At 33.5% G+C, this 57,671-nt stretch carries 44 protein-coding genes and 3 tRNA genes (1 of these 47 running past the window's edge); 31 read left to right on the top strand and 16 right to left on the bottom strand.

The window, feature by feature from the left end; genetic code table 11:
* The first annotated feature begins 82 nt into the window (after window positions 1-82).
* The 3 genes from MTP08_RS13110 (at window position 83) to MTP08_RS13120 (ending at window position 7,981) form a co-directional block, all read left to right on the top strand.
* Window positions 83-2,863, top strand: coding sequence for a bifunctional aconitate hydratase 2/2-methylisocitrate dehydratase (locus MTP08_RS13110; RefSeq protein ID WP_243576320.1), 2,781 nt, complete (start codon window positions 83-85; stop codon window positions 2,861-2,863).
* A 280-nt stretch (window positions 2,864-3,143) separates the two neighbouring features.
* Complete coding sequence (locus tag MTP08_RS13115) at window positions 3,144-5,417, top strand: aconitate hydratase (RefSeq protein ID WP_243576321.1); 2,274 nt, start codon at window positions 3,144-3,146, stop codon at window positions 5,415-5,417.
* A gap of 419 nt (window positions 5,418-5,836) precedes the next feature.
* Entirely contained in the window at window positions 5,837-7,981 is a 2,145-nt protein-coding gene (locus MTP08_RS13120; protein WP_243576322.1) for an outer membrane beta-barrel family protein, read from the top strand.
* Window positions 7,982-8,080: 99 nt separating this feature from the next.
* Here MTP08_RS13120 and MTP08_RS13125 read toward each other — a convergent pair whose 3' ends face one another.
* From MTP08_RS13125 to MTP08_RS13165, 9 genes are all read right to left on the bottom strand, one after another.
* Window positions 8,081-10,135, bottom strand: a complete 2,055-nt coding sequence (locus tag MTP08_RS13125) for an Ig-like domain-containing protein (RefSeq protein ID WP_243576323.1) — start codon at window positions 10,133-10,135, stop codon at window positions 8,081-8,083.
* Between the two features lie 463 nt (window positions 10,136-10,598).
* Complete coding sequence (locus MTP08_RS13130; protein WP_243576324.1) at window positions 10,599-11,285, bottom strand: hypothetical protein; 687 nt, start codon at window positions 11,283-11,285, stop codon at window positions 10,599-10,601.
* Between the two features lie 59 nt (window positions 11,286-11,344).
* Window positions 11,345-13,198 (bottom strand): autotransporter outer membrane beta-barrel domain-containing protein, encoded by a 1,854-nt coding sequence (locus tag MTP08_RS13135; RefSeq protein WP_243576325.1) that lies wholly within the window; start codon window positions 13,196-13,198, stop codon window positions 11,345-11,347.
* A 527-nt stretch (window positions 13,199-13,725) separates the two neighbouring features.
* Complete coding sequence (locus MTP08_RS13140; RefSeq protein ID WP_243576326.1) at window positions 13,726-14,229, bottom strand: hypothetical protein; 504 nt, start codon at window positions 14,227-14,229, stop codon at window positions 13,726-13,728.
* Between the two features lie 68 nt (window positions 14,230-14,297).
* A complete protein-coding gene (gene scpA / locus MTP08_RS13145; RefSeq protein ID WP_243576327.1) occupies window positions 14,298-16,415 on the bottom strand; it encodes a methylmalonyl-CoA mutase in 2,118 nt (705 codons plus the stop codon).
* A 154-nt stretch (window positions 16,416-16,569) separates the two neighbouring features.
* On the bottom strand, window positions 16,570-19,170 hold the full coding sequence (locus MTP08_RS13150) for a DUF5686 family protein (protein ID WP_243576328.1): 2,601 nt from the start codon (window positions 19,168-19,170) through the stop codon (window positions 16,570-16,572).
* 63 nt (window positions 19,171-19,233) lie between these two features.
* Window positions 19,234-19,317: transfer RNA gene (locus tag MTP08_RS13155), tRNA-Leu, on the bottom strand.
* A 6-nt stretch (window positions 19,318-19,323) separates the two neighbouring features.
* Window positions 19,324-19,399 (bottom strand) — tRNA-Gly (locus tag MTP08_RS13160).
* A 7-nt stretch (window positions 19,400-19,406) separates the two neighbouring features.
* A tRNA-Leu gene (locus MTP08_RS13165) sits at window positions 19,407-19,488 on the bottom strand.
* 173 nt (window positions 19,489-19,661) lie between these two features.
* Here MTP08_RS13165 and MTP08_RS13170 point away from each other — a divergent pair.
* The 5 genes from MTP08_RS13170 to MTP08_RS13190 all read left to right on the top strand — a co-directional run bounded on the left by MTP08_RS13170 (window position 19,662) and on the right by MTP08_RS13190 (window position 24,001).
* The gene (locus MTP08_RS13170) at window positions 19,662-20,039 is read left to right on the top strand and encodes a DUF3127 domain-containing protein (protein WP_243576329.1); all 378 of its coding nucleotides are present in this window, start codon (window positions 19,662-19,664) and stop codon (window positions 20,037-20,039) included.
* 60 nt (window positions 20,040-20,099) lie between these two features.
* On the top strand, window positions 20,100-20,744 hold the full coding sequence (gene aat, locus MTP08_RS13175; protein ID WP_243576330.1) for a leucyl/phenylalanyl-tRNA--protein transferase: 645 nt from the start codon (window positions 20,100-20,102) through the stop codon (window positions 20,742-20,744).
* 146 nt (window positions 20,745-20,890) lie between these two features.
* Window positions 20,891-21,775, top strand: coding sequence for a cupin-like domain-containing protein (locus tag MTP08_RS13180; RefSeq protein ID WP_209388565.1), 885 nt, complete (start codon window positions 20,891-20,893; stop codon window positions 21,773-21,775).
* Between the two features lie 197 nt (window positions 21,776-21,972).
* On the top strand, window positions 21,973-22,383 hold the full coding sequence (locus MTP08_RS13185; RefSeq protein WP_209388566.1) for a BrxA/BrxB family bacilliredoxin: 411 nt from the start codon (window positions 21,973-21,975) through the stop codon (window positions 22,381-22,383).
* A gap of 100 nt (window positions 22,384-22,483) precedes the next feature.
* Window positions 22,484-24,001, top strand: coding sequence for a GH3 auxin-responsive promoter family protein (locus MTP08_RS13190; RefSeq protein WP_243576331.1), 1,518 nt, complete (start codon window positions 22,484-22,486; stop codon window positions 23,999-24,001).
* 2 nt (window positions 24,002-24,003) lie between these two features.
* Here MTP08_RS13190 and menD read toward each other — a convergent pair whose 3' ends face one another.
* Window positions 24,004-25,680, bottom strand: a complete 1,677-nt coding sequence (menD, locus tag MTP08_RS13195; RefSeq protein ID WP_243576332.1) for a 2-succinyl-5-enolpyruvyl-6-hydroxy-3-cyclohexene-1-carboxylic-acid synthase — start codon at window positions 25,678-25,680, stop codon at window positions 24,004-24,006.
* An 87-nt stretch (window positions 25,681-25,767) separates the two neighbouring features.
* Here menD and MTP08_RS13200 point away from each other — a divergent pair, with 87 nt between their 5' ends.
* On the top strand, window positions 25,768-26,718 hold the full coding sequence (locus MTP08_RS13200; RefSeq protein ID WP_243576333.1) for an isopenicillin N synthase family dioxygenase: 951 nt from the start codon (window positions 25,768-25,770) through the stop codon (window positions 26,716-26,718).
* A 119-nt stretch (window positions 26,719-26,837) separates the two neighbouring features.
* Here the strand turns inward: MTP08_RS13200 and infB are convergent, their stop codons facing one another.
* The 3 genes from infB to rimP all read right to left on the bottom strand — a co-directional run bounded on the left by infB (window position 26,838) and on the right by rimP (window position 31,590).
* Entirely contained in the window at window positions 26,838-29,792 is a 2,955-nt protein-coding gene (infB, locus tag MTP08_RS13205; protein WP_243576334.1) for a translation initiation factor IF-2, read from the bottom strand.
* Between the two features lie 76 nt (window positions 29,793-29,868).
* Complete coding sequence (nusA, locus tag MTP08_RS13210; protein WP_209389504.1) at window positions 29,869-31,104, bottom strand: transcription termination factor NusA; 1,236 nt, start codon at window positions 31,102-31,104, stop codon at window positions 29,869-29,871.
* A gap of 18 nt (window positions 31,105-31,122) precedes the next feature.
* A complete protein-coding gene (rimP, locus tag MTP08_RS13215) occupies window positions 31,123-31,590 on the bottom strand; it encodes a ribosome assembly cofactor RimP (RefSeq protein WP_243576335.1) in 468 nt (155 codons plus the stop codon).
* 269 nt (window positions 31,591-31,859) lie between these two features.
* On the opposite strand from rimP, the gene MTP08_RS13220 reads away from it, so the two are divergent.
* The 19 genes from MTP08_RS13220 (at window position 31,860) to MTP08_RS13310 (ending at window position 51,878) form a co-directional block, all read left to right on the top strand.
* Window positions 31,860-33,173, top strand: a complete 1,314-nt coding sequence (locus tag MTP08_RS13220; RefSeq protein ID WP_243576336.1) for a UDP-glucose dehydrogenase family protein — start codon at window positions 31,860-31,862, stop codon at window positions 33,171-33,173.
* Between the two features lie 38 nt (window positions 33,174-33,211).
* Window positions 33,212-34,291, top strand: coding sequence for a dTDP-glucose 4,6-dehydratase (gene rfbB, locus MTP08_RS13225; RefSeq protein WP_243576337.1), 1,080 nt, complete (start codon window positions 33,212-33,214; stop codon window positions 34,289-34,291).
* An 11-nt stretch (window positions 34,292-34,302) separates the two neighbouring features.
* The gene (rfbA, locus tag MTP08_RS13230; RefSeq protein ID WP_243576338.1) at window positions 34,303-35,163 is read left to right on the top strand and encodes a glucose-1-phosphate thymidylyltransferase RfbA; all 861 of its coding nucleotides are present in this window, start codon (window positions 34,303-34,305) and stop codon (window positions 35,161-35,163) included.
* A 171-nt stretch (window positions 35,164-35,334) separates the two neighbouring features.
* Window positions 35,335-36,192, top strand: a complete 858-nt coding sequence (locus MTP08_RS13235) for an ABC transporter permease (RefSeq protein WP_243576339.1) — start codon at window positions 35,335-35,337, stop codon at window positions 36,190-36,192.
* A gap of 78 nt (window positions 36,193-36,270) precedes the next feature.
* Entirely contained in the window at window positions 36,271-37,563 is a 1,293-nt protein-coding gene (locus MTP08_RS13240; RefSeq protein ID WP_243576340.1) for an ABC transporter ATP-binding protein, read from the top strand.
* 213 nt (window positions 37,564-37,776) lie between these two features.
* Window positions 37,777-38,088, top strand: coding sequence for a hypothetical protein (locus MTP08_RS13245; protein ID WP_243576341.1), 312 nt, complete (start codon window positions 37,777-37,779; stop codon window positions 38,086-38,088).
* Window positions 38,085-39,029: a GDP-L-fucose synthase family protein gene (locus tag MTP08_RS13250; protein WP_243576342.1), complete on the top strand. Its 945-nt coding sequence runs from the start codon at window positions 38,085-38,087 to the stop codon at window positions 39,027-39,029. The genes MTP08_RS13245 and MTP08_RS13250 overlap by 4 nt, the downstream gene beginning before the upstream one ends.
* A gap of 32 nt (window positions 39,030-39,061) precedes the next feature.
* Complete coding sequence (locus tag MTP08_RS13255; protein ID WP_243576343.1) at window positions 39,062-40,240, top strand: DegT/DnrJ/EryC1/StrS family aminotransferase; 1,179 nt, start codon at window positions 39,062-39,064, stop codon at window positions 40,238-40,240.
* Window positions 40,241-40,343: 103 nt separating this feature from the next.
* A complete protein-coding gene (gene gmd / locus MTP08_RS13260; RefSeq protein WP_243576344.1) occupies window positions 40,344-41,426 on the top strand; it encodes a GDP-mannose 4,6-dehydratase in 1,083 nt (360 codons plus the stop codon).
* Window positions 41,427-41,453: 27 nt separating this feature from the next.
* A complete protein-coding gene (locus MTP08_RS13265; protein ID WP_243576345.1) occupies window positions 41,454-42,269 on the top strand; it encodes a glycosyltransferase family 2 protein in 816 nt (271 codons plus the stop codon).
* Window positions 42,269-43,138, top strand: a complete 870-nt coding sequence (locus tag MTP08_RS13270) for a glycosyltransferase family 2 protein (protein WP_243576346.1) — start codon at window positions 42,269-42,271, stop codon at window positions 43,136-43,138. Before MTP08_RS13265 ends, MTP08_RS13270 begins: the two co-directional genes overlap by 1 nt.
* 2 nt (window positions 43,139-43,140) lie before the next feature.
* The gene (locus MTP08_RS13275) at window positions 43,141-44,085 is read left to right on the top strand and encodes a glycosyltransferase family 2 protein (RefSeq protein WP_243576347.1); all 945 of its coding nucleotides are present in this window, start codon (window positions 43,141-43,143) and stop codon (window positions 44,083-44,085) included.
* A gap of 4 nt (window positions 44,086-44,089) precedes the next feature.
* Window positions 44,090-44,932 carry a glycosyltransferase family 2 protein gene (locus MTP08_RS13280; protein WP_243576348.1) on the top strand — a complete coding sequence of 281 codons (843 nt, stop codon included), beginning with the start codon at window positions 44,090-44,092 and terminating at the stop codon, window positions 44,930-44,932.
* 74 nt (window positions 44,933-45,006) lie between these two features.
* The gene (locus MTP08_RS13285; protein WP_243576349.1) at window positions 45,007-46,020 is read left to right on the top strand and encodes a glycosyltransferase family 2 protein; all 1,014 of its coding nucleotides are present in this window, start codon (window positions 45,007-45,009) and stop codon (window positions 46,018-46,020) included.
* Window positions 46,021-46,266: 246 nt separating this feature from the next.
* Window positions 46,267-47,700: a hypothetical protein gene (locus MTP08_RS13290; protein ID WP_243576350.1), complete on the top strand. Its 1,434-nt coding sequence runs from the start codon at window positions 46,267-46,269 to the stop codon at window positions 47,698-47,700.
* A 189-nt stretch (window positions 47,701-47,889) separates the two neighbouring features.
* Window positions 47,890-49,041: a hypothetical protein gene (locus MTP08_RS13295; protein ID WP_243576351.1), complete on the top strand. Its 1,152-nt coding sequence runs from the start codon at window positions 47,890-47,892 to the stop codon at window positions 49,039-49,041.
* A gap of 60 nt (window positions 49,042-49,101) precedes the next feature.
* Window positions 49,102-50,286 (top strand): hypothetical protein, encoded by a 1,185-nt coding sequence (locus tag MTP08_RS13300; RefSeq protein WP_243576352.1) that lies wholly within the window; start codon window positions 49,102-49,104, stop codon window positions 50,284-50,286.
* Window positions 50,283-51,065: a glycosyltransferase family 32 protein gene (locus MTP08_RS13305; protein WP_243576353.1), complete on the top strand. Its 783-nt coding sequence runs from the start codon at window positions 50,283-50,285 to the stop codon at window positions 51,063-51,065. The genes MTP08_RS13300 and MTP08_RS13305 overlap by 4 nt, the downstream gene beginning before the upstream one ends.
* A gap of 126 nt (window positions 51,066-51,191) precedes the next feature.
* Entirely contained in the window at window positions 51,192-51,878 is a 687-nt protein-coding gene (locus tag MTP08_RS13310; protein WP_243576354.1) for an NAD-dependent epimerase/dehydratase family protein, read from the top strand.
* A 130-nt stretch (window positions 51,879-52,008) separates the two neighbouring features.
* On the opposite strand, the gene asnB is transcribed toward MTP08_RS13310, so the two are convergent.
* Complete coding sequence (gene asnB / locus MTP08_RS13315) at window positions 52,009-53,829, bottom strand: asparagine synthase (glutamine-hydrolyzing) (RefSeq protein WP_243576355.1); 1,821 nt, start codon at window positions 53,827-53,829, stop codon at window positions 52,009-52,011.
* Window positions 53,830-54,119: 290 nt separating this feature from the next.
* On the opposite strand from asnB, the gene MTP08_RS13320 reads away from it, so the two are divergent.
* The gene (locus tag MTP08_RS13320; RefSeq protein ID WP_243576356.1) at window positions 54,120-55,058 is read left to right on the top strand and encodes a glycosyltransferase family A protein; all 939 of its coding nucleotides are present in this window, start codon (window positions 54,120-54,122) and stop codon (window positions 55,056-55,058) included.
* Window positions 55,059-55,061: 3 nt separating this feature from the next.
* Here the strand turns inward: MTP08_RS13320 and MTP08_RS13325 are convergent, their stop codons facing one another.
* The gene (locus MTP08_RS13325) at window positions 55,062-56,069 is read right to left on the bottom strand and encodes a glycosyltransferase (protein WP_243576357.1); all 1,008 of its coding nucleotides are present in this window, start codon (window positions 56,067-56,069) and stop codon (window positions 55,062-55,064) included.
* 69 nt (window positions 56,070-56,138) lie between these two features.
* On the opposite strand from MTP08_RS13325, the gene MTP08_RS13330 reads away from it, so the two are divergent.
* Both MTP08_RS13330 and MTP08_RS13335 read left to right on the top strand, forming a co-directional pair.
* Entirely contained in the window at window positions 56,139-56,702 is a 564-nt protein-coding gene (locus MTP08_RS13330) for an acyltransferase (protein ID WP_243576358.1), read from the top strand.
* A gap of 109 nt (window positions 56,703-56,811) precedes the next feature.
* A complete protein-coding gene (locus tag MTP08_RS13335) occupies window positions 56,812-57,621 on the top strand; it encodes a glycosyltransferase family 2 protein (RefSeq protein WP_243576359.1) in 810 nt (269 codons plus the stop codon).
* Window positions 57,622-57,652: 31 nt separating this feature from the next.
* Here MTP08_RS13335 and MTP08_RS13340 read toward each other — a convergent pair whose 3' ends face one another.
* Window positions 57,653-57,671: the 3' end of a class I SAM-dependent methyltransferase gene (locus MTP08_RS13340; RefSeq protein WP_243576360.1), read on the bottom strand. It continues 758 nt past the right edge of the window; only the last 19 of its 777 coding nucleotides appear in the window; its start codon lies beyond the right edge, outside the window; the stop codon is at window positions 57,653-57,655.

A 57,671-nucleotide genomic window follows, 5' to 3' on the forward strand; every position in this document is an offset into this window, starting at 1 on the left:
ACAAATGAGAATTTCAATCTGAAATTTCTCTCAACGTAAAACATCGGTTAATAATTTTAAGTTATAAAAAAGAAAAGACTATATGGGAATTTATCAGGATTACCTCCAAGAAATCGAAGAAAGAAAAAACCAAGGACTTCACCCTAAACCTATTGATAGCGCAGATTTATTAAGCGAAATCATCTCACAAATCAAAGATACAGCCAACGAATACAGGGCAGATTCTCTTAAATTTTTTATTTACAACACTTTGCCTGGTACCACTAGTGCTGCAGGAGTAAAGGCTAAATTTTTGAAAGAAATTATCCTTGGCGAATCGGTGGTTGAAGAAATCACACCTGCTTACGCTTTCGAATTGCTGTCTCATATGAAAGGCGGTCCTTCTATCGAGGTTTTGCTGGATTTGGCTTTAGGTAATAATGAAAACATTGCAAAACAGGCTGCAGAAGTTCTTAAAACTCAGGTGTATTTGTATGATGCCGATACAGCCCGTTTGAAAGAAGCTTACGAAGCTGGCAATGCCATCGCTAAAGATATTTTGGAAAGTTATGCCAAAGCAGAATTTTTCACAAAATTACCGGAAGTTCCGGAAGAAATTAAAGTCGTGACTTTCATCGCTGGTGAAGGTGATATTTCTACCGATTTATTGTCTCCTGGAAATCAGGCACACTCTCGTTCAGACAGAGAACTGCACGGAAAATGTATGATTACACCAGAAGCTCAGGACGAAATCAGAATGCTTCAGGCTCAACATCCTGATGCAAGCGTAATGCTGATTGCAGAAAAAGGAACAATGGGGGTTGGCTCATCCCGTATGTCGGGTGTAAACAACGTTGCTCTTTGGACTGGTAAACAGGCAAGTCCTTACGTTCCTTTTGTTAATATTGCTCCGATTGTAGCAGGAACCAACGGAATTTCACCGATTTTCTTAACAACAGTTGATGTAACCGGAGGTATCGGAATCGACCTTCAGAACTGGGTTAAGAAAACAGACGAAAACGGAAATCCAATCCGTAACGAAAACGGCGATATTGTTTTGGAAGAAAAATATTCTGTTGCTACAGGAACTGTTTTAACCATCAATACCAAAGAAAAGAAATTATACAACGGAGATAAAGAACTGAAAGATATTTCTAAATCTTTCACGCCTCAAAAATTAGAATTCATCAGAGCTGGTGGTTCTTATGCTATCGTTTTCGGTAAAAAAATCCAGACTTTTGCGGCAAAAACTTTAGGAATTACAGCTCCGACGGTTTTCGCGCCATCAAAAGAAATTTCTATTGAAGGACAAGGTTTGACTGCTGTTGAAAAAATCTTTAACAGAAATGCAGTGGGTGTAACAGAAGGTAAATTATTACACGCAGGTTCAGACGTTAGAGTTGAAGTAAATATTGTAGGTTCTCAGGATACGACAGGTCTGATGACGTCTCAGGAACTGGAATCTATGGCTGCAACCGTAATTTCTCCAATTGTTGATGGTGCTTATCAGTCAGGTTGTCATACCGCTTCGGTTTGGGATAAAAAAGCTCAGGCTAATATTCCTAAATTAATGAAATTTATGAATGATTTCGGAGTAATCACAGCCCGTGACCCGAAAGGCGAATACCACGCAATGACAGACGTTATCCATAAAGTTCTTAATGATATTACGGTGGACGAATGGGCCATCATCATCGGTGGTGACTCACACACGAGAATGTCTAAAGGGGTTGCTTTCGGAGCTGACTCCGGAACGGTAGCTTTGGCTTTGGCAACAGGTGAAGCTTCAATGCCGATTCCTGAATCTGTGAAAGTTACTTTCAAAGGAGAAATGAAGGAGCATATGGATTTCCGTGACGTCGTTCACGCAACTCAGGCTCAGATGTTGAAGCAGTTTGACGGAGAAAATGTTTTCCAGGGAAGAATTATCGAGGTTCACATCGGAACTCTTCCAGCTGACCAAGCGTTTACATTCACAGACTGGACTGCAGAAATGAAAGCAAAAGCTTCTATCTGTATTTCTGAAGACGATACTTTGATTCAGTCTTTGGAAATTGCAAAAAGCAGAATCCAGATTATGATTGATAAAGGAATGGATAATCACAATCATGTTCTTCAAGGTTTAATTAACAAAGCAAACAAGAGAATCGAAGAAATCAGAACGGGTGACAAACCTGCTTTGACTCCAGATGCTAACGCCAAATATTATGCTGAAGTTGTGGTAGATTTGGATGCTATTGTAGAACCAATGATTGCTGACCCGGATGTAAACAACGACGATGTTTCTAAAAGATATACGCACGATACCATCAGAGACCTTACTTATTACGGAGGCGAGAAAAAAGTTGACCTTGGTTTCGTAGGTTCTTGTATGGTTCACAAGGGTGACCTCAAAATTGTTTCTCAGATGTTGAGAAATCTTGAAAAACAAAATGGTAAAGTAGAATTTCAGGCTCCTCTTGTTGTTGCAGCTCCTACTTATAATATCATAGATGAATTAAAGGCCGAAGGTGACTGGGAATTGCTTGAAAAATATTCAGGATTTGAATTCAACGATGCAGCTCCAAAAGGCGAAGCCCGTACACAATATGAAAATATGATGTATCTTGAGCGTCCAGGTTGTAACCTTTGTATGGGTAACCAGGAAAAAGCGGAGAAAGGAGATACCGTTTTGGCAACTTCTACAAGACTTTTCCAAGGAAGAGTAGTTGAAGATTCTGAACGTAAAAAAGGTGAATCTTTGTTAGCTTCAACGCCGGTTGTTGTACTTTCTGCAATTATGGGAAGAATTCCAAGCATTGACGAATACAAAACAGCCGTCGAAGGAATTGATTTAACTACTTTTGTACCTTCTATCAAAGAATTGGTAACGGTTGGTCATTAATTTTTAGACTAAACTTTAAATATAAAAGGAAGATTTCGTGAGAAGTCTTCCTTTTTTTGTTTAGAATCTTTCTATTTAACGCCACAAAAATTTATTTTACCTTATATCAACATACCCAATTTTATTTTTTTCTTAACTTCATCATTGTAAATAATCACTTTCATTTATTATATGAATTATCTTATGGTAGCATAGGAATGAAATTTGATGAACACTGATCAAAATTTCTCTTTTAAGTTAACTTGAAGCAGAAAAGAAAATAAAAAGAAAATAAAAAAATATGACTTTCGACATTGACATGATCAAAAAAGTGTACGAACGTTATCCTGAAAGAATTGCCGCAGCAAGACAGATTACGGGAAAACCTTTAACACTCGCAGAAAAAATTCTTTACACCCATCTTTGGGAAGGCAATGCTACACAGGAATATGAAAGAGGAAACTCTTATGTAGACTTCGCTCCCGACAGAGTTGCGATGCAGGATGCCACGGCACAGATGGCTCTTTTACAATTTATGCAGGCTGGTAAAACAAAAGTAGCCGTTCCTTCAACAGCACATGCGGATCACCTCATTCAGGCAAGAGTAGGTGCGGAGCAGGATTTGCAGGAGGGTATCAACAAAAACTCCGAAGTATTCAACTTTTTAAGTTCGGTTTGTGACAAATACGGAATTGGCTTTTGGAAACCCGGAGCAGGTATTATTCATCAGGTTGTTCTTGAAAATTATGCATTTCCTGGTGGAATGATGATCGGAACCGACTCTCACACCGTAAACGCAGGAGGTTTAGGAATGGTTGCCATAGGAGTTGGTGGAGCCGATGCAGTTGATGTAATGGCGGGAATGGCTTGGGAACTGAAAATGCCAAAACTCATCGGTGTAAAATTAACAGGAAAAATGTCTGGCTGGACTTCAGCTAAAGATGTCATCTTAAAAGTTGCCGGAATTCTTACCGTGAAAGGTGGTACCGGTTGTATTGTAGAATATTTTGGAGAAGGAGCTGAATCTCTTTCTGCAACAGGAAAAGGAACGATCTGTAATATGGGTGCTGAAATTGGGGCAACCACATCAACTTTCGGATACGATGACTCGATGAGAAGGTATCTTTCTGCAACAGGAAGACAGGATGTAGTAGATGCGGCTGATAAAATTGCTGAACATTTAACAGGAGATGCTGAAGTGTATGCAAACCCTGAACAATATTTCGATCAGTTAATTGAAATTGATCTTTCAACACTTTCCCCTCATCTGAACGGGCCTTTCACTCCGGATTTAGCAACGCCGGTTGCAGAATTCAGAGCTAAGGCGGAAGCAAATGGCTGGCCTTTGGAAGTAGAATGGGCATTAATAGGTTCCTGTACCAACTCGTCTTACGAAGATTTGTCAAGAGCAGCTTCTATTGTAGAAGATGCCGTTGCAAAAGGTGTAAAGCCAAAAGCGATTTTAGGAATCAACCCTGGTTCTGAACAGGTAAAATTTACCGCAGAAAGAGACGGGTTTTTAGATTCCTTCAGAAAATTTGAAAATGCAAGAATCTTTACCAATGCTTGCGGACCTTGTATCGGGCAATGGGACAGAGAGGGAGCAGATAAAGGTGAGAAAAACTCTATTATTCACTCTTTCAACAGAAACTTTGCCAAAAGAGCAGATGGCAACCCAAATACCCATGCATTTGTAGCTTCACCAGAAATGGTAGCGGCAGTTGCTATTTCAGGAAGATTAGATTTTAATCCTATTACCGATACGCTTACTGCTGTAAATGGGGAACAGGTAAAACTGGATGAGCCAAAAGGTTCTGAATTGCCATCAAAAGGGTTTGCGGTGGATGACAATGGCTATCAGGCTCCATCAGAAGACGGTTCTGGTGTTGAGGTAAAAGTGAGTCCCACTTCAGACAGGCTTCAGTTGCTGGAAGAATTCCCGGCTTGGGATGGACTGAATATTACAGGAGCTTTTGTTTTAATTAAAGCTTTCGGAAAATGTACTACTGACCATATTTCTATGGCAGGACCTTGGTTAAAGTACAGAGGCCATTTAGATAATATTTCCAATAACATGTTGATAGGAGCTGTAAATGCTTACAACATGGAAACCAATAAAGTTAAAAACCTCCTGACTGGAGAATATGGTGAAGTTCCTGCAGTACAGAGAGCTTATAAAGCGGCACACGTTCCCACCATTGTGGTGGGAGACGAAAATTATGGTGAAGGCTCGTCAAGAGAACATGCGGCTATGGAACCGAGACATTTGGGTGTAAAAGCTGTTTTAGTAAAATCTTTTGCAAGAATCCATGAAACGAATCTGAAAAAACAGGGAATGTTGGCTTTAACCTTCAATGATAAATCAGATTACGACAAAATTCAGGAAGATGATGTTTTGGACTTCTTAGATTTAGATCAATTCAGTATAGGAAAACCTTTAACCATCGTTTTTCACCACAAAGACGGTTCTAAAGATACGGTAGTAACCAATCATACTTACAATCAGGCTCAGATTGATTGGTTTAAAGCAGGTTCTGCTCTGAATCTGATAAAAAAAATGGAAAAAGAAAGTTAATTTCTTGTCTGAAATACTAGATAAACCGCTCAAAATTGGGCGGTTTTTTATTTGGATATAAGATATGTTTCATAAAAGAATTTTTAAAATTATTTAAATTAATCTTCCATTAGCTTTGATTTTTTGAATAACGTGAGTTCGGGATAAGAAATATTTTAAATTTTAAATAGTTCTGATATTCAGATATTAATTATTTTATCGCAAAGAAAAACAAAGAGAAGTTAACTTTTTGAAATGCTCTTAAGCTATACAAAGGCACCTTGTTTAGCAGAAAAACACAAATCTTTGTGTTGCTTTGCTAAGTTTACATTGCATTTTATAATCCTTATCCCAAACTCAGGTTAATTAATCTCATCATTTGTTCAGAAGTGTAACAAATTCGATTTTAAGTTGTCTAATAAAGAGAAATAAATTTCTAGATGAAGAAAACTATACTTACACTTTCTATTGTTTCCTCTACATTACTTTTAGCACAGGAAAAAAAAGAAAATACCAATACTCAGGAAAAACAAATTGAAGGGGTAACCATTACCAAAACTAAAAAAGCCGTTGAACAGAAAGCGGACCGTACTATTTTTGATTTTTCTGAACAGGCTCATCTCAACAACGGTTCTGTAATGGAAGGAGTGAAAAAACTTCCTGGTCTTGTAGCTTCTGAAATGGTGGGAATGATGTATCAGGGAAAACCTCTTGATGTTTATATGGACGGCAGACCTCTGAATATTTCCAGTAACGAGCTTACCGCTTTTCTTGAAGGAATGCCTGCAAGCTCTATAGACCGAATAGAAATCATCACCCAGCCCGGTGCAGAGTTTCCTGCAACTTCTGGCGGTGCCATCATGAATATCATTACCAGTAAATCTGCTAAAAATTATCTTACAGCTGTTTACAACGGTGGTTATCGTTTTTCTAATTATGACCGATACAGAAGACGTTTCAATAACTCAATTGCTTTAAATTCCAGAAATAAATGGTTTGGATGGCAGGTAAATCTGGGGCAATATTATCGTGAAAGCCTTTCGGATTCTCAGTTTGATCTTTTAACTAAAAACCATTCAAATTCGGTAGGGAGAACATATTATATGAATTCTGCGTTTACTTTTGAACTCGGTAAAGACAGATTGTTACTCAATTATGATGTAAGCAACAATAATAATAATTCTGATATTAATACAGATATATTTTTAAACGGAGTAACTTCCTCGAACTTTCTAAGTGATTCTAAAGGTACCAGACAGGAAGTATCTGCAATCTATCAGAAAAAATTTAATGATAAAAACAAGAAATTAGACTTCAAAGCAACCTACAACAACAGTACTTCTGATTTTAACCAGAGAAATGCCAACAATTTGCAGTATTTTGATCTCGAAAATTCATCAAAATTTAATCTTTATAATTTTAAAGTAGATTACTCTCAGCCATTAAAAATTCTGGATGAAGGAAAAATGAGCTTGGGAGCACTTTATGATCAGCAGGATTTCCAGGCACTCAACAGAAGCATTGTGAATCTTGATTATTCGAGAAAAACACTTGCCGGATATTTGGAATTTCAGGCTACTTTGAAGAAATTCGACTTCATTGCAGGAGCTAGAGCCGAAAATTATGATATCGCAGGAATTACAAAATCTTTTGATAATCAGGGAAATCTTGTTCAGAATGATTTAATTCCATTTAAAAAATTCAAGGTTTTCCCCAATGCAAGTATTCAGTATAATCTGATGAAGCAGCTTTTCGCCAATTTGAATTATAATAAAAAAATTACGCTCCCAAGCGTTTCGGTATTAAACCCTAACAATACCACTTTGGGAACCAGTGTAATAACATCGAACGGTAACCCGAATCTACAGCCTACGATTTACGACAATGCAGAGTTCAAAATCAGTGCTTTCGATTATGCTTTTATCAGCTATAATACAAGTTGGGTGAATAATCAGATTGTACAGAGAATTACCCGTAACAATAACCTTATCAGTAACCAGCAGGTACAGATTGATCGTTTGAGAACGCATAATTTCAACTTTGGGATGCCTATTCCGTTTATGCTTTTCACTACTCCTTTCAGCGAATTGATGAAATTTAATGTAAATCCTGATAAAATGAATCTTTTATACCTATATGCAGGATATCAGCTTCAGGAAATGCCGGATATAAAAACGAAAGGTTTTTGGGTGTACAATGTTATGGGACAGTTTATTTTACCTAAAGACATTAGGCTACAAGCCAACTACAACATTCTTACTTCTAAAGGGAATTACTATTATTTTGAAATAGATAAACCGTTAAACAATTCTTTCGACCTCACTATTTCAAAGAAATTTATGAGTGACAGGCTTAATCTTTCTCTTTATGCCAGAGATATTTTTAACCAGAATAAAACCGTACTTCTTGCTCGCTCACTTGGCGGGACAGTTTTTAATTCCAACAAAACCGACACCCGCAGCTTCGGAATTACTGTAAACTATAAAATCCCAACCAAAAATAAATTGGCAAAAGAAGATCCGAATATGATTAAAAATTCTAACCAAGGCGACAGCAACGGCGGAATTTTGCAGCAGGGACAGTAAAATTTCATCAATGCTGATTGATAAAGTATAATTGATTATTGCAACTAAAAACGGCTTCGAGTTTCGAAGCCGTTTTTGCAGTTTTATAATGATAAAATATTATTTTTTGATAAGCTTTATAGATTGTTTGCTTCCATCTTTCATATCAAGAATTAAAATATACATTCCCTGTGCAATATCATTTAATTTTAATTCAGATTCAAGCTTTATACTGCTTCTTAGAAGTTTTCCTGAAACATCTGTAATTGTAATCGAATTAATAAGTTCCGGTCTGTCAATTTTCACCACCTCTGTAAAAGGGTTTGGATATACTTTAATGTTATTTTTTTTATTTGATTCGGCTGTTGAAAGACAAGCTACAGCATCAACCGTTGCTGTAACCATAGTTCTTGGTGATTCGCAACCTGTTGAAATTTTCCAATTATAAAAGAAATAATAATAGGGTGTGGATAAACTTCCACCCGTTATATCTACTACACCCGTTGTCGAATATGGAAATGCTAAATTAATAGAATCTCTATACATATTTGTAATTCCAGTCCATGCACTAACTCCTAAACGATAAGAAACCCCACCTGTAATAGGAAAATTAACCGTAACAGTTTGTGGTACTGATAAAGCTACAGAGCTTTGTCCGATAACATTTACTGTTGTTGAAATAATGGGTGTTCCAGAGGAAGTAAATAATGTGATAGTAACCGTTCCGGGAGTACCCGCAACACTAGAATAAGGAAACAAATCCACAGTATTCAAAGTAAAGTCTGAGTTTGCAGTAAATACCAAATAAGAAGATAAAGACCCACCAGTTATAGCATTTGATTCGAGGTTTACCTTACCCACATTAGAAACCGTTCCTGTGCTTGCAGAAACATAATAATTAGTTGTAGTATTTAAAACAGGAGTAGTAAACGATGGTCCACTACCAACAAGATTGTTACCAGTAGCAGAATCATACCATTTCAATGTTGCTCCAGAAGATGTGGTAGCACTTAAAGTTGCACTAGTACCGGGACAAACAAGATTTCCTGTTGTAGAAATAACCGAAGTAGGTTGACATTGAGTAGCAAAACTAACAGGCTGATTAGACCAGCTACTATATGATCCAGACCCACAGCTTGATCTTACCCATACATAATAAATTTTTGAAGAAAGTAAGGATTGTAAGGTAACGGAGCTAGTAGACAAACCTGTAATCTGTGGAATTGAAGAACTTGTAGGAAGCGTATTATTTGTACTGTAATAAACTTCGTAGCCATTAGAAGGAGCTGAAGAAATTGCATTCCATGTTATATTTGCAGTATTTGCAGTAGAACTTATTGTAGATAATCCTGTGGGAGAATAACATGTTGGAGGAGTCCAGGTATAAGTTAAGCCCGCAGAAGGCATTCCTGGTATCATGTCTATTGTACTAAAACTTTGCACACTAGTATTAGCAGTCCCTACAGTAGAATTGGTAAATTCAAGAGTATTTGAATTTAAGCGATTATTAAAATCTAAATTCGTACTCCCCCTCAAACCGACCTGTGCTGTCGACGCATAAACTGTATTTCCAACCAAATAAGATCCACTACCATACACGATATCAATAACATTTGAAGTTTCCTTTAATCTTATTTGAAATGAAAAAGTATAAGCTGCATTAGTAGTTGTAACATTTGTAGGTCTGAAATCTCTCCACTGAATGACAATTTCTCTGTTGGGAGCTGTTCCTATAACATCCCAACTAATTTTCCCGGTTGCTCCACTTATATCATATAAGCTTGTAATATCTCTCCCAAATGCAGAAATAGCACCTGCATAAGCTACTGTTGCGGATATGGGTGTAGTCGTAGTTGTTAATGGTGGAGTTGTTCCAAATGTAATAAATCCGTTGGAGGAAACATTTAACGAAGTATAAGATACATCATTAAAAGCAAAGCCAAAAGGTAAAGTTATATTATAAACTTCACTATTGAGGTTTGTTGCAGAAGTATTCCCTGTAGCAACTCCAAGAACATTTCCACTTATAGGTACGAAAGTTCCTGCTGATTGTGCGAAATTATAAGCACTAACTTGTGCTAATGTAAAATTGAAATTCAATAACAATAATAATATTGCATAGACTTTCAAATTACTTTTTTTTAACCAAGAATACAATTGATAAAATTTACTCATATATTAATTTTTGAATAAATATATGAATTTAACAACAATAAATGAAATAAAATAACGATAATACATTAATAAGCCAATAAAACCAATACCTTAACAATGCACTGTTAAGAAATTAAATATTATGAAACCAATTGCGTAATAAATTTTACTTCTAAGAAATTTAAAAATAAATGCCGGTCTTTAATATGCCAGCCACAGACTATCCCAATAAATGGTTAATAAAAACTTCAATTTTGGATTTTAGAATCATAGCCTCTCTTCCAAATCTGGGATAAACAAAATTAACCAAGCAAATTAAAAAGAAGATGTTTGGTAATCGCTAATTATTTCTAAAGTTTATATAGCCCGACATTTTTTGTTTTCTATTTCAGGACTATACAATATAAACATAATAAAAGTCATCAAAAAAATGAGATTATATCTCATTTTTTTGATGACTTTTTTCAGTAGTATAAAAACTATACTAAAGTAGATTATCAAAGTAAGTTTGGTCTATAACTTCTGTAGGTGGCATTTCTACACCAGAACGCCACATTTGCCATTGTCCGGCAACCGCTATACTGCTGTCTCCTCCCCCAAAAACCCACATAAATTTTTTAGTTGGCTTTGTTGAAGGAAATACCGCATTCTCAATCTCAGAAAATCCAAAGGTTCCTATGTAAGGACTTTTAACAAATTTATTTGGCGGCTCAGTTGTAGTTCCTAACTGAGGAAGAACAAGCGTTTTGGTATTATCTTCTAATACAAGAACACCTTGTTGTGTGGTTGCATTATCGCCAATCACCATGCCGTAAGTAGCAGTAGTTTCGGCAGAAGTATTTGCAGTAGGTAAATTTACTGTTGATGGTAAACTAGGGGTAAGTGCTAATAATCCCGATGTATTTACCGGTGAAGTAGTCATATATACTTTTACTTGTTTATCTTTCCGGCTTACAAAAATGGTTCCTGGCACTTTAATAATATTTCCGGTGCTCGCATCCTCAACTGACGCATTAATTATTGGAGGGATGATGCCCATATTCTGTGAAGTAAAAGACAATATAGCCTTGCTATTCGACTGTATATTCCCCGAATTATCACCAATCACTACTTGTGCATTAGCATAGGAAACTATGCTAATGAATATCATTGATATAAATATTTTTTTCATCCTTTTATTTTTTTTTATAATCTTATTTATATTAATACAAAAAAAATTAAACTGTTGTACTAAGGTTTTGACTTAATGCTCTGTAAAACGTCATAAATTGATTTATCGCAACCTTTTGCAATACAATCCCATTTTTCACCATCAAAAAGCATAAGGCATTTTTTTTGTGTATCGTAAGCAATTGCACCTTTTAGCTGAGAATTTGTTCCCAACGTTTTCGTAGGATTGGCAACTCTAGTAACTACAAACGGTTTTGAATTTGAGGACAAAACCATAATCCCGTTATTAATATCATTACCATCTAAATCTTTTTGTGGCCAATTAGAATTTTGTGATGAAAATGTTGATACCCCAATTCTAGAAGTTTTGCTAACAGCAGCACTACTTTCATCTATTTTGTAGCAACCAACACTTCCTGTATAGCAATCGATAATATAATCATCTGGCTTCAGATTTTCTATACTGGCACTAGTTGTGCCAAATGTGTTTCCTGTGCCGGCCGCAATTTTAGAATAAGCCTCAGTATTACCAATATAATTAGCAGCACTCGCCAACTGAAACTTATTATTATCTATAACACCCGCAAAATTGGAGGCACTATTTCCTCTTATTTCAGCAAATGGGTCAGCGGTACCACCACTATTTTGGTTACCATAAAAAATATTATTTCTTATATTGCCTATATTATCAGCTCTTGTTTGTATTGCAGCTTGTTTACCTTGCAGGGCAGTATTATATGCAAAAACATTTCCATCTATATCATATGAAGCATTTATTGCAGCTGGAGAGGCTGCTAACGAAATGGCACTTCCTGCTCCTCCACTACCATTAATTTTATTTCCAAAAAAGAAATTATTTTTTATGTAATTTGAATTTATGATGCTACCTGTCTGAACGCTACCTTCAATAGATATTGCGCCTCCATACCCATCAGTTGAATTTTTAACATAATTCTGAATAAAATAGTTACTTTCTATTTGCAATCCACGTTGAGCTGTAGCAAATATTGCACCTCCGAAGTTAGCACCGCTTACCCCTAAGAAAACATTATTTTTTACAACAGTATTACCCGCAGTGGTGAGATAAACCCCTCCTGTTGTAGAAGTAGCTGTGCCACAAGAGAATATATTACCTATGATATAAAAACGTGCTTGACTACTAGTTGTATTCCCCGCAGTGGTAGCGTAAAAACCAGTTCCATCTGTTGAATTACCTTGTCCAAAAAGATTTCCACTTAATAATACTTTAACATCTCCATTAACTGTAGAAAACACAATTGGACCCGTGGCTCCCATTTGGTTTCTATAAAACTTATTATTATTAAACCAAAATGTCTTCTTGCCGGTATACGCACTAAACAAACTAAACAAGCCAGTAGCACCTTTAGAATCATGAATCTGACAATCTTCAAGTTTAAACTGATAGTTACCATTACTATTAGAATCATAAAAAATACTTCCATCTGTAGCAGTAGAACCCGTACTTTTAAAATACAAGCCTTTTAAAGTAAATTTATTAGTATTAAATGCATTTGATGTTGAATTAATCCTAACAAAACGAAAATTAGAATCTTTCACAATTCTAGATACATTTGCTTCTGGATTATATCCAGATAAATCTGTACCTGTCGCATTTGCAGGAAATCCTCCTTGAATTAACACATCATTGCCTGTATATGAGTATGCGCTAGTAGAAGCAAAATTATAATCTCCCTCTGCAACGTAAATATGTACATTGTTAATTGCGCCTCCTGAAATAGTTGGTAAATTACCCAGGGCATCATCCCAAGAACTACCACTTCCTGTCGCTCCGCTTTTTACATAATAATTGGTTTGGGAATACACTTTTGCAGAAAAAAGACATAGCAAAAGAAACACCAATAAGTGCTTCGATAAGTTCAAATTTTTTATCATTGTGTGTTTAGTAATATTAAAACTTAATTTTATTTTTGTTTATTATTAAGTTAAACATTATTTTTATAAATAATTCTAATAATGCTTTAACTTTTTAGCTGCACAAGACAAACATTTATTATCACAAAATTTTAATTTGTATACTATAAGTGTCCAAAAAAACTATGCTTATTTTTGATTTTTTTCCAATGCCTATCTGTGCAGTATTTACTTCGAAATAATGTTCAAATATAGGAATTATTTTACTATTACAGAATTTTCAGATTGATAAATTTAAAGATTAAAATGCATAATCACTGTTTAAACAATTCTTTCGACATGAGCGACAGCTTATACCCGCAGTTTCGGAATTACTGTAAACTATAAAATCTCAACCAAAAATAAATTGGCAAAATAAGATCCGAATATGATTAAAAATTCTAACCAAGGGACAGCAACGGCGGAATTTTGCAGCAGGGACAGTAAATATAAAGTCAGTAAATTATCAAAGAAAAGTGCCGGTCATTTTAGACCAGCACTTTTTTATTTTAATCTTTAGAACCTAAATCATCCATTCTCCTATCCATTCCTTTACTGTTGGGAGTATAAACCCTGTTAGGATTTAAGAAATAAACGTTGTGACGTGCTTTTGCAATAATACCATTGTAAACATCTTCTGGAAGACCTGCTGTGTCACTTTCTTTCACTTGGTTTTCTTCTCTTTTTTTGTAAACTTCTATGGCTCCGTTATCATTTAAAAGTTTTTTAGCATTCTGAGCCTGTTCGTAGTCATCTGCATAAACAACAATATTTACATTACCTACACTTTTAGTTTTGTAAGCGTATAAAAGCTCATCATCATTTACAAAAAGATGATCCCAAAAACTTTTGGTTTTTTCATCGTCTTCGTAATGGTTTGCAGAATCTTCGTCTGTTACATTTGATTTTGATATGATGATGTCTTCATCTTTAACACCCAAATCATTTAGTTTAGTTCTGATTTCCTCTGAATTAACAGTTTGAGGAAATAATGAAATTACTGTATAAGCCATAATATTTTGTTTTTTGATTATGACTTACACTACAAAAGCTGTGCAATTTATAGAATTCTAATCGTATTTTAATCTAAGAAACGCTCCAAAATATCAACAGCACATTTAGGAAGATTGGTTCCCGGCCCGAAGATAAAATCTGCACCGTTAGCGAATAAATAATCATAATCCTGTTGCGGGATAACTCCACCTACAACGATAGTAATATCATCAGCTCCCAGTTTTTTCAGTTCTTCTACAACCTGAGGTACCAATGTTTTATGTCCTGCCGCCAACGAAGAAACTCCCAAAATATGAATATCATTCTCTACCGCCTGTTTTGCCACTTCTTCCGGCGTCTGAAATAGCGGAGCAACATCCACATCAAAGCCCATATCTGCAAATGCTGTAGCCACCACTTTGGCTCCCCGATCATGACCGTCCTGCCCCATTTTAGCAACCATAATTCTGGGTCTTCTTCCTTCTTCTTCCTCAAATTTCTGAGTGAGCTCTAAGGCTTTACCAAAATATTCGTTTTTACCTGCATTCATCGCATAAACTCCTGATATTGTTCTGATATTCGCTTTATAACGTCCGAAACTTTCTTCCATGGCATCGCTCATTTCCCCTAGTGTTACTCTTCTTCTGGCAGCTTCAATACAAAGTTCCAAAAGATTGCCTTTTCCGGATTTTGCGGTTTCACGAATTGTATTGAGAATTTCCTCAACTTTTGAAGAATCTCTTTCGTTTTTAATTTTTAATAATCTTTCGATTTGTTTTCTTCTAACCTCAGTATTGTCGATGTCTAAAATTTCAATAGGCGTTTGTTTTAATGTGGATTTAAAAGAATTTACTCCAATAATAAACTCTTCACCACTGTCTATTTTCGCCTGTTTTCTTGCTGCAGCTTCTTCAATTCTCATTTTCGGAATTCCGGCTTCGATAGCTTTAGTCATACCCCCTTCTTTTTCTACCTCATCGATGTATTTCATTGCTTCATCAATCATTTGCTGCGTGAGAGATTCCACCAAATAACTACCGCCCATAGGATCTACAACATCGCAGATTCCCGATTCTTGCTGAAGAATAATTTGCGTATTTCTTGCAATTTTCGCCGAATAATCTGTTGGAAGAGCAATTGCCTCATCCAATGCGTTGGTATGCAAAGACTGTGTTCCGCCTAAAGCTGAAGATAATGCTTCTATTGCTGTTCTAGTAATATTATTGAAAGGTTCTTGCTCGGTTAAAGACCACCCGGAAGTTTGTGAGTGAGTTCTTAATGCTAAAGATTTTTGGTTTTGAGGATTAAACTGGGTAAGAAGATTTGCCCAGATATAACGTGCTGCACGCATTTTGGCAATTTCCATAAAATGATTCATCCCAATTGCCCAGAAAAAAGATAATCTTGGGGCAAAATCATCAACATTCATTCCTGCTTTAATACCGGTTCTTACATATTCTAAACCGTCTGCTAATGTGTAAGCCATTTCGAGAACCGGTGTAGCTCCCGCTTCCTGCATATGGTAACCCGAAATTGATATTGAATTGAATTTCGGAATATTTTTAGAAGTATATTCAAAAATATCAGCAATGATTTTCATTGATGGCGTTGGTGGATAGATGTAGGTATTTCTCACCATAAATTCCTTCAAAATATCATTCTGAATCGTTCCGGACAGCTTATCCTGAGAAACTCCCTGCTCTTCTGCAGCTACTATGTAAAAAGATAAAATCGGTAACACAGCACCGTTCATCGTCATCGAAACCGAAATTTCATCCAAAGGAATCTGGTCAAAAAGGATTTTCATGTCCTCCACAGAATCTATAGCAACACCGGCTTTCCCAACATCTCCCACCACTCTTGGATGGTCTGAATCGTAACCTCTGTGCGTAGCCAAATCAAATGCTACAGAAAGACCTTTTTGTCCCGCCGCTAAGTTTCTTCTGTAAAAAGCGTTAGATTCTTCTGCTGTGGAAAACCCTGCGTACTGACGTATCGTCCAAGGTTTTTGAACATACATTGTGGAATAAGGACCTCGAAGGAAAGGTGCAATCCCCGGAGAACTATCAGCAATGGTATTATCTTTTACATCTTCGGTAATGTATTTAGATTTTAATTCTAGTCCATCTTTTTCAAACGAGTAGATTTTCTGCTGACTTTCAGGTATATTAAAGTGAGGAACTTTATTTTTGATTTCCCTTCTCATTTACTTTTATTTAAGACCTTAAAAATAAACAATTTTGAAAAAATACAGCATACTGATTATCAGCAATTCATAAAATTCATCAACACAAAAAAAACAATTAAAACAACCAACAAATTCTACCAAACAATTTTGTTCTGTATCTGAAGTAATTTATCTAAAAATTAAATTGAAAACCTGCTTTAATACCAAATTTAGAAACATCGGGTCTGTCGAGATAATTCCCTCTCCAGTTGAAATCTACTCTCAAAATTCTGATATTTCCAAAACCTATATTTTCGATTCCGAATCCGTATTCATAATAAATCTGTTGATCGGGAGCAGAATATCTGAAACCTTCAACATTAATATTCTTCGAGGCATCGCTTAACGATCCGTAAGCAGCACGAATAAAAGCCACTTCTCTCAATTTCAGCTTTTTAATCAACGGAAGATAAGAAAGAATTTTCCCATTGAAATGATGCTCAACATGCAGTGTAGTATAGGTATCGGCAACAAATTCGTAGTAATTTAACTGTGCGAATGTATTGTGTACAATTCCGTAAGACTGGTTCCCCGGAATAACATTCTGCAATGCTAACGGAACAGTATCGAATGTTTTTCCAGCTTCAAAGTTCAAGAACGTTTTTCCTAAATTGCCCAAAATAATGGGCTTATAAAACATAAACTGCAGTTTATTATAGTTAAAATCCGCATTAAACAATCCTTCTATTCCGCGCGTATATTTTAAGACAATCGTGGGTGCTAAAGTACCATGTTCATAACGATCTACCCCTGTTTGGGAAAATCTCGCACCCGGTCTTGCAATTAAACTTAATGTAACTCTGGAATCATTGGTTGTTTTTCTGAGATTTCCATCTTGATAATACATCAAATTGAACCCAGAAGGATTGGCAGACTTTATACTTTGAAGAGTTCCATCTATTCTCACTTGAAAATTTTTCCATGGTTCGATAGACGTAAAAAAACTGGTCTGATTAATGGAACTTAAAGACGCATTTTCTCCTCTGGCAAAAACTGTTGATGATGCAAATGAACGGGATAATATACCATCTTCTGTAGTAAGCTGAACTCCAAGCTGAGTAATATCTCTTTTGGTACCCGCTCCAATCATAAAACGATTAACCCTATTGAACATGTATCTTCCTTCAACTCCATATTTAAACTGTTTATCCTTAAATCCGTAAGCATTATAAAATTCAATTCTCCAAGGATCATTTTGTCCGAAATAAGTTCTAGCACCCAATCTAATTCTGTCGCCCTCCACTTCATTTTTACCATAAATAGATGTTATAGGTCCCAAATCTATTCCTTTCGTCACATTATAATATCTTGATGCTAATGTTTCATAGACTTTTACAATTCTGTTGAATTTTGGAGTCTGCTGTAATTTATTCAGCATTTCGTACACTCCTTTTTCCTCTTTAGACAAAGAATCTGGTCTTGCCTGGCTCCAATAAGCTTCGTCTTTATCTACAAAATCGGCATCATATTCCACTTTTCTCCTAGTGAATACAGAATCTGCCAAAGGTTTATTAAAATTGTATTCGTAGTAATCTACAGACCTTTTTGCCAAAATGCTTTTTGCAGATTTCTTCTTAGAAAAAGGAGTCATTTCTATTTCTGTAACCAGTTTTTTTGGAAGAAAAGTTCCTTCATCAGGATTATCATATTCCAATTCGGTAGAAATAGCATTAATGAAATTTACATTGATTTTATTGGTAGATTTTAAAGTAGCTTCTAAAATTGCATAAGAATCTGTATCAATATACAAATACCCTTGAAATGCCAATACATCTGTTCTTCTTGGCTGATAATGAATTTTATACGCATTTTCTCCCCTTACAGAAACGGTGTCTATCAAATTGTAATCGTATGTACTAAAACCATCTGTTCCTACCGGACTCGGAAAGCCAATATCAAAATAATTCAGCGTATTATCGTAAATATTGATGTCTCTATAAAGATTTTTCGCCGTAATGCTAATTACCTGGTTATCCTGAAAACCGGATGTTTTCTGAGCAACAAGCAATTTTTTATTTCGTTTAGACGGTCTGTTTTCGCCAAAATTCTCATAAATAGATTCGTTCAGAAATATTGGCAAAGCCATTTTTCCATTAGCGGTAGAATCTGCATAATCAAAAATAAAATCAAGTTTATTGAAAACCTTCCGCTTCATAAAAGTGCTGTCCAGATTATTGGCATCAAACTGAATTTTCTCGTATTCTTTAAAAGTATAAGAATCGAATTTTTCTAAACCATTGTTGCGTTTTCGTTTCCAAACTTCCTGCATAATTCTGTATGCGGGATTCTCCTTTTTATTTTTGAATTTTGTTTTTTTATTGTTAATAACAACTTCATCAATATTACTTACTTTTTCCTGTGACAGTTTAATGAGAAGATTATTTGTATTCGCAGAAGTTATATTGGTGGTTTGCAAAGCAAAATTTTTCTTAGAAAAACGCAGTTTATAAACTGTAGAATCTAATTTTATTAAAAAATTGCCCGTTGTAGTGGTAAGAAATGATGTAGGATTATCATTAATGAAAATTTCAACTCCTGAAATTTCCTTGCTGGTTCTTTCGTCGACAATTCTGCCAGACAATGTATTTTGTGCATGTAAAAATCCTGTAAATGTGAGGATTAAAATTAAAACAGAGTATTTAAAGTAATGGTTAAGCATCATTCGTTTCTTCGGACAATTAGCATAAACAAAAAGTGTGCTGCATTTTACAGTTTTTATGGTACCATTTTTCAATTTGGAAAAACAATCATTAAAACAAAAAAGCCTGACAATCATTAGATTATCAGGCTTTTAATGTACCCCAGACGGGACTTGAACCCGTACGTCCTTGCGGACACAGGATTTTAAGTCCTGCGTGTCTACCAATTCCACCACCAGGGCATGGAGTGGAGCGAAAAACGGGATTCGAACCCGCGACCCCAACCTTGGCAAGGTTGTGCTCTACCAGCTGAGCTATTTTCGCAAACGTGTGCGGATGAAGGGACTCGAACCCCCACGCCTCACGGCACCAGATCCTAAGTCTGGCGTGGCTACCAATTACACCACATCCGCATTGTTACTGAAATATTTTAAAGAACTTCTTTCGTTTTTGTGAGTGCAAATATAGGGCAATTATTTGTATTTGCAAGAATTATTTCAAAAAAAAATAAATTTTTCTAAAATTTGTTCGAAATCATAATTTTTAAATTTCATTTTATTACTTTTACGGAGTTAATATTTACGATATGGAATTACAAGGAACGATAAAGAAAATATCTGAAACTCAAACATTTGCAAGTGGGTTTCAGAAAAAAGAAATGGTTATTCTTACACAAGAACAGTACCCACAACCAATTAACATTGAATTTTTACAGGATAAAATAAATTTGTTGGATTCTTTAAAAGAAGGCGAAAATGTAAAAGTAGGAATTAACATTAGAGGTAGAGAATGGGTATCTCCTCAAGGAGAAACGAAATATTTTAATTCTATTACAGGATGGAGAGTTGAAAAAGTTTTTGATAACGCAGCCGAACCTACGCAAGCAACACCATCTCATTCTGCAGCACCGGTTTCTAATGAAAACCCATTTGCAAATGACGACGATGACGATTTGCCTTTCTAATTAATATTTAAACATCAGATAACAATCCTGCTTTTTCAGAAAAGTAGGATTTTTTTTACCATGGTAAAATTAAACAAAAACGAAATTTCATTCCCAGACCCGCTTCAGTATGACGGGCATGAAGGTATTATAGCTTTCGGAGGAGATTTGTCGGTAGAAAGAATTTGGTTTGCTTATCAACATGGTATTTTTCCTTGGTTTAATCCCGATGAAGAAATACTTTGGTGGTGTCCAGATCCAAGATTTGTTTTATTTCCAGAAGAGCTGAAAGTTTCTAAATCTATGCAGAAAATTTTAGACAGAAAAACATTTACAATTACTGAAAATCAAAATTTTGAGGAGGTTATTTATAATTGCGGTACCGTTGGAAGAAAAGGACAGGACGGAACATGGCTTTCACAAGATTTAATGAACGCATTCATTAAGCTTTACCATTACGGTTTGGCTAAAAGTGTAGAAGTATGGCTAGAAAACCAACTTGTGGGCGGACTCTACGGTTTGCAGGTAGGAAATGTTTTTTGTGGAGAAAGCATGTTTTCAAAAGTGAGCAACGCTTCAAAAGCGGGGTTTATTCATTTTGTTCAAAATCATATTAACGATTTCAGCTTAATCGATTGCCAGTCTCACACTGAACATTTAGAAAGTTTAGGGGCAAAAATGATTTCAAAAAAAGATTTTTTAAATATTTTACACCAAGATTTATAAAAAAATACTTTGCCTGCTGCTATTACATAAAATTTTTAAATTTTATTTATTTCAAATAATGATAATCTTCATAGATTAAAAAAATATTAAACGAATAACGGTAAATATTTATTTAATAATTTTGTAACATAAAAAATTGAAAAGAAATGGGGGTTATTTTAAAACCTATTGACATAGTAGATGATATTTCGAAAGAAGATTTTTTTGAAAAGTATCTAAAACCGAGAAAACCGGTAGTCATAAAAAATATGGCAAGAAAATGGCCGGCTTACCAAAAGTGGACCATGGAGTACATGAAAGAAGTTGTAGGAGATGTTACTGTTCCTTTATACGACAGCTCCAAAGCAGATCCTGCGGCTCCTATTAATGCTCCTACTACAGAAATGAAATTTGCAGATTACATAGACCTCATCCAAAGAGAGCCTACCGATTTGAGAATTTTCTTCTTCGATCCTATTAAAAAAGCCAATAAACTTTTAGATGACTATATTTCTCCAAAAGAACTTATGGGAGGATTTTTGGATAAATATCCGTCTATGTTCTTCGGAGGAAAAGGATCAGTAACTTTTCTGCACTACGATATAGATTTAGCACACATATTCCACACTCATTTCAACGGAAGAAAACATATTTTGCTTTTCGACTATAAGTGGAAAGAAAGACTCTACAAATTACCGTACGCTACGTATGCATTGGAAGATTTTGATATTTCTAATCCTGATTTTAAAAAATTCCCTGCCTTAGACGGAATTGAAGGCATAGAATGCTTCTTGGAGCATGGTGATACTCTATTTATGCCTACAGGATGGTGGCATTGGATGAAATATTTAGACGGAAGTTTTTCTATTTCACTCAGAGCTTGGGATAAATCTTGGGCGGTAAAAGCAAAATCTTTGTACAATCTTACTATACAGAGAAATCTTGATAACTTCATGAAGGCAAGATTTAAAAAGAAATACATGGACTGGAAAGAGAAGAAAGCAGTAGAAAGAGCCAATTATGCCTTAAAAAGAGGATTGCCAAAGAAATAAATTTTCAAGAATATTATAAACCCGAATTTTTTTTTCGGGTTTTTTATTGGGAAAAAATGAAAAGAAAGTATCCATAACATTAATATTCCTTCTGAATTTATCACGTTTATTATTTTTACTAACAGTGCCGATAGTTATTATAAATTAATATATACCATCTAAAATTTGTAAATTTGCAATAAATAAATTCATAAAAAATGTATCCAACAGACTTAGTAATGCCGATGAAGGCTGAACTTACAGATAAAGGTTTTGAAGATTTGGCAACACCTTCACAGGTAGAAGAGGCTTTAAAAAAATCTGGAACAACTCTTTTAGTAATTAACTCTGTATGTGGTTGTGCAGCAGGAGCAGCAAGACCAGGAGTTGTATATTCTTTAACAGGAGATAAAAAACCTGATCATTTAACAACTGTTTTCGCTGGTTATGATACCGATGCTGTAGCAGAAGCCAGAAAACATTTAGCACCATTCCCTCCAAGTTCACCATGTGTAGCACTTTTCAAAGACGGAGAATTGGTTCACATGTTAGAAAGACATCACATTGAAGGAAATCCTGCAGGAGCAATCGCAGCCAATCTTCAGGCAGCGTATGACGAATACTGCTAAAATCCATCAAACCTCTAAAAATAAAACCGTTACAAATTTTGTAGCGGTTTTTTGTTGAAATCGTGCGTAGGGAAATTCAATTATTATTATATTTGTCGTAATGGCAACCAAAGCACTTTTTAACACCGTGGTTAACTGGTTTATTCGTCAGAGGATAGATCAGATTCAGAATTTCATGAAGTATCCTGTGGAAACCCAAAAAGGAATACTTTTTTCTCAGTTATTTCATGCAGAAGATACGGAGTATGGGAAGAAATATGGTTTTAATTCCATTTCCAGCTATCAGGATTTTAAGAATAAAATTCCGGTAGTATGCTACGAAGATATTGAGCCTTATATTGAAAAAGCAAGACAGGGACAAAAAGATGTAAGCTGGCCCGGATATATTAAGCATTTTGCAAAATCTTCTGGAACGACCAATGCAAAAAGCAAATACATCCCCATTTCTTCCGAAAGTCTGGAATACTGTCATCTGAAAGCAGGGAAAGATATGGTTTCCATCTACGCAAACAATCATCCAGAAAATCAGCTTTTTACCAATAAAAATTTACGTTTAGGCGGAAGCTCAGAATTATATGCAGATTTCAATACAAAATTTGGAGATCTCTCTGCAATCTTAATAGACAATCTTCCGTTTTGGGTAGAAATTACCACCACTCCGAGTAAAAAAGTTTCTTTAATGGGAGAATGGGAAAGCAAACTGAAAGCTATTGTTGCGGAAGTAAAAAATGAGGATGTTGGAAGTATTTTAGGTGTTCCCAGTTGGATGATGGTGCTTTTACAAAGAGTTTTAAAGGAAACCAACGTTAAAAGTGTATCTGAACTTTGGCCCAATCTTGAAGTATTTTTTCATGGTGGAATTAGCTTCAAACCCTACAAAGAACAGTACAAACCGATTATCGGGAAAAATATTAATTATTACGAAATTTATAATGCCTCTGAAGGCTTTTTTGGAATTCAGGACCGATCGAACAGTGACGAAATGCTTCTGATGCTTGATTATGGAATTTTCTATGAATTTATTCCGATGGATCAGTTCAGTCATTCCAATCCAAAAGTTGTTTCTCTGGAAGATGTAGAAATAGGGAAAAACTACGCAATGGTGATTACCACCAATGGCGGACTTTGGCGATATTTAATTGGAGATACGGTAATTTTTACGTCTTTAGATCCTTTCAGAATAAAAATTACAGGCAGAACCAAGCATTATATTAATGCTTTTGGGGAGGAACTCATGATTACCAATGTGGAATCTGCACTTACAAAAGCATGTAAAGAAACAGATTCTTCGGTAACCGATTTTACAGGAGCTCCCATTTTTATGAAAGAAAATGAAAGCGGTGCTCACGAATGGATTTTCGAATTCAGCAAAGCACCGGAAAATCTTGAACATTTTACCGATATTTTCGACCGCCATTTAAAATCGATCAATTCCGATTACGAAGCTAAAAGATACAATAATATTACCCTTAGAAAACCGGTTGTACACGTAGCAAAACCCAATTTATTCTATTCCTGGCTAGAATCTAAAGGAAAACTGGGCGGACAAAACAAGGTTCCCAGACTCAGCAACGACAGAGAATATATTGATCCTCTTTTAGAATTGAATCAGCTGTAAAACTAAATTTCTTTCAGGAAATTAAAATAAGCTTTCTGCGTATCTGCATTGGTTTTTCCCTGTGTATTTACCTCTAATATTTTAGGCTGGGTATCGGGTTTAAAAAAGTTAGCCAAAACACGATCTAGTGTACCGTCATCCTCCACTCTCACATAAGAAAACCCAAAATGTTTCGCTAAAAACTCGGCATTTTTATGATGTTTTGTCGATATAAATTCGTCAACCGTATTAGAATTGGCATTTCCCGGTCCAGGAATAATTTTAAAAATATTTCCTTCCCCGTTATTAAATATGATAATTCTTGTAAATGGCGGAATATATTGGTTCCAAAGCCCGTTAATATCATAAAAGAAACTCAAATCTCCGGTAACCAATAAGGTAGGATTCTGGTTTTTAATAGCAAAACCCATTGCGGTAGAAGAAGAACCATCTATCCCACTTGTACCTCTGTTGCAATAAATTTTCCTTTTTCCGAAATCGAACAGCTGAGCATAACGAATCGCTGAACTGTTACTGAAATGAATATTATAATTTTCAGGAATACTCTCCGAAACTCTCGAGAAAAAGTAAAAATCTGAAAACTCTATTAAATTAAGAAAATCCTGATGTTTTTTATCTTTTTTATCTCTTAAAACATCCCAGAGATTGTAATAAGGACGAGGTTCGAGCGTAATAAAATTCAACAGTTTCGAAAAGAAAAGTTCGGGTTTCACTTCAATTTTATGGGTTAAACAGAAATAGGTATCCGGTTGCCAAATTTCGTCCAAATGCCAATGCTGTTTTGGTTTTGCAGCTCTCAAAAACTGTTTAACTTTTTTCGAAACCACATTTTGTCCTACTGTAATCAACAAATCCGGAGCATAAGTCTTAAAATCCTGTTCTGTAAAGCCAAAGATATAACGGTCGATATGTCTAAAGAATTTCTCATGATAAAGATTAGAATTGGCTTCCGACAAAACCACCACCGAATGGTTTTTTACTAATTGAGTTAACAAATTTTCCAGTTCCGGACTGTAATCTTTTGTTCCCACTAAAATCATGATGCGCTGCGAGGTATTCCATTCTGCAATAAGGCTGGAAGGAACTTCGTATTCTTTCTGTTTAATCGTTTTTTCTACCACCGGAAAAGTAGGAAGTTCCGAAACCAATTCATACAAAGGTTCTTCTAAAGGAATATTAATATGAACCGGACCTTTCTTTTCGAAGCACAGTTCTATCGCTTTTTTTATAATTTCTGAATTAATATCTTCCGCATTGTCTTTAGAATCTTCCAAAAGCTGAAAATCCCCATAAGAATGCTGCTGAAAAAGATGATTTTGGCGAATAGTCTGCCCATCAAACAAATCAACATAATCTGTTGGTCTGTCTGCCGTTAAAACAAGCAAAGGAATATTAGAATAAAAAGCTTCCGTAATTGCTGGATAATAATTTGCTGCCGCAGAACCGCTTGTACAAGTAATTGCTACGGGTTTTTTCTCACTCATCGCCATCCCAAGAGCTACAAAAGCTGCACTTCTTTCATCTACAATACTGTAACAGTTAAAATCATCCATTTCAGAAAAATGAATTGCCAAAGGAGCATTTCTGGATCCCGGGGAAATAACAACGTCTAGAATATTATACTGTTGCAGAAGATTGGCAAGCACCTGAATACTTCTCTTGGAAGAATATTTTTTCATAAGGCAAATTTACTTCATAAATACTTAATTATAAAAAGAATTAATTTAAAAAAGATGTATTTTAGCACCACGTAAAATTTCTATAAAATGGATAAAATACCTAGTGTAGACCTGCGTGATTTCCTTTCGGACAACCCGGAACGCAAACAGAAATTTGTAAATGAAATCGGAAAAGCTTACGAAGAAATTGGTTTTGTTGCCTTAAAAGGACATTTCCTAGACGAAAAACTCGTAGACAACCTTTATGGAGAAGTTAAAAACTTCTTCGAACTCCCAACAGAAACAAAACAAAAGTACGAGATCCCCGGAATTGGAGGACAAAGAGGCTATGTTGGTTTCGGAAAAGAAACGGCAAAGGGCTTTAAAAAAGGAGATTTGAAAGAATTTTGGCATTTCGGACAGTATGTTTCGGATGATTCCAAATACAAAAGCGAATATCCAGACAATGTTATAGTTGATGAGCTTCCAAAATTCAACGAAGTAGGTAAAGAAACTTACCAAATGCTTGAAAAAACAGGAAAATATGTTTTGAGAGCTTTAGCTTTATATCTTGGTCTTGATGAGTTTTATTTTGATGATAAGATTGCGGAAGGAAATTCTATTCTAAGACCTATTCATTACCCGCCAATTACCCAAGAACCAGATGATGCAGTAAGAGCTGCAGCTCATGGAGATATTAACCTTATCACTCTTTTAATGGGTTCTCAAGGAAAAGGACTTCAGGTTCAAAACCATAAAGGCGAATGGATTGATGCAATTGCAGAACCAGACGAATTAATGATTAATGTTGGGGATATGTTATCTAGACACACCAACAACAAGCTGAAATCTACCATCCACAGAGTGGTAAATCCGCCACGAGAATTGTGGGGAACTTCTAGATACTCTATTCCTTTCTTTATGCATCCTGTAAGTGAAATGTCTCTAAATGCTTTAGAAAACTGCGTAGATGAAAACAATCCTAAATTGTATGAAGATACCACCGCAGGAGAATTTTTACATGAAAGATTAATCGAATTGGGATTAATAAAAAAATAACAAAAAAACCGGATTTAATGTCCGGTTTTTATTTTTCCATTGGAAAAATATTTTCTAAAGTGATAAAAATACCGCCCGCATCTTCGATGCGGGCGGTATTCTTTATTAACAAAATTAAATTACTTCAATTTCTTTTTCACAGCAACTTCTTCGTAAACTTCAAGAATATCGCCTTGTTCAATATCATTATAACCTTTAAGGTTCAATCCACATTCGTAGCCCTTCGTTACTTCTTTAACATCGTCTTTGAAACGTTTTAAACTTTCAAGTTCTCCGTCGAATTTCACGATACCGTCTCTTAGTAAGCGTACTTTTGAGTTTCTTGTAACTTTTCCGGTAAGAACCATACAACCTGCAATGGTTCCAACTTTAGAAATTTTGAAGACTTCACGGATTTCAACATTACCGATAACCTGCTCCTGAATTTCAGGTGAAAGCATTCCTTCCATTGCTTCTTTAACCTCATCAATCGCTTTATAGATTACAGAATATGTTCTGATTTCAATTTCTTCACGATCTGCAAGGTCTTTTGCATTCGCTCCAGCTCTTACGTTAAATCCTATAATAATAGCATCCGATGCAGCTGCTAAGTTGATATCAGACTCTGTAATCTGTCCTACTCCAGAGTGAAGGATATTTACGCTGATTTCCTCTGTGGAAAGTCTCTGCAACTGATCAGAAAGTGCTTCTACCGAACCATCTACGTCACCTTTAAGGATAATGTTCAATTCTTTAAATTCACCTAAAGCAATACGTCTGCCTAATTCTTCAAGCGTTGTATGTTTTTTGGTTCTGATAGACAATTCTCTCTGAAGCTGCTCTCTTTTGTTAGCAATAGCTTTACCTTCACTTTCATCGGCATAAACTCGGAATTTATCTCCAGCAGTAGGGGCTCCGTCTAAACCTAAAATGGTTGCCGGAATCGATGGTCCTGCTTCTTCAAGGTTTTTACCTCTTTCGTCCAGTAAAGCTTTTACTTTACCGTGGTTTTTACCCGCTACAACATAGTCTCCAACTCTTAAAGTTCCTGTCTGAACCAACATTGTTGCAACATAACCTCTTCCTTTATCTAGGGAAGCTTCTATCACTACTCCATTAGCAGAACGTTCAGGATTAGCTTTTAATTCCAGCATTTCTGCCTGTAATAAAACTTTCTCCAGCAATACATCTACATTATTACCAAATTTAGCGGAAATTTCCTGTGCCTGAACATTTCCGCCCCATTCTTCAACCAGAATATTCATTCCGGAAAGTTGTTGACGGATATTATCCGGATTTGCATTTGGCTTATCTACTTTATTGATTGCGATAATCATTGGAACCCCTGCCGCCTGTGCGTGAGAAATGGCTTCTTTGGTTTGAGGCATCACATCGTCATCGGCAGCGATTACGATAATTGCAATATCCGTAACCTGCGCTCCTCTCGCTCTCATTGCTGTAAAAGCTTCGTGACCTGGAGTATCTAAGAATGTAATTCTCTGACCATTTTCCAGCTTCACATTATAAGCACCGATATGCTGAGTAATTCCTCCAGATTCTCCTGCAATTACGTTTGTTTTTCTAATGTAATCGAGCAATGAAGTCTTACCGTGGTCAACGTGTCCCATTACAGTTACAATAGGTGCTCTTGGCAACAAACTTTCTTCTGTATCGATATCTTCTTCTGAATCTGTATCTTCTAAATCAGCATCAGAAAATTCAATTTTATATCCGAATTCATCTGCAACTAATAATAAAGTATCGGCTTCAAGTCTTTGGTTCATGGTAACCATAACTCCAAGAGAGAAACAAGCTGAAATTACTTCGGTAGGAGAAACATTCATCAAACTTGCCAACTCACCAACGGTGATGAATTCGGTTACTTTTAATGTTCTGTCTGCAGCATCAATTTCCTGCTGACGTTCGTCCTGCTCTCTACGGAAACTTCTTTTATCTTTTCTATGTTTAGAAGATTTAGATTTACCTCCTTTGTTGGTTAATTTTTCAAGGGTTTCCTTAATCTGATTTTTAACTTGTTCGTCAGTTAATTCAACAGGCATACTTCTTTGCCCAGGTCTGTTATTACCAAAACGGTTTCCTCCTTGACCTTGAGGACGGTTTTGCCCGCCTTGTCCTTGAGGACGATTCCCTTGATTATTCCCGAAGCGGTTTCCTCCACCTTGACCTTGAGGACGGTTTTGACCACCTTGTCCTTGAGGGCGATTTTGCCCGCCTTGACCTTGAGGACGGTTTCCTTGGTTATTATTTCCGCCTTGTTGGTTATTCCCGGTATTTTGGTTTGTGCCTCCAGGCTTTTCTATTCTCTTTCTTTTCTTTTTAGCTCCCGAATTTGGTTTTGGTGCAAACTGTGTTAAATCAATCTTTTCACCAACAATCTTAGGACCATCCAGTTTTTGGTAAACTGTTTCTATTTTTTGAGGCTCCTGAGATTCTTCAGAAGGAGTTTCTACTTTAGGCTCCTCGGTCTTTTGCACTGGTTTTTCAGGTGCTTTAGGAGTTTCTTTTACTGGTTCCTCCGTTTTTTTCTCTGCTTTAGGTTCTTCAGCTTTTGGCTTTTCCTTTTTTGCAGGTCTGTTTCTATTGCGTTCGATTTGAGACAAATCTATTTTATCTAAAACCTTAAATTCCTGCTTTTCAACAACAGGCTTAACTTCAGCAACAGGTTCAGTTTTTGGGGTTTCCTTTACCTCTTCTTTCTTTTCCTCCACTGGTGGTGCAGGTGCAGGAGTAGGCTCGGACGCAACCGTTTCCGTTTTTTTAGGCTCAAGATCTATTTTGCCTAAAATTCTGGTTTCTGGTTTTATATTAGCTTTAGCTCTTATTACTTCAGGGGTTTTCTTTTCTTCGATTTCCAGTTTTTCTTCCGGAACTTTAGAAATCACCACCTCTTGGGAAGCCTTACGTTGCTCGCCATCTTTGGCAAACTCAGCTTCCAATGCAGAATATGCCGCTTCTTCTAATTGAGCGTTAGGATTGGTTTCAACCTCGAACCCTTTAGACTGTAAAAACTCTACCAATCTGGACATCGAAATATTGAATTCCTTAACCGCTTTATTTAATCTTATTTTTGGCATCTATATTTTTTACTGTTTTTTAATTCTTAAAAATTAAAGTTTCTTTTTACTTATTATTAAAATTTATTTCTAAATATTAATCTTCAAATTCTTCTCTCAGAATACGTTTTACATCTTCAATGGTTTCCTCTTCAAGATCTACCATATTCAGCAAACTTTCTGTATCCTTATCCAACACCGATTTTGCCGTAGTAAGACCTACTTTATTAAATTCATCCAAAATCCACTGTTCGATATCATCATTAAACTCTCTCAAGTCTACGTCATCATCTTCACTGGCTTCTCTGTATACATCAATTTCGTAGCCAGACAGCCACGAAGCCAGTCTGATGTTTTGCCCCTGCTTACCGATAACTTTGGAAATCTCTTCAACTGGAGTATATACTAAAGCATAATTAGTATCCTCGTTGATGTCAATTTTATTGATGGTAACATTTCCTAAAGCTCTCTTCACCATGATTTCAGGGTTTTTAGACCACTGAATAACATCTATATTTTCGTTTCTCAATTCTCTTACAACACCGTGAATTCTTGATCCTTTTACTCCGACACACGCTCCTACCGGATCTATTCTGTCGTCATAAGCATCTACAGCAATTTTCGCTTTTTCACCAGGAATTCTTACTGCTTTCTTAAGAATAATTGTTCCGTCCTGAATTTCAGGAATCTCCAATTCTAATAATTTCTCCAAAAATTTCGGAGCTGTTCTTGAGATAATAATCTGCGGTTTAGAACCTTTAAAATCTACACTTTCTACAATTGCTCGGATATTTTCGCCTTTTTTGAAGAAATCTGAAGGAATCTGATTTTCTTTTGGTAGAATAAATTCATTTCCTTCATCATCAAGTAAAATTACATGCTTGTGTCGGATGTGGTGAATTTCTCCAATAACGATTTCGCCGATTCTGTCTCTGAACTGCTCATACAACATTGCATTATTATGCTCCTGCAATTTTGTTGCTAAAATCTGTTTCAGCGTTAAAATATTTCTTCTTCCTAACTGTGCAACCGGAATTTCCATGGTAAAATCTTCCCCAACTTCAAAAGTAGGATCTATTTTTTTGGCTGCGGATATTTCAATTTCAAGATCATCATCTTCAGACATTTCGTCTTCAACGATTGTTTTATTTAAAAATATCTGAAAATCTCCTTTATCAGGATTTACAATTACATCAAAATGATCGTCAGAATCGTATCTTTTTCTAAGCAATGTTTTAAGGGAATCTTCAATGATTGCCATTAAATCTATTTTACTGATCCCTTTTTCGTCTTTAAAATCACCAAAGGATTCAATCAACGCTATATTATCCATTTATCTTTTTTTCTTTTATTAAAATTTAATTACTACCAATGCCTTTTTAATCTCCGTGTAAGAGATTTCTTTTTCTTCCACCACATCTACTTTGCCTTTGCCGATATCTTTAGGTTTTCTGTAACGAAGTATCAAGGTAATTTTTTCTTCGTCCACCTTAGCAAGCTCTCCTTCAATTTCAGAAGAATCATTCAAAAGAACTTCAATCTCTCGCCCAATATTTTTCTGATACTGCCTAGGAATAGAAAGCGGCTCACTTAGTCCCGCAGACATTACCTGCAAACTGAAATCATGCTCTTCCCTATCCATATTAAACTCTATTGCACGGCTTGCATCCAGACAGTCCTGCACAGAAACTCCATTATCTCCATCTAAAATTACGGTAATATCGTCCGATGCAGAAAACTTCAAATCAATAAGAAACAAATCCTTTCTTGTTTCCAGGAAATCATTTAATAATGTTTCAATATTTTTTCTAAACTCCATATTTTAAAATAGCTGATTTACCAGTACGAAAAAAGGCTTTCTCGTAGAAGCCTTTCCATTTTTTCCGTAAATCTACGGCAAAGATAAAACATTTTTACAAAATACACAAACTCTATTCATAATCAGCAAAATACCGCAACATACCCCTAGTTCATATAAAATTAATACACTATGGAAATTTATGTTCATATCTTTCGCTTTAGATATACTATTTAAAATAGATTGAAAGTATTTTAGTATTTTTGTTGCGAATTTTAAAAACATACATTTTGAATATTACAATAGTAGGAACGGGCTATGTAGGATTGGTTACAGGAACCACTCTTGCAGAACTTGGAAATTCTGTATACTGTGTTGATATAGATGAAAAAAAAGTTGAAGGAATGAAAAACGGCATAGTTCCCATCTATGAGCCGAATCTTGAAGAAATGTTCCTCAGAAATATACAGTCTGAAAGATTGTTTTTCACCACCGATTTAAAAGAAGCTTTAGATAAAAGCGAAGTTATTTACTTAGCACTCCCTACTCCACCCGGAGAAGACGGATCTGCCGATCTTTCTTATGTGTTGAAGGTAGCACATGATATTGGAGAAATGATGACCGAATACAAGGTTGTTGTAAATAAAAGCACTGTTCCTGTAGGAACCGCAGATAAAGTTAGAGAAATGATCTCTTCTAAAACAAATTTAGCATTTGATGTGGTTTCGAATCCCGAATTTTTACGCGAAGGATTTGCCGTAGAAGACTCTATGAACCCTGCGAGAGTGGTTGTAGGATCTAGCTCTGAAAAGGCAAAAGAAATAATGGCTAAAATTTATCAGCCATTTACCAATACAGGAACTCCTATTATTTTCATGGACGAGAAATCTTCCGAACTTACTAAATATGCCGCAAATTCTTTTCTGGCAGTAAAAATCACGTTTATGAACGAGATTGCCAATTATTGCGAAAAAGTTGGAGCCGATGTTGACAAAGTAAGATTGGGAATGGGAAGCGACGACAGAATTGGCCACAGGTTCTTGTTTCCGGGCATTGGTTACGGAGGAAGCTGTTTTCCTAAAGATGTAAAAGCTTTAATAAAATCTGGCAAAGACGACAATTTCGATTTTGAAATATTACAGGCAACCGAAAAAGTAAACATTGCACAAAAAGTTATTCTTTCTTCTGAAATTGAAAAATATTTTGGAGGAAATTTAAAAGGGAAAAGAATTGCGATGTGGGGACTTGCTTTTAAAGCCAATACAGACGACATTAGAGAAGCTTCTTCTTTGGATAATATTGCTATTCTTTTAGAAAAAGGTGCAGAAATTGTCGCTTACGACCTTATTGCTGAAGAGAATGTAAAAAAACTTTTAGGTGACAGAATATCTTACGCCAACACGATGTATGACGCACTTGAAGGTGCAGATGCTTTATTCATTGCTACAGAATGGCCCGAGTTTAAAAATCCGAATTTCTCTCTTATGGCAAAAAAAATGAACAACAAGGCAATATTCGACGGTAGAAATATGTTTCCTTTGGAGCTTCCACAGCAAAACGGCTTCTATTATAAATCTATCGGAAGAAAAACAATTCAACAATAACAATAAAATACAATTGTAAAGGCATTTGCATTTTTATTATGAAAAATATAATCATTACAGGTGGTGCAGGATTCATTGGTTCTCACGTTGTCAGAGAATTTGTAAAGAATAATCCAGATACCAAAATTATCAATCTGGATGCGTTAACATATGCGGGTAATCTTGAAAATCTAAAAGATATTGAAAATGAACCCAATTACATTTTCGAAAAAGCAGATATTACCAAACCGGAAGAACTAAGAAAAGTATTTGAAAAATACAACCCCGATGCAATAGTGCATTTGGCAGCAGAAAGCCATGTAGACCGAAGTATTACAGATCCAATGGCATTTATTAATACCAATGTAAACGGAACCGCCAATCTTCTTAATCTTTGTAAAGAATTTTGGACTTTAAATCCGGAACACACACACGGTAGATTTCCTAATGAAAAAAGAACGAATCTCTTTTATCACGTTTCCACAGATGAAGTTTATGGAAGCTTGGGAGAAACAGGCTTCTTTCTAGAAACAACTCCTTACGATCCACAATCGCCATATTCTGCAAGTAAAGCCGCATCCGACCATTTGGTAAGAGCATACGGAAATACGTATGGTATGCCTTTTATAGTTTCCAATTGTTCAAACAATTACGGACCAAACCATTTTCCGGAAAAGCTAATTCCGCTTTGTATTTCTAATATACTTAATGAAAAAGATTTACCTATCTATGGTGATGGAAAATATACAAGAGATTGGTTATTTGTAATCGATCACGCAAGAGCAATTCATCAAATCTTCAACGAGGCAAAAACAGGAGAAACGTACAACATCGGAGGATTTAACGAATGGCAGAACATTGATTTGGTGAAAGAATTAATTAAACAACTCGACGCCAAATTAGGAAAACCGGAAGGTTATTCTGAAAAACTAATCACCTACGTTAAAGACAGACCAGGACATGATAAACGTTACGCAATAGATGCCAATAAACTTAATAAAGATCTAGGTTGGAAACCCTCTGTAACTTTCGAAGAAGGCTTATCAAAAACGATTGACTGGTTTTTGGAAAACAAAGAATGGCTGGATAATGTAACTTCCGGAGATTATCAGAAATACTACGACAAGCAATATTCTTAATACTTAAAGTTATGAAAGGAATTATTCTAGCTGGAGGTTCAGGAACCAGATTATATCCATTAACCATTGCAGTAAGCAAGCAACTGATGCCTGTTTATGACAAACCCATGATCTATTATCCACTTTCTACGCTTTTATTGGCAGGGATTAAAGATATTTTAATTATCACAACACCACACGATCAGGCAGGTTTTATTAAACTTTTGGGTGACGGATCACAAATTGGATGCAATATTCAATACAAAATACAGCCAAGTCCGGACGGATTGGCACAGGCATTTATTTTAGGAGATGAATTTATCGGAAATGATGCAGCAGCATTAGTGTTAGGCGATAATATTTTCTACGGCTCTGAAATGGGAACACTTCTCAAACACAAAACCAATCCAGACGGCGGAGTAGTCTTCGCATACCATGTTACAGACCCCGAACGTTATGGAGTGGTAGAATTTGATGATGATTTTAAAGCAATATCCATTCAAGAAAAGCCTTTGAAACCAAAGTCGAATTATGCCGTACCCGGATTATATTTCTACGACAACGATGTCGTGGAAATTTCAAAAAACATTAAACCATCACCAAGAGGCGAACTGGAAATTACAGATGTAAATAATGTCTATCTGAGCAAAAACAAATTGGAAGTAGGCGTTCTAGACAGAGGTACCGCTTGGCTGGATACAGGAACTTTCGATTCTCTTCATGATGCATCGGAGTTTGTAAGTGTAATCGAAAAACGACAGGGCTTTAAAATCGGCTGCATCGAAGAAATTGCATGGAGAAATAAATTCATTAATGACGAAAAGCTTTTAGAAACTGCAACAAAATACGGAAAAAGCGGATATGGGAACTACCTTAAAAATTTAATAAAATAATCCGAATAACATCCAATAAACAAAAGCTACTGATATTTATCTGTAGCTTTTTTGCTAAAGGCATAAATATCAATACCTTTACATTAAGAATTGCTTATACATCTACAGTAGCAGTATACAAGAATTCTGTAAATCAATAATTTATTATAAATTTGCAAAAAAATCCCACAAATGAATGAACCACAGCAAAAGTGGACACAAACCATTGAAGCCCATCACTCTTTATTCAAACTTAATTTAAAAGAAGTTTGGCAATACCGCGATCTTGTGTTCATGTTTGTAAAAAGAGACTTTATTGCATCTTTTAAGCAAACTATTTTGGGACCACTTTGGTTTTTCATTAATCCTATTTTAACGACTATTGTTTTCACTTTAGTTTTTGGGGGCATAGCCAATCTTCCAACAGACGGCATCCCTCCTATTCTCTTCTATCTTGCGGGTAATACACTTTGGGGATATTTCAGTACCACAATGCTGAGCGTTTCTAATGTATTTACCGGAAATGCAGGAATTTTCGGCAAAGTATATTTCCCAAGATTAGTTACTCCAATCTCTACCATCATTTCCAGCTTTATGCGGTTGGGAATACAATTGGTTTTATTTTGGATTGTATTAGGATATTATTTTTACAAAGGCGAAGTACATCCCAATTCCTGGGCGTTTTTCTTCCCTGTGTTAATTATATTTCTGGCTTTATTTTCTTTAGGATTAGGAATGATTTTCTCTTCTCTTACAACAAAATACAGAGATTTATCGTTGCTTTTAGGATTTGGAGTAAGTTTATTCATGTGGTTTACACCGGTAATTTTACCCACTTCTTTGGTGAAGCAGAAACTTGGAAGCTATGGATTCTTAGCAGATCTTAATCCTTTAACGCCGATTTTTGAATGTTTTAAATACGGTTTTATAGGTTCCGGAGACTTTGATGTTTCAAGACTTTTGATGAGTTTTGCATTCATCATTGTGGTTTTACTTCTTGGAATCGTTATCTTTAATAAATCTGAAAAATCTTTTATAGATACTGTTTAACCGAAAATTAGATGATCTATCCAGATGGATACATTGCTTTAGTTTTATCCTTTTAATTTTAACATCAAACAAAAACACATGCTTGCATTAAAAGCTGAAAATATATCAAAACAATACCGACTCGGACAGGTTGGTACAGGAACTCTTACGCATGACCTTAATCGGTTTTGGCACAAGGTAAGAGGTAAAGAAGACCCTTATCTTAAAATTGGAGAAGCCAACGATCGTTCTTCCAAAGGGAGTTCTGACTATGTGTGGTCTCTTCGTGATATTAATTTTGAAATTGAACAAGGTGATGCCGTTGGTATTATAGGTAGAAACGGAGCAGGAAAATCTACACTTCTTAAAATCTTAAGTAAAGTTACCAAACCTACAACAGGAAAAGTCTACACCAACGGAAGAATTGCATCTTTATTAGAAGTAGGAACAGGCTTTCACCCAGAAATGACTGGCCGTGAAAATATTTTTCTAAATGGCGCCATCTTAGGAATGACCCGCAAAGAGATTACGCGAAAATTTGATGAAATTGTAGAATTTTCTGGTGTAGAACGCTACATAGACACTCCTGTAAAAAGATATTCTTCCGGGATGTATGTTCGTTTGGCTTTTGCGGTGGCCGCACACTTAGAATCAGAAATCCTGATTGTGGATGAGGTTTTGGCAGTAGGTGATGCCGAGTTTCAGAAAAAATGTTTGGGAAAAATGGGCGATGTTACAAAGAGTGAGGGAAGAACTATTTTGTTTGTGAGCCATAATATGGCAGCGATATCTGCACTTTGTAATAAAGGAATTTATATAAAAAATGGTTTAATAGCATCTCAAGGAAACATTTCTCAAATTACTAGTGATTATTTGTTGAGCGATGATGGGTTTATAACTTTCATAAATGATTTTAGTAAATACAAAATTGATAACTCTATTTTTAAACCATTAGAGTTTTCTTTGTTAGATGAAAATAGAAATGTTATAGAAAACTATGCACGTAATGATAGTAATATTTTTGTCAATTTCAAATTTGAGATAAATCAGATTCATGATGATTTTAATTTTGGAATTGCTGTTTACGATTTACACGATCAAATTTTGTTTTGGTCTTTCAATACTGATGTAGAACAAGAAAAAAGAGTTTCTTTAAAAACTGGCGAGAATAAAATTGAATTACAAATACCAAAACATCTTTTAAATGAGGGAGAATATGTAATTCATCTAATGGCAAGTATACATTACAAATATTGGATAATTGAGCCCAATGTGAACTCTCCTAAAATAAATTTAAAAATTCAAGGTGGATTAAGTAACTCTGAAAAATGGCTTGAGAGAAGAAATGGAATTTTAGCACCAATAATAGAATATCACAATGTTAAAGATTAGCATCATACTTCCAAATTTCAATGGAGGGAAATACTTAGAACAGGCTATTGAAAGCTTTCTTGGACAAGATTATCTAAAAAAACAATAATAATTGTTGATGGTAAATCTACCGACGAATCCCATAATATAATAGGAAAGTGTCCCGAATTAGAAATTAACATAGAAAATCTTTTGTCCTACGGAACCATTGTCGGCTGGCAGAATATTTATTTTATGAAAAAAATATATGATAAGTATAAGATTGATGAAAGTAATAAAACATGTATGGATTATGAATTTTATCTACGTATTTGTGCATCAGAAAATATTCTTTTTGTAAAGTCTGAAAACATAGCAACCATTAACATTTTTGATGGTAATATATCTTCAGATATAAGTGGTAAACAAATTCAAGAAGCAAGAATTGTTGCTAAAAGATATGCAGACAAAATATCTTATAGTGGAAAGTTGTTTGGTACGACAAAAGTTGATATCTCTCAAAAATCAACATTATTTCAAAGATTGAAAGATATTGTAAAAAAATGAATAAATCCTCAAAAATATACATTACAGGACATCGCGGAATGTTGGGAAGCACTACTTTAAATTTATTTAAAGAAGCGGGTTATACCAATATTATTACGGCAACTCATTCCGAATTGGATCTAACTAATCAACAAGCTGTTGAAGATTTTTTCCAAAAAGAAAAACCTGAATATGTCATTCATATCGCTGCAAAAGTGGGCGGTATAAAAGCCAATATAGACAATCCTGCGATATTTCTGTATGATAATCTTATCATGCAGGCAAATGTAATCCAGTCTTCCTACAAAAACGGAGTAAAAAAGTTTGTTTTTTTAGGCAGTTCATGCATTTATCCCAAAGAATCTCCGCAACCAATGAAAGAGGAATATCTTCTCACCGGCAAACTAGAGCCAACAAATGAAGGTTACGCCATTGGTAAAATTGCAGGAATTAAGTTATTAGAAACCTATTATCAGCAATATGGTTTCAAGAGCATTAGTTTGATGCCGAGTAATCTTTACGGTCCCAATGACAGCTTTGATTTGGCACACGCTCATGTTTTGTCTTCACTTGTCAAAAGATTTGTAGATGCTAAAGAAGAAAACGCAACATCTGTTACACTTTGGGGAACCGGTATCGCAAGAAGAGAATTTTTACACGTAAGTGACTGTGCAAGAGCAATTTTATTTATGTTTGAAAACTATAATTCGCCAGAATTCATCAACATTGGTCCTGGTGATGATATCGGAATCCGACAATTGGCAGAAACCATCGCTGATAAAGTAGATTATAAAGGTGAACTGATTTGGGATGATACAAAACCAAACGGAATGCTGAGAAAATGTATGGATGTCAGCAAAATGCGAGAAACTGCATTCCAACCAAAAACAACCTTGGACCAGGGAATTGATGAGGTAATCAAAAGGTACAAAGAATTAAAAAAAAACAACACTAATGTCTAACCTAGACATAGAAAAAAAATAATGCAAAAGAGATGAAAATACCATTAATGCGCAAAGCCTTCTTAAATGAAGTCGAAACTAAAAAAGCCTTAGCAGAATTTATACTCAATGCAGACCGTTTAAGTATGGATGTGGAATGCGGGAAATTTGAAAAAAAATTCGCAGAATATCAACAATGTAAACACGCCGTTTTATTTAACAGCGGAGGAAGCGCAAATCTAGCAATGCTCCAAGCTCTGAAGAATATGGGTAAGCTGAAAGATGGGGATAAGGTCGGTTTTTCTGCGCTCACGTGGTCTACCAACACCATGCCGATTATTCAGATGAATATGGTTCCCGTGGTAATCGATGTAACTCCGGAAGTTATCAATACAACTTCGCAAAATCTATTAGAAAGATTAGAAACAACAGATCTTCAGGCACTTTTTATTACCAATATTTTAGGTTTCACAGGAGATATTGATACAATCAGACAGATCTGTGCAGAAAGAAATATTATTTTAATTGAAGACAACTGCGAATCTTTAGGCACAGAATTGCCAGAAGGAAGAACAGGAAACTTCGGAATTGGCGCCAGTTTTTCATTCTTTGTCGCACATCATATGAGTACAATAGAGGGCGGCATGGTTTGCACAAGTGATGATGATTTTGCAGAAATGCTTCGCATTGTACGAGCAAACGGATGGGACAGAAACCTGAATCCTGAACAGCAAAAAAAGTGGAGAAATCAATTTGGGATAGAAACCGAATTCGAATCCAAATATACATTCTACGATCTGGGATATAACTTCAGACCTACAGAAATTACCGGCTTTTTGGGACAATACCAAATGCAGTTTTTAGATAAAAACATCAGCTCAAGAGAGCAAAACTATCTGAGAATAGAAAAAGTAGTTCTGGAAAATCCTGATTTCCTTCAGTTGAAACATGATCATATTAATGTTCTATCCACTTTTGCATTTCCTTTTGTCTGTAAAACAGCCGCATTGAGAACACATTATTTGCAGAAATTTATGGATGCAGGAGTAGAAATACGCCCTATGATTGCAGGAAACATGCAACGCCAGCCATTTTATCAAAAATATGTAAAAGAAGTTTACAACATGCCTGGTGCAGATATGATGCACAACAATGGTTTCTACTGTGGAAATTATCCAGAACTTTTGGAAGAAGATCTCACGATTTTTGAGAGGTTAGTTTGTAAGAATTAATTTTTTTTGCCGTTTATATAACAATCTTAAATTAAGTGATTGTTCATAAATAAATTAACTAGGGAACAATTTTTAAACATGCAAAATTGCTAAATAAGACAACATGAAAGTAGCATTAATAACAGGCGTAACCGGACAAGACGGATCATATTTAGCCGAATTTCTTCTTGAAAAAGGATATGAAGTACACGGGATCAAAAGGAGAGCATCATCATTTAATACCCAAAGAATAGACCACATCTTTCGCGATTTACACGAAAAAAATGTGAAATTTAAATTACACTACGGTGATCTTACAGATTCAACGAATTTGATAAGAATCATACAAGAAATTCAGCCGGACGAAATTTATAACCTTGGTGCGATGAGCCATGTAAAGGTAAGTTTTGATTCTCCGGAATATGTTGCTAATACCGACGGAATTGGAACTTTGAGAATCCTAGAAGCCATTAGAATTTTAGGCCTTACAAAAAAAACGCGTATTTATCAGGCTTCTACTTCTGAACTCTATGGTGGATTAGAAAAGAATAAAAATGAAAAAGGTTTCTATGATGAAAACTCACCATTCTACCCTAGATCACCATACGGTGTTGCCAAAATTTATGGCTATTGGATTACCGTGAACTACCGGGAGGCTTACGGTATGTTTGCCTGCAATGGCATTTTATTCAACCATGAGTCACCAAGAAGAGGCGAAACCTTCGTTACCAGAAAAATAACCATGGCTGCAGCAAAGATAGCCCTAGGATTGCAAGATGTGTTGTACCTAGGAAATCTAAATTCACAACGAGACTGGGGCCACGCCAAAGATTATGTAGAAGCAATGTGGCTAATATTACAGCAGGAGAAACCAGAAGACTACGTCATTGCAACCGGTAAAACCACATACATTAGAGATTTTGTGCGTATGGCATTTTTGGAATTGGGTATAGAATTAGACTTCGTGGGCGAGGCAGAAAATGAAGTAGCAAAAGTAAAATCATGTTCCAATGCAGAATATCAACTTCCTATAGGCAAAGAAGTAGTGAAAATTGATCCTGCATATTACCGTCCAACAGAGGTTGATCTTTTAATTGGAGATCCTACAAAAGCCAATACAAAACTGAGCTGGATTCCTAAGTATGATGTGAAAATGTTGTGTAAAGAAATGATCAATAGTGATATAGAACTTTTTCTAAGAAAATAAAAATTCTAACTTATATTAAATAAATACATGAAGATATCAATCATAACCATTAATTACAATAATATAGAAGGTCTCCAAAAGACTTTTTCATCAATATTTTCTCAAATTTTGGAAGATTTTGAGTACATTGTTATTGACGGAGGCTCTTCTGACGGCAGTAAAGAAATTATTGAAAAAAATTCTGAAAAAATATCATATTACGTTAGTGAACCAGATGGAGGTATCTATAATGCAATGAATAAAGGCATTAAAGCCGCAAATGGCGAGTATCTGCTATTCATAAATAGTGGCGATGAGCTTTATAGCGAACAAAGTTTAGAGCTAGCAAAACCTCACCTTCACACTGACGATATAATTTCTGGCAATTTAATTTTTTCATCCGACAACCAAGATAACTTAGGAATTTCAAAACCTGAAGTAACATTTCTACAATTCTACAACGATACTATTTGGCATCCCTGTACATTCATAAAAAAATCTGCATTTGCAGAAACAGATTATTATGATGAAAATTTTAAAATTTGTTCAGACTGGAAATGGTTTCTATTAGCAGTATACAAGTATGGCAAAACTTACCGGAAAATAGATATTACAATCTCAAGGTTTTATCTTGACGGCGTCAGTTCAAATACTCAAAATCAGGACACTATAAAGAAAGAGAGAAGAGAAACTCTTGAAAAATACTTTTTTTTTAAAGAACAAGACTTCAATACTTTTAATAAATTACTAGGAGATCAGTCAAAGTTAAGAGATTACTCAAACAAAATCTCCTTGATAAAAAGATCTAGAATTCTTAAATTACTATCTCACTTTGGCCTTTTCAAATTATACAAATATTTGTAATGAATAATACTCCTCTTATATCCACCATAGTCCCTTGCTACAACCAGGCACAGTATTTAGATGAATGCCTACAGTCTGTCCTAGACCAAACCTATGAAAATTGGGAATGCATCATTGTGAATGACGGCAGCCCAGATAATACAGAGGAAGTAGCCAAACGTTGGATTGAAAGAGACTCCCGTTTCAAATATCTTAAAAAAGAAAATGGAGGTTTGTCTTCTGCCAGAAATGCGGGTATTGAAATTGCTCAGGGTGAATGGTTTCAATTTTTAGATTGTGATGATAAAATAGATGCTGACAAATTTAACCTGTCAAGTCTTTATTTTAATCACTATGATGTCGTAATTACCAATTATCAACTTTTCAGTGAAAATAATTTACACCCAGATTATTGTTCGTTTATTGATGAAAATTTATCCTTTGAAGATATTTTATTAAAATGGGATAGTAATTTTTCAATACCTATACATTGCGCTTTATTCAAAAAATTAAAAGATAAATTCCATTTTCAAGAAGTTTTGAAAGCTAAAGAAGACTTTGTCTTTTGGTTGCACTTTTTTGAAAATAATCCAAAATATATTATAATAAATAAACGTCACGCTTTTTATAGAATACATCAGGAAAGTATGACCAAAAATTATGCGCTTATGTTGGAAAATGAAACTCTTGCACAAAAATATATTATTAGGAGTTTTGACACTCCAAATATAAATGTCTACATTTTTCAAATTATTGAGAGAACAAAACAATCATTACTTAATTTAAAAGAACAAAATCAAAGATTATCTATTGAGAATACAAAACTAAAAAATTCTAGATACTTTATATACAAAACTAAGGTATTCAATCTATTAAAAAGTTTTAGATAAATATGCCAAAAGTCTCAGTCATCATCCCCAATTACAATCATGCGCCCTATCTAGTAGAGCGTATAGAAAGTGTACTCAATCAGACTTATCAGGATTTTGAAGTCATAATTCTAGATGATTGTTCTACTGACAATAGCAGAGAAGTAATTGAATCTTACAAAAACCACCCAAAAATATCTCATATCATTTTCAACGAGCAAAACTCGGGTTCTACCTTTAAGCAATGGAAGAAAGGCATTGATCTAGCTAAAGGAGAATGGATCTGGATCGCAGAGAGCGATGATTTTTGCGAAGCTAATTTTTTAGAAACTCTTATACCTACTTTACTTAATGATCCAAGTATTTCTATTGCATATAGCCAAAGCTACACTTTAGTAGATGAAGATAATATTCTAATAAAAGGGCAAAGAGCACCTATGGTAAGTAGAATTGCGAAAGAAGATTTTCTAAACCAATACCTTATTAATGGAAATTCGATTTACAATGCGAGTATGGCAATCTTTAATAAGAAATTATTTTATGACATCAAAAATGAAGATTATATGCATTATAAATTTTGTGGAGATTGGATATTTTGGGGAGAATTAAGTCAAAAAGGAGACGTTTTGAGATTTACACATCTACTAAACTATTTTAGGAAAAATGGAGGCACAGATGTAACCGGAAACGTTGTGAAGTCAGGCTTGAACTATATTGAAGATGTTAATGCTCTAATGTATTTCAGAAAAAATTTTATTTGCAATAATGGTCAAGTAATAAAAGCCATCAAAAGGTATTTTTTCACTTATAAAAAAGATCGTCATTTGATTACTAATGATAACTCTCATAAGATATATGACAATTTTGCTAATCATCTTGGCAAAAGGAAAATGCTTTTATGGAATATCAAATACCAAAAAAACAGCATAGCGTTAAGTATTTATAACAAACTAAAAGAAAACATTTAATGCAATGACGAGAGAGGTTAAAATATCTATAATAATTGCTAATTATAATAATGGTCATTTTTTCAAAGACTGTTACGAAAGCTTATTAGCACAAACTGCAAAAACCTGGGAAGCTATTCTTATTGATGATTGCTCTACAGATAATTCTGTAGAAATCATCACAAGACTTATAAAGGATGATAATAGATTCAGATTCTATAAAAATGAAAAAAATTTAGGTTATCAATCCACCTTAGTAAAAGGCATAGAATTATCTAATACACAAATATTTGGACGTCTAGATCCCGATGATGCACTTATGCCCGATGCACTTCAACTATCATTAGACACCCATATGAAAAATCCCAATGTGGGTCTTGTCTATTCTAACTTAATCATTTGTGATAACCAATTAAAACCGATAAGTGTCCAAAAAGGTAAGCAAATTTCTTCAGAAAATTTCTTTGTAGGAGAAATATCTCATTTTGCAACTTTTAAAAAAGATATATATGCTAAAACATCCGGTATAAGTATAAATAATAAAAGAGCAGAAGATAAAGATATTTATCTAAAAATGTGTGAAGTAGCACCAGCATTTTATATTGACGCAGATCTATACAAGTACCGTATCCATGGTGGAGGTGCTTCTACCAACCAGAATATAGACAAAGCTTACTTCTGGTATTGGGTAGCTTTAATAAAAGCTTCTGAGAGACGCGATATAAACATTGAAAATCTATTCTTACAAGAATTTGTAAGACGATATCAATATAATATTTTACAAAACAAATTATCAAAAATTAAAAAATCTCGACTTCTGAGACTTTTTAATAAGTTAGGTTTGTTCAAAGCTTATAAAGACTTATAAATAATATCCAAACTTTACATTATATAAATTATTATTTATCCAATCTCATAAACGACAACCATGGTCGATAAACTATGAAAACAAGCAAACCACTTTTCAGTATTATAGTCCCTATTTATAATGTAGAAAAATATATTTTAAAGTGCATAGACAGTATAATTTCTCAATCTTTTTCAGATTTTGAGTTGCTAATTGTAGATGATGAATCGCCTGATGACTCTGTCGCATTGATTAATGCTAATTTTGAAGATACTAGGATAAAAATATTATCAAAAAAAAATGGGGGACTAGGTGATGCAAGAAATTATGGTCTCAGGCATGCAGAAGGTGATTATGTTTGGTTTCTAGATAGTGATGATTACACTAAAGATTCTGACGCACTTCTTAAATTGCAAAAAGCAATTTTAAAAACCAAAAAACAAACAGAGATTCTAGTTTTCAATATGGACGTTGTTTTCGAAAACTCAGATAGATCTGATTATATTGTCGAAAATGCATCTGAAAATACAGAAATGCTAACTGGTTTTGACTATATAGATAAATACAACGTATTTCCCTACAATGTTCCCAGCCAATGTTATAAAAAAGGCTTCTTGGTAGATAACCAATTCTACTTTATTCGTGATTTATTTTTTGAGGACATTTACTTAAACCTCGACATTTACCATAAAGCAAGATATGTATTTGGTATAAAAGAGACTTTATATACGTATAATAGAAGAGACAACTCTATAACTGGCTCTCAAACAAATAGCAAGCATTTATTATCTCAAGCGAAAGTTTTAGCAAAAGTTCATAAATTCTATAAAGATAAGTTGCTCCCTAACAAATATTTAATTGACCGAATTCAGATAGAGTACGACCGCACAAAGAATTTCTACAGATCATTTGACAAATTGATTGATTCAGAACTTAATGTAATTTTGAAAAGTATTAAAATCCCAACAAGAAAAAATGAAACATTAACAAGAAAATTGGAAAAACTATTATTCTCACTGTTTCCTATATTAGTATTAAAAAATCAGTTTTTTTTTAGAAAACTTAATACATTGGCGAACCTAATCAAAAAAAATGATTGTGAAAAATAAGTATTAATAAATATGTACACAAAACTAATAAACATCTCATTATTATCATATATTCATTTTACAACTATTTTTATAATTTTTGTATTGTTTTCTTTTCTAAAAATAAGTTTTATAAATCTTATATTGCCTTTAAGCTTTATAGTATTATTCATAATAAGCATTACCATAATAAAAAATATTTGGTCACTTATATATTATACTATAATTTTTGTTGTCTCACTCATATTATTTTATTTTATATATGACATGTCTTATGACGGACAAGCCTACCACCAATCAGCTGTTTATCATTTGGCTAAAGACTTTAATCCTTATTTTGACAGATTAACAATTAATAACACACAATATTTTACTTACATAAATCATTATCCAAAAATATCAGAAATTGTATCTGGTTGTATATATGCGTTTACAGATAAAATACAATCAGCAAAATGTTTTAATTTTATTTTTATGATCTCAAATATTCTATTAGGTATTTATATGATTAAAAATCTTTTAGGATTCAATAAACTATATAGTTATTTATTCAGCTTACTTATTGCCCTTAATCCTGTTGTGATAACACAAGTTTGTACGTTTTATGTTGATGGGTTGATGTATTCAGCAATTATAGCACTAATATATAGTATTTCGTTACTAATTAAATTTAATAACCCTTTAATAACTATTTCTATACTATTGCTTTCTATACTATTATGTAATATAAAATTTACCAGTTTAGTGTATTGTATAGTTCTCCTATTTTTCGCTACGCTATTTTTCTTAATTTATAAGAAAAAAAAGCAATTTCATTTTATGATAAAAAATGGACTAATGACTTTGTTATTTGGAATATTGGCATTTGGATATAATCCATACATTACTAATTTCAAAGAGGGTAATCATCCCTTTTATCCAATTTATGGTAATAAAAAAATTGATATCATAACAAACATGTTGCCATATGAATTCATTGGTAAAAATCGATTTGAAAAGTTTATGATTTCATTTTTAGGTGAGACTGATAATTTTGCAAATAATCCCAATAAATCTATTCCTGATCAAAAATATGTCAAGTTAAAAATACCTTTATCTATTTCAAAAAATGAACTATTACATATAACAAACCCTGATTTAAGAATTTCTGGCTTTGGCCCATTTTTTAGTGGGATATTTTCAATATCAATTATTTGCATTGCAATAATTGTTTGTAAAAATAGAAATGATATAAGACAGCAAATCTTATTAATAATTACTTTCTCTATTGTATTAACTATTATTATTAATCCTGAATTTTGGTGGGCAAGGTTTTCTCCACAAATATGGCTATTACCAATAATTATAGTGATGATGTTATATCGAAACCATAAAATGGCTAAAATTAAGTATATTTCATGGGCATCAATATTTCTTATTTCAGCTAATGTTTTTTTGTTTTTGACATCAAATATCTACTACAATTTAAAAAGTTCTTTACGGATTTGGAAAAATATTGAAATATTACAAAGTTCTAAAGAAGCTGTTTTTATACAGCAAAACGTTTTTGAAATGGACTTCTTAAAACTTAAGGAAAATAACATAAAATATAAAACTACAAACTCTCCATTATCAGATAAATACAGAAATAATTTATTTGATGGAATGACCATCTATCAAGGCAATAGATTCATTAATACTTTACTAGATTCTTTAAATTAATCTACGAATTCCCATTTTTAATCATAACACTAAAATCAGCAGTCACTTTGTAATTCGGTAGAAATTTTAACACATTGAAAATAAAGAAGTTTAAACTCCTGCGAAATGACAAAAAATTTAAAAACTAAATTGTTACGAATTACAAAATATTCATAAAAAAATCTATTTCAATAATTTGACAATAATTCTATGCTAAAATATTTAAACTTTATTTCAAAGTATATTATTCTTCTTTATATTGTTGGCTTATTATACATTTTTTTGACAACAGGTAATACTTTAGGGCAAGAAAAATACCTGAATTATACTAGTGGATATATAAGAAGAGGCTTTGTAGGAGAACTTCTTTTTCTGTTGATTAAGCATTTTAACATTTCTATAGAATTATTAGAATACAATCTTAGCATTACAATAAAAGTTATTGCTTTATTATTAGTAAATACTTTAATTTATATAAAAAAAATAAATTTTTTCTTGATTTTTTCTCCTCCTCTGATGCTGGCAGGATTTCAATTTTCTGCGGGAGAACAATATACATACGGTTATCTTGATTTTTTATTATTACTTATATTTCTAAGTCAAATTATAATATATTACCGAAAAAACAACTTTACACTCTATTGCATCTTGGGGATTATTGGGATATTAATTCATGAGGTATATTTCTTTATTACTATTATTCCTTCCTTCTTCATTTTAGGAAATAAAAAAAAGCTTATTATATACATAATATTATCTAGTTTTCTTTTCTTGTTACAAGGAATTTTCAAAGGAAATATCCATCAAGTTGAAATTATTAATCAGAATTGGAATAAGCTAGGAGTTTATAATAAAAATATAGATGTCCTGAAAAAATTTGTTTCTACAGGTAGTATAAATTATTGGTGGAACATGATCAAAACCACTCCTCAAAAAATCGGATTTATGCTAAATAATTTATATATATTATTTTTCATAATGCTTTTTGCCTTCAAAACTCAAGCAGACAAAAAAAATATAAAATGTCTAATAATTTTGTTATGTTTTCAAAATCTTGTTTTCCTTAGCTTGTCTATCATTGCAAACGATTTCGGTAGATGGTATTTTCTGTTATTCACTTCAATAGTATTATTTTATTATATAAAAGATGCAAAGATTAATATTTGTAATAATAGAATTAATTCAAATTCTTTTGTTTTTACAACATTTACAAAAATTTTGGCAATAATCCATCCTTATAGATATATTGTATATTTGTTAATGGGACTTCCTTTTGGAAACTGGACATTTAATTTCTTTTATCATTCATTAGTTATAAAGAATATTTTAAAATATTCAAACTCTTTTTTTTATTTTCTTTAATGCGAAAAACTGTTAATTCTTTAAATTTTCATTACTACACATTCTAATTATTTTATATCCATGCTGTTTTACAAATACATAATAAATTTTATTTGTCTTTTTATCCCCGCGAAAAACCGTAGAAAAAGGAGAAGTGAGTTATTATTATTGCCTTATATCTTTGGAAAAAATCTTAAATCTAGAACTGGATATAAAAAGTTTTCTTCTCATAAAGTTACACAAAAGTCTATTCTTATTGTAGAACCAAATCCTTATCATTTCGAAATATTACCTGGTTTTTGCAAATACTTTCAAGATTTAGGTTATAATGTGGATGTTATAGCTCAGCCTGATCTAAAAGAAGATTCTCCCTTTATTCATTACCCTCATCTTCCTACTGTTTTTTATCTCTCACCTAAGTATCAAAAAAAAGCTTTGTCACAATCCAAAATAAGAGATTACGACTTTGTTTTCCTTAGCACATCAGTTTTGTGGGCAGACAATATAAGAGATTCTTACATCAATTGGTTAGGCTTTGAGCCAAAAGGGAAATACGGATTTTTTATGGTAGAACATAATGTAATTCCTTACGTGAAAGATTATGGACATGAAAAATATGTCAATCAAAATCGCATTTTCACACTTGCTAGTCAATATAGTATTCCCATGTTTAATCCACATTATTTTGGAGAAATAAACATAAAAAATAAATCTCCAAAAACTGTTTTTTCTACAATTATTAAAGAAAAGCAAAATATTAAATTATTATTGGAAACCTGTACAAAATTGGTTAAGAATGGTTACAATAACTTTGAAATAATCGTAACAGGGCGTACAAGTATTACAGAAATTCCAGATGATTTGCAAAGCTTTATAAAATTTACAGGTAAAACAACCTTTACAGAACTTTGGAAAGTGTATCGGTCATCTGATTTTATTATTCCTATGCTTAATCCTGAAATTGCAGGACATCAACGATATAGAGATGGTACGATAACGGGAAGTTGGCAAACAATGCTGGGTTTTGCAAAACCATTGGTTATTCATTCGCAATTTTCAGAAACTTATAGACTAAATGTTTCTAACGCCATCATATTCAATGAAAATTCAGAACTTAGTACAGCCTTACAAACCTGTATTAATATGAAAAATGATGCATATCTTAAATTGCAAGAAAATATTAAATTCCTTTCAGACCAGATATATAAAGAATCATTAGAAAATCTTAAATTTGGCATCAACACAAATTCTTCTGCACAACAATGATCCCCAAAAAAATACATTACTGCTGGTTTGGCGGACAACCCAAGCCACAATCTTTTTTTATCTGCCTAGATTCTTGGAAGAAAAATCTTCCCGATTTCGAGATTATTGAATGGAATGAATCTAATTTCGACATCAACTGTTGCGAATATGTAAAGTTGGCTGCAGAAAATAAAAAATGGGCTTTTGTATCAGATTATTGTCGTGCTTTAGCCTTGTTTGAACATGGAGGAATATATATGGATATAGATGTAGAAGTAAAATTTCCTTTAGACGAATTTCTTATACATCGTGCATTTTCAGGTTTCGAAATCAAAGGCTCTCCCTTTACTGCACTTTGGGCAACAGAACCAGGTCACCCGTGGCCAAAAAAAGTGTTGGATTTTTACAACGAAAAGAATGATTTTGACCTCACTACAAATACTGTTTTTGTTTCTGATCTCCTCACAAACCACTACAAAGCAGATTCTACAAGAGATGAATACCAAGAATTAGAAGATGGTATTGCAATATATCCATCAACTTACTTTTGTTTAGATTTACCAAAAAATTATGCAACACATCATTTTATAGGAACTTGGCATGAGAGAGATACGCCCAATCCTTTTAAAGATTTTGTCCATTCTTATTTTCACCTCAAAAATATTGCAGAAATTAAAGAGGGCAAAAAAGAAATTCACAATACAATTAATAATATGAAAATGATTTCGGCAGATGATGTTTTGAATCAGTTTCCCCTTAAAATGCTTGTAAAACATATTTTAAGACGATTAAAATCTTAATTTCAGTAATTTTACCAAAAATATCCGTGATGAATAAAAAAAACACTTTAATTTCTAATATAAGCCTAGAATTTTTAAGATTGAAGAATAATTGTAACACACTTACAAACTGATAAAAAAAGATATATGATTGTAGGAAATGGTCTTATTGCCAAACTTTTCAAAGATTGCGATAAGAAAAACGTTATTTTTTTTGCATCTGGGGTTTCAAATTCATTGGAAAAAAGAAAAGAGGAATTTTTAAGAGAAGAAAATCTCATAAAAATAACTATTAATGAAAACCCAGATAAAATTTTTGTTTACTTCTCAACCTGTAGTATTTACGATTCTTCAAAAACAGAAAGTGAATACGTTATGCACAAGCTCAAAATGGAGCAGATAATTAAAAATTCTTGTGAAAAATACTTAATTCTGAGAGTTAGCAATGCGGTAGGAAAAGGCGGAAATCCAAATTTATTAATGAATTATCTTATAAGCAGTGCTCTTAGCGGTAAAACAATTAATGTTCATACAAAAGCATCCCGTAATTTAATAGATGCAGATGATGTAAAAAGCATTACACTGCAATTGATAGACCTTCCGGATTCAAATAAAATAGTAAATCTCGCCTATATCCACAATTATACGATCATAGAAATTTTGGAAATAATAGAATCTTTTTATAATACAAAACTAAATCTAAATCTCATCCGCAGCGGATCAGGATATGAGATTAACGTCCCAGATGTTGAAAACTTTTTCATTAAAAATACATTAACTAATAAAGAAAGCTATCTACATAATATTTTAAAAAAGTATTATTCCGCAAAGTAATCTCCTTAAATTAATATTTCTATTAACGTACTAACAAACCTATAAATGATTATGAGATATAGAATATATCTCAAGGACAGCTTTTTTATATTTTAAGAGAATTGAAATGGAAAATTAAAAGCTAAATTCATCAATGCTTATCCATCCAAATTCCTAAAACCAACAACGACCAATGCTTATAATTGTAGTTGAGCTGTTTCTGAACTTCCTTAAAATCTAGTTTTTTGAAAATTTTAGACGATGGGGTTTTTAGAATTTTTTCGGTAAGCATTTCCATTTCTGAAATCTTTAGCCAATCTGAGATAGGTGCTCCAAACCCCTGTTTCTTCTTGTTTAATATGTTGGAAGTAAGTAATTCTCCAAACGCATTTCTCAGAATAATTTTAGTTTCTGTAGAATTCACTTTATATTCAGCTGGAAGAGAGACACAGAACTCCACCAAATTCACATCTAAAAATGGCGTTCTCAACTCAATAGAATGCATCATTGCAATACGATCGTCTTTCACCAAATAATCTCCAGGAATAATATTTGTGAGATCCATTTTCAGACATGTATTCAAATTATTTTTATCTAATACAAATGGGTAATGATGTTGATAATTCAAATTATTTTTAAGCAATGATGCGGTTTCCTGAATTGAAAAATTACCATGTACTTTTCCTTTCTGGTAGGAAATTATATCTGGAAATTTTGCTCTGAAAATTTTATCCAAAAAATATTGCTGGGATTTTTTGAAACCTAATTTTTCACTTATCGTAGAGCATATTTTATAAATTGATAAAAAACTTGGATTGGAACTTCCTTTTTCTAAAATCTCGTTTTCTTTCTGATACCATCCATAACCTCCAAATAACTCATCGCCAGCATTTCCTGTAATTACAACAGTCATATTTTTAGCAGCTTCTTTGCAAATGGTATATGTAGCCAAAATTGCTGTGTCTGCAATTGGCTCATCCATTTTTGTAAGAACTTCTACTAATGTTGATGCAATTTCCGACTGCTGAAGTGCTATTTCTTTATGATTTGTTTTATATTTTTCTGCAATGTTTCTTGCATCGGGCATTTCATCCCAATCTCCTTCATACTGAAAGCCAAGAGTTGTAAGATCTTTTATTTTTTTTGAAGATAGTGCAACTAAGGTTCCGGAATCTAGTCCGCCACTAAGGAAAGCACCCACTTTTACATCGGCTATAAGTTGCTTTTCAACAGATCTTTCAACCAGATTTTTAAATTCTGTAAGAGCTTCTGTTTCAGAAATTTTCAGTTCTTCATTGGATAAATGCCAATATTGAGAAATAGTAATTTCACCTTTTTCATAAATAAGTTGATGTGCGGGTGGTAATACCTTAATATTTTTGTAAATACATTGTTGGCTATCTACATACATATGTCTTAAAAAATGATGAATTGCCTCATCATTCAACTGAGGATCAACAAGACCTGTAGATAAAATTGCTTTAATCTCTGAAGAAAAAATAAATTCTCCATTCTTACCAATAGCATAATAAAATGGTTTTTCTCCAAATCTATCTCTTGCGCAGAATAATTTTTGATGTTCTTCATCCCAAACAGCTAGCGCAAACATTCCGTTTAAATAATTCGGCAAATTAATACCATGTTTCTGAAACAAAGCCAAAATAACTTCTGTATCGGTATTGCTTTGAAATGGATATTCTAGCAAATTTTCTTTTAGATCTCTATAGCCATAAATCTCTCCATTGAAAACAATGCATTCATTTTTTGTATTAGAGTACATTGGTTGATGACCTTCAACCGATAAATCTACAATTGCTAATCTTCTAAAACCCAAAAAACAATTCCGGAAAAACTCATGTCCTTCATCATCCGGCCCTCTATGCAAGATAGAGTCTGTCATTGTTTTTAACGTTTTTTCATAGAATTTATCTTCAAGAATATTTTGTTTTACAATTCCCGCAATCCCACACATAAGTCATTTATTATTTAACAAAATTAAGATTAATTTTTTACACCATTTTTAGTAATATATAAAAAGAGCAAAACATAAATCATAACTCCCCAATATTTTAGTTTTGAAAAACATCCTGGAATTCAATATTTTTTTGTAGCACAGTCATTTTTATAACACAAAATGATAAGTGTAGTGAAAATTTTAAAAACATTTTAGGATATTTGCAACGCATGAATGAAACTCCACTAATATCAATAATCACAACTTTTTACAACTCTGTTCAGCTAGGCAATTTTGTAACATCTTCTATGAACTGTTTACTGAATCAAAGTTATAAAAATATCGAATTTATATGCGTTAATGACGGTTCTACCGATGCTACTCTTGCAGAATTGGAAAGATTTGCCGAGAAAGACGCTAGAATAAAAATTTATACCAAAGAAAACCAAAAATATGCACAATACTCCAAAGCTTATGGACAGGAAAAAGCATCAGGAGATTTTATTTTTTTATTCGATCATGATGATTTAATAGAATTAGATACCATTGAGAAATGTTACCAAACTTTTTTGAAGAATCCTAAACTTGATATTGTAACTCCAATTGTTATCACAAAATTTACAGATGGAAAGGTAAAATATATTAATAATATTTATTTTCAAACATCTTTAGACAATAAATTCGAATACAAAGAATTCTCTGGTAAACAAATTTTACAAGATACTGTTGGGCGATATGATATCCATATAAGGGGGCTTTATAGAGCTAAAAACTTCAAATCTTTTTCATTTGAATTTAACGAACCTCTTTTAAACGCAGACGAAATTGTAGAAAGATTAATTTTTGAGAATGCTCAATATATAGGAAATTGTAATTCTGTATATACTCATTTCATCCACCCCGAATCTTCAGCTAAAAAACTTAGCCTAAAAAAAATTGATCTTGTACGAACCGATGTTATACTTAGAAGTATTTTTAAGAAAAAAGAAATTTATGTGCAGCGAAAATCAATCTTTGAGTTTGTAGCATATAAAAATTTGGTTAATGCCATCAAAATTTATCATTCTTTTTTTTCGGAGATGACAAAAGAAGAAAAAATGAAGCAACTTAACCGAATTAAAAATTCTTACACCGAATTAGACAAGACAGAAGTTAAAAATCAATTTCATGGTTTGAGTAAAATATACAATAGCATTTTGCTTTCAAACTTTAGTCTTTTGATGTCCTATTATAAATTCAAAAAATAAAAATTATCTTTCAAAACGATAAATAAATATTTTAGTGGCTAAAGAAGAAGGTATGTTTTGTAAAAAATTTTTCTTTTTAAGATGTGCACTGTACGCTGAACTAAAATAATCGGTAAAGTCTAGTTTTGTAAGTTTTTGCATTCGTGCAATATTATTTTTAAGATAGTCTTTATCTTTAATTGCTTTCCACTGCATAATAAGCACCATCTCTTTAAAAAGAATGATTTTATTTTTTATAAGCTGTTTTAATATATTATTTTTCTCATTTTTATAAGCTTCTGTAAAATACTCTAGAATGGTTAAAAAGTTTTCAAAGTTTTTTTTCGTTCTATTAAAAATAACCGATTCTCCGTGTAAATAATAAAGATAAGTAATGTCATCTATCACTGCCAAAGAATCTGCTTTTAGCAAAAGGTGAAAAAACCACAGTTCATCTTGCGCATACAAACCAGGGATGAAGTAAATTTTATTTTTTAAAATAAAATCTCTTTTTATTAATTTGTTCCACGAAGAGGAAGGGAAGCCTCCATTACTATATACAGAAAAAATCTCCAATCGATTATTGTATATATTTTTCGCAGCATTTGTCGGAAAACCGAAATCTTTAGTTGTATTATCAAAAGTATTAATCCATCGGTTTTGGGCAACCATTATTTGGGCATTTGTCTGTATAGCATTATTTAAAAGTAATTCTATACAATTTTCTATAATCTCATCATCACTATCTAAAAAAAATATATACTCGCCAAAAGAAGCGTTAATACCACTATTTCTCACCACAGATAATCCTGAATTTTGATCATGCTCAATAATTTTAATATCAAGTATTGGATTTTCTTTTATAAAATCTTTAATAATATCCATACTCTTATCCGGAGTACAATCATTAACCAACACGATTTCAAAATTCGTATAAGTTTGTTTTTTTACAGATTCTAAGCATCTTAGAATATATTTCTCGCATTTAAAAACGGGAATATTGATACTTACTAAGGGTTTATTTTTATCCATCAGTTGTTTTACATTGAAAAACAGCAAAATTATGAAGAATATTTAATACTTTTGGCTAAACATTTTTAGATGAAAAAGACAGCAGGCTTCTTTTTTATAAAATTTCAAAAATTTTTTAACAGTTGTATCAACACAAAAAAAAGATCTCTTTTTTTTACGGAGAAAAGTTTCATAGATTCTTCTTTTAAATTAGGTTCTAATAATATATTGGATATATCGGATAAAGCAATATTTAATTTCGAAAAGAACGTCTTTATAAACAATTCTAATTTTATAACCGTAAAGCCTAATGCAAAATTCTCCATAGGGGAAGAAACTTACATTACTCGAGCTACAATTTCCTGTTTAGGAGAAATAGAGATTGGTAAAAACTGTATTTTGGGAGAAGGACTGAAAATTTTCGATCATAATCATCAATACATCAAAAATCCTTTTTCGGTATCCAAAATCGATTTTAATATTGGAAAAGTTAAAATTGGAAATAATGTTTGGACAGGTGCGAATGTAGTTATTCTTAAAGACGTAACCATCGGAGATAATGTTATTTTAGGTGCAGGTTGTGTCATCCATAAAGATGTACCAGCAAATTCTATCATTATTAATAAACAAGACCTCCAAAGAATAACTCTCTAAGAAATATTTATATATATTCGTTTTTTGTTATAAATGATTTATTCAAAAAAACAAACACGATACTTATTCACAACACTATCTTTTTTTAATAAAATATTTACAAACAATAATGTTGAAAAAATTCTCTATCCTTATAGCTCATTATAATAATTTTGAATATTTCAAAGATTGTTATCAAAGTATAATAACCCAAACATATCAAAATTTTGAGGTTGTACTGGTAGACGATTGCTCATCTGATCATTCTTATGAAAAAATAAAAGAGCTCACAAAAAGTGATTCTCGTTTTCGACTTTTCCAAAATGATGAAAATAAAGGCGTTGGCTTCACCAAAAGAAAATGTGTAGAATTATCCCAAGGAGATATCTGTGGCTTTGTAGATCCCGATGATGCTATAAAAAACACCGCACTAGAAATTAGTGTAAAAAACCATACAGAAAACAACGTAGTTACATACTCTCAGTTTTATCTTTGTGATAGTAACTTACAGCCTTTACAACTTTTTCAGCACTCTAGAGCCGTAAAAAATAGAAAAAAGAATTTTTTTAATATTTTTCTCGAAGCTAATCATTTCTTTACATTTAAAAGATTGGCATACGAAAAAACTTTAGGAATAGATTCCTCGCTAACTTCTGCGGTAGACCAAGATTTGTATCTAAAACTTTATGAAACAGGAAATTTCACTTTTATAAAAGAACCTCTCTATTATTATCGTTTACACGAAAAAGGTGTTTCTCAGGAATCTTCAAAGAAAGAAAAACTTAATAATAATTGGCAACAGGTAATTTTGAATACTGCAAAACGAAGAAATATAAAATCAGTTTACGGAAAAAAGTTAAATGAAATAGAAAACCTGCCCTTATTTTTAAAAACAAAGCAAAATAATCTATTCACTAAAATTAAGAGAAAGTTTTTATAGATAAAAAAACACAGTATAAAACTGTGATTTTTTATTCTTTAATAATAACA

Origin of the sequence: Chryseobacterium oryzae (genome assembly GCF_022811665.1) — a bacterium.
Lineage (GTDB): Bacteria > Bacteroidota > Bacteroidia > Flavobacteriales > Weeksellaceae > Chryseobacterium > Chryseobacterium oryzae.

Bases quoted from the DNA above. Each gene is read 5' to 3' on its own strand.
- menD (WP_243576332.1), bottom strand. From the start codon at position 25,680: ATGAAAAAATATTCTTCCAAGAGAAGTATTCAGGTGCTTGCCAATCTT.
- MTP08_RS13180 (WP_209388565.1), top strand. From the start codon at position 20,891: ATGGGGGTTATTTTAAAACCTATTGACATAGTAGATGATATTTCGAAA.
- MTP08_RS13235 (WP_243576339.1), top strand. From the start codon at position 35,335: ATGAATGAACCACAGCAAAAGTGGACACAAACCATTGAAGCCCATCAC.
- MTP08_RS13250 (WP_243576342.1), top strand. From the start codon at position 38,085: ATGAATAAATCCTCAAAAATATACATTACAGGACATCGCGGAATGTTG.
- MTP08_RS13310 (WP_243576354.1), top strand. From the start codon at position 51,192: ATGATTGTAGGAAATGGTCTTATTGCCAAACTTTTCAAAGATTGCGAT.
- MTP08_RS13265 (WP_243576345.1), top strand. From the start codon at position 41,454: ATGAAGATATCAATCATAACCATTAATTACAATAATATAGAAGGTCTC.
- infB (WP_243576334.1), bottom strand. From the start codon at position 29,792: ATGCCAAAAATAAGATTAAATAAAGCGGTTAAGGAATTCAATATTTCG.
- MTP08_RS13320 (WP_243576356.1), top strand. From the start codon at position 54,120: ATGAACTGTTTACTGAATCAAAGTTATAAAAATATCGAATTTATATGC.
- scpA (WP_243576327.1), bottom strand. From the start codon at position 16,415: ATGAGAAGGGAAATCAAAAATAAAGTTCCTCACTTTAATATACCTGAA.
- asnB (WP_243576355.1), bottom strand. From the start codon at position 53,829: ATGTGTGGGATTGCGGGAATTGTAAAACAAAATATTCTTGAAGATAAA.
- MTP08_RS13170 (WP_243576329.1), top strand. From the start codon at position 19,662: ATGGAATTACAAGGAACGATAAAGAAAATATCTGAAACTCAAACATTT.
- rfbB (WP_243576337.1), top strand. From the start codon at position 33,212: ATGAAAAATATAATCATTACAGGTGGTGCAGGATTCATTGGTTCTCAC.
- MTP08_RS13335 (WP_243576359.1), top strand. From the start codon at position 56,812: ATGTTGAAAAAATTCTCTATCCTTATAGCTCATTATAATAATTTTGAA.
- MTP08_RS13270 (WP_243576346.1), top strand. From the start codon at position 42,269: ATGAATAATACTCCTCTTATATCCACCATAGTCCCTTGCTACAACCAG.
- MTP08_RS13200 (WP_243576333.1), top strand. From the start codon at position 25,768: ATGGATAAAATACCTAGTGTAGACCTGCGTGATTTCCTTTCGGACAAC.
- MTP08_RS13330 (WP_243576358.1), top strand. From the start codon at position 56,139: ATGAAAAAGACAGCAGGCTTCTTTTTTATAAAATTTCAAAAATTTTTT.
- MTP08_RS13285 (WP_243576349.1), top strand. From the start codon at position 45,007: ATGAAAACAAGCAAACCACTTTTCAGTATTATAGTCCCTATTTATAAT.
- nusA (WP_209389504.1), bottom strand. From the start codon at position 31,104: ATGGATAATATAGCGTTGATTGAATCCTTTGGTGATTTTAAAGACGAA.
- MTP08_RS13115 (WP_243576321.1), top strand. From the start codon at position 3,144: ATGACTTTCGACATTGACATGATCAAAAAAGTGTACGAACGTTATCCT.
- aat (WP_243576330.1), top strand. From the start codon at position 20,100: ATGGTAAAATTAAACAAAAACGAAATTTCATTCCCAGACCCGCTTCAG.
- MTP08_RS13185 (WP_209388566.1), top strand. From the start codon at position 21,973: ATGTATCCAACAGACTTAGTAATGCCGATGAAGGCTGAACTTACAGAT.
- MTP08_RS13300 (WP_243576352.1), top strand. From the start codon at position 49,102: ATGCTGTTTTACAAATACATAATAAATTTTATTTGTCTTTTTATCCCC.
- MTP08_RS13255 (WP_243576343.1), top strand. From the start codon at position 39,062: ATGAAAATACCATTAATGCGCAAAGCCTTCTTAAATGAAGTCGAAACT.
- MTP08_RS13130 (WP_243576324.1), bottom strand. From the start codon at position 11,285: ATGAAAAAAATATTTATATCAATGATATTCATTAGCATAGTTTCCTAT.
- MTP08_RS13140 (WP_243576326.1), bottom strand. From the start codon at position 14,229: ATGGCTTATACAGTAATTTCATTATTTCCTCAAACTGTTAATTCAGAG.
- MTP08_RS13290 (WP_243576350.1), top strand. From the start codon at position 46,267: ATGTCTTATGACGGACAAGCCTACCACCAATCAGCTGTTTATCATTTG.
- rimP (WP_243576335.1), bottom strand. From the start codon at position 31,590: ATGGAGTTTAGAAAAAATATTGAAACATTATTAAATGATTTCCTGGAA.
- MTP08_RS13325 (WP_243576357.1), bottom strand. From the start codon at position 56,069: ATGGATAAAAATAAACCCTTAGTAAGTATCAATATTCCCGTTTTTAAA.
- MTP08_RS13240 (WP_243576340.1), top strand. From the start codon at position 36,271: ATGCTTGCATTAAAAGCTGAAAATATATCAAAACAATACCGACTCGGA.
- MTP08_RS13275 (WP_243576347.1), top strand. From the start codon at position 43,141: ATGCCAAAAGTCTCAGTCATCATCCCCAATTACAATCATGCGCCCTAT.
- MTP08_RS13295 (WP_243576351.1), top strand. From the start codon at position 47,890: ATGCTAAAATATTTAAACTTTATTTCAAAGTATATTATTCTTCTTTAT.
- MTP08_RS13190 (WP_243576331.1), top strand. From the start codon at position 22,484: ATGGCAACCAAAGCACTTTTTAACACCGTGGTTAACTGGTTTATTCGT.
- MTP08_RS13120 (WP_243576322.1), top strand. From the start codon at position 5,837: ATGAAGAAAACTATACTTACACTTTCTATTGTTTCCTCTACATTACTT.
- gmd (WP_243576344.1), top strand. From the start codon at position 40,344: ATGAAAGTAGCATTAATAACAGGCGTAACCGGACAAGACGGATCATAT.
- MTP08_RS13280 (WP_243576348.1), top strand. From the start codon at position 44,090: ATGACGAGAGAGGTTAAAATATCTATAATAATTGCTAATTATAATAAT.
- MTP08_RS13245 (WP_243576341.1), top strand. From the start codon at position 37,777: ATGAAAAAAATATATGATAAGTATAAGATTGATGAAAGTAATAAAACA.
- rfbA (WP_243576338.1), top strand. From the start codon at position 34,303: ATGAAAGGAATTATTCTAGCTGGAGGTTCAGGAACCAGATTATATCCA.
- MTP08_RS13305 (WP_243576353.1), top strand. From the start codon at position 50,283: ATGATCCCCAAAAAAATACATTACTGCTGGTTTGGCGGACAACCCAAG.
- MTP08_RS13110 (WP_243576320.1), top strand. From the start codon at position 83: ATGGGAATTTATCAGGATTACCTCCAAGAAATCGAAGAAAGAAAAAAC.
- MTP08_RS13135 (WP_243576325.1), bottom strand. From the start codon at position 13,198: ATGATAAAAAATTTGAACTTATCGAAGCACTTATTGGTGTTTCTTTTG.
- MTP08_RS13125 (WP_243576323.1), bottom strand. From the start codon at position 10,135: ATGAGTAAATTTTATCAATTGTATTCTTGGTTAAAAAAAAGTAATTTG.